Origin of the sequence: Nostoc sp. DedQUE05 (assembly GCF_034530955.1) — a bacterium.
GTDB lineage: Bacteria > Cyanobacteriota > Cyanobacteriia > Cyanobacteriales > Nostocaceae > Nostoc.
In genome coordinates, this window is record NZ_JAVRCB010000033.1 from 1 (window position 1) to 57,671 (window position 57,671).

Annotated in this window: 53 protein-coding genes (1 of these 53 running past the window's edge); 25 read left to right on the forward strand and 28 right to left on the reverse strand. The window is 42.3% G+C overall.

Annotated elements, in window-relative coordinates:
* Positions 1-203: 203 nt before the first annotated feature.
* Complete coding sequence (locus RMZ42_RS22805) at positions 204-704, reverse strand: hypothetical protein (protein WP_322673554.1); 501 nt, start codon at positions 702-704, stop codon at positions 204-206.
* Between the two features lie 234 nt (positions 705-938).
* On the opposite strand from RMZ42_RS22805, the gene RMZ42_RS22810 reads away from it, so the two are divergent.
* On the forward strand, positions 939-1,814 hold the full coding sequence (locus tag RMZ42_RS22810) for a M48 family metallopeptidase (protein ID WP_322673629.1): 876 nt from the start codon (positions 939-941) through the stop codon (positions 1,812-1,814).
* A 138-nt stretch (positions 1,815-1,952) separates the two neighbouring features.
* Here the strand turns inward: RMZ42_RS22810 and cimA are convergent, their stop codons facing one another.
* Positions 1,953-3,614 carry a citramalate synthase gene (cimA, locus tag RMZ42_RS22815; protein WP_322673555.1) on the reverse strand — a complete coding sequence of 554 codons (1,662 nt, stop codon included), beginning with the start codon at positions 3,612-3,614 and terminating at the stop codon, positions 1,953-1,955.
* 75 nt (positions 3,615-3,689) lie between these two features.
* Between cimA and RMZ42_RS22820 the strand changes: the two genes are divergently transcribed.
* The 6 genes from RMZ42_RS22820 to RMZ42_RS22845 all read left to right on the forward strand — a co-directional run bounded on the left by RMZ42_RS22820 (position 3,690) and on the right by RMZ42_RS22845 (position 10,702).
* Positions 3,690-4,028: a 2Fe-2S iron-sulfur cluster-binding protein gene (locus tag RMZ42_RS22820; protein WP_289795169.1), complete on the forward strand. Its 339-nt coding sequence runs from the start codon at positions 3,690-3,692 to the stop codon at positions 4,026-4,028.
* A 17-nt stretch (positions 4,029-4,045) separates the two neighbouring features.
* Complete coding sequence (locus RMZ42_RS22825) at positions 4,046-4,444, forward strand: hypothetical protein (RefSeq protein WP_322673556.1); 399 nt, start codon at positions 4,046-4,048, stop codon at positions 4,442-4,444.
* A gap of 132 nt (positions 4,445-4,576) precedes the next feature.
* Positions 4,577-6,619, forward strand: coding sequence for a glycine oxidase ThiO (gene thiO, locus RMZ42_RS22830; RefSeq protein WP_322673557.1), 2,043 nt, complete (start codon positions 4,577-4,579; stop codon positions 6,617-6,619).
* Between the two features lie 248 nt (positions 6,620-6,867).
* Positions 6,868-7,047 carry a photosystem II assembly protein Psb34 gene (gene psb34, locus RMZ42_RS22835; protein ID WP_322673558.1) on the forward strand — a complete coding sequence of 60 codons (180 nt, stop codon included), beginning with the start codon at positions 6,868-6,870 and terminating at the stop codon, positions 7,045-7,047.
* Between the two features lie 266 nt (positions 7,048-7,313).
* Positions 7,314-9,527: a tetratricopeptide repeat protein gene (locus RMZ42_RS22840; RefSeq protein ID WP_322673559.1), complete on the forward strand. Its 2,214-nt coding sequence runs from the start codon at positions 7,314-7,316 to the stop codon at positions 9,525-9,527.
* 455 nt (positions 9,528-9,982) lie between these two features.
* Positions 9,983-10,702, forward strand: a complete 720-nt coding sequence (locus RMZ42_RS22845) for a choice-of-anchor K domain-containing protein (RefSeq protein ID WP_322673560.1) — start codon at positions 9,983-9,985, stop codon at positions 10,700-10,702.
* 231 nt (positions 10,703-10,933) lie between these two features.
* Here the strand turns inward: RMZ42_RS22845 and RMZ42_RS22850 are convergent, their stop codons facing one another.
* The 3 genes from RMZ42_RS22850 to RMZ42_RS22860 all read right to left on the reverse strand — a co-directional run bounded on the left by RMZ42_RS22850 (position 10,934) and on the right by RMZ42_RS22860 (position 13,811).
* A complete protein-coding gene (locus RMZ42_RS22850) occupies positions 10,934-12,058 on the reverse strand; it encodes a site-2 protease family protein (RefSeq protein ID WP_322673630.1) in 1,125 nt (374 codons plus the stop codon).
* Positions 12,059-12,666: 608 nt separating this feature from the next.
* Positions 12,667-13,329: a DJ-1/PfpI family protein gene (locus RMZ42_RS22855; RefSeq protein ID WP_322673561.1), complete on the reverse strand. Its 663-nt coding sequence runs from the start codon at positions 13,327-13,329 to the stop codon at positions 12,667-12,669.
* Positions 13,330-13,391: 62 nt separating this feature from the next.
* Positions 13,392-13,811 (reverse strand): DUF6220 domain-containing protein, encoded by a 420-nt coding sequence (locus tag RMZ42_RS22860; RefSeq protein ID WP_322673562.1) that lies wholly within the window; start codon positions 13,809-13,811, stop codon positions 13,392-13,394.
* Between the two features lie 188 nt (positions 13,812-13,999).
* On the opposite strand from RMZ42_RS22860, the gene RMZ42_RS22865 reads away from it, so the two are divergent.
* The gene (locus RMZ42_RS22865) at positions 14,000-14,662 is read left to right on the forward strand and encodes a LuxR C-terminal-related transcriptional regulator (RefSeq protein WP_322673563.1); all 663 of its coding nucleotides are present in this window, start codon (positions 14,000-14,002) and stop codon (positions 14,660-14,662) included.
* Positions 14,663-15,014: 352 nt separating this feature from the next.
* Here the strand turns inward: RMZ42_RS22865 and RMZ42_RS22870 are convergent, their stop codons facing one another.
* Together RMZ42_RS22870 and RMZ42_RS22875 are read right to left on the reverse strand one after the other, a co-directional pair.
* Positions 15,015-16,727, reverse strand: a complete 1,713-nt coding sequence (locus RMZ42_RS22870; RefSeq protein ID WP_322673564.1) for a bifunctional diguanylate cyclase/phosphodiesterase — start codon at positions 16,725-16,727, stop codon at positions 15,015-15,017.
* Between the two features lie 445 nt (positions 16,728-17,172).
* Positions 17,173-17,862, reverse strand: a complete 690-nt coding sequence (locus tag RMZ42_RS22875) for a phosphorylase (RefSeq protein WP_322673565.1) — start codon at positions 17,860-17,862, stop codon at positions 17,173-17,175.
* A 180-nt stretch (positions 17,863-18,042) separates the two neighbouring features.
* Between RMZ42_RS22875 and RMZ42_RS22880 the strand changes: the two genes are divergently transcribed.
* The 11 genes from RMZ42_RS22880 (at position 18,043) to RMZ42_RS22930 (ending at position 30,092) form a co-directional block, all read left to right on the forward strand.
* Entirely contained in the window at positions 18,043-20,841 is a 2,799-nt protein-coding gene (locus RMZ42_RS22880) for an efflux RND transporter permease subunit (RefSeq protein WP_322673566.1), read from the forward strand.
* The gene (gene hpnA / locus RMZ42_RS22885) at positions 20,841-21,866 is read left to right on the forward strand and encodes a hopanoid-associated sugar epimerase (RefSeq protein WP_322673567.1); all 1,026 of its coding nucleotides are present in this window, start codon (positions 20,841-20,843) and stop codon (positions 21,864-21,866) included. Before RMZ42_RS22880 ends, hpnA begins: the two co-directional genes overlap by 1 nt.
* A 70-nt stretch (positions 21,867-21,936) precedes the next feature.
* Entirely contained in the window at positions 21,937-22,956 is a 1,020-nt protein-coding gene (gene hpnH, locus RMZ42_RS22890; protein ID WP_322673568.1) for an adenosyl-hopene transferase HpnH, read from the forward strand.
* A gap of 172 nt (positions 22,957-23,128) precedes the next feature.
* A complete protein-coding gene (locus RMZ42_RS22895) occupies positions 23,129-23,944 on the forward strand; it encodes an alpha/beta hydrolase (protein WP_322673569.1) in 816 nt (271 codons plus the stop codon).
* A 418-nt stretch (positions 23,945-24,362) separates the two neighbouring features.
* A complete protein-coding gene (locus tag RMZ42_RS22900; protein WP_322673570.1) occupies positions 24,363-24,884 on the forward strand; it encodes a phycocyanin subunit beta in 522 nt (173 codons plus the stop codon).
* An 87-nt stretch (positions 24,885-24,971) separates the two neighbouring features.
* Complete coding sequence (gene cpcA / locus RMZ42_RS22905) at positions 24,972-25,463, forward strand: phycocyanin subunit alpha (protein ID WP_322673571.1); 492 nt, start codon at positions 24,972-24,974, stop codon at positions 25,461-25,463.
* Between the two features lie 702 nt (positions 25,464-26,165).
* On the forward strand, positions 26,166-26,978 hold the full coding sequence (locus RMZ42_RS22910; protein ID WP_322673572.1) for a phycobilisome linker polypeptide: 813 nt from the start codon (positions 26,166-26,168) through the stop codon (positions 26,976-26,978).
* A gap of 173 nt (positions 26,979-27,151) precedes the next feature.
* A complete protein-coding gene (locus tag RMZ42_RS22915) occupies positions 27,152-28,021 on the forward strand; it encodes a phycobilisome linker polypeptide (protein WP_322673573.1) in 870 nt (289 codons plus the stop codon).
* Between the two features lie 75 nt (positions 28,022-28,096).
* Positions 28,097-28,351 (forward strand): phycobilisome linker polypeptide, encoded by a 255-nt coding sequence (locus RMZ42_RS22920; protein ID WP_322673574.1) that lies wholly within the window; start codon positions 28,097-28,099, stop codon positions 28,349-28,351.
* Positions 28,351-29,193, forward strand: a complete 843-nt coding sequence (locus RMZ42_RS22925) for a HEAT repeat domain-containing protein (RefSeq protein WP_322673575.1) — start codon at positions 28,351-28,353, stop codon at positions 29,191-29,193. Before RMZ42_RS22920 ends, RMZ42_RS22925 begins: the two co-directional genes overlap by 1 nt.
* A 107-nt stretch (positions 29,194-29,300) precedes the next feature.
* Entirely contained in the window at positions 29,301-30,092 is a 792-nt protein-coding gene (locus tag RMZ42_RS22930) for a HEAT repeat domain-containing protein (RefSeq protein ID WP_322673576.1), read from the forward strand.
* Between the two features lie 45 nt (positions 30,093-30,137).
* On the opposite strand, the gene RMZ42_RS22935 is transcribed toward RMZ42_RS22930, so the two are convergent.
* Complete coding sequence (locus RMZ42_RS22935) at positions 30,138-30,788, reverse strand: hypothetical protein (RefSeq protein ID WP_322673577.1); 651 nt, start codon at positions 30,786-30,788, stop codon at positions 30,138-30,140.
* 347 nt (positions 30,789-31,135) lie between these two features.
* Between RMZ42_RS22935 and RMZ42_RS22940 the strand changes: the two genes are divergently transcribed.
* From RMZ42_RS22940 to RMZ42_RS22950, 3 genes are all read left to right on the forward strand, one after another.
* Positions 31,136-32,503 carry a protein kinase domain-containing protein gene (locus RMZ42_RS22940; protein WP_322673578.1) on the forward strand — a complete coding sequence of 456 codons (1,368 nt, stop codon included), beginning with the start codon at positions 31,136-31,138 and terminating at the stop codon, positions 32,501-32,503.
* A 475-nt stretch (positions 32,504-32,978) separates the two neighbouring features.
* On the forward strand, positions 32,979-35,981 hold the full coding sequence (gene pruA, locus RMZ42_RS22945) for an L-glutamate gamma-semialdehyde dehydrogenase (protein WP_322673579.1): 3,003 nt from the start codon (positions 32,979-32,981) through the stop codon (positions 35,979-35,981).
* A gap of 349 nt (positions 35,982-36,330) precedes the next feature.
* Entirely contained in the window at positions 36,331-36,768 is a 438-nt protein-coding gene (locus RMZ42_RS22950) for a GNAT family N-acetyltransferase (RefSeq protein ID WP_322673580.1), read from the forward strand.
* A gap of 64 nt (positions 36,769-36,832) precedes the next feature.
* Here RMZ42_RS22950 and RMZ42_RS22955 read toward each other — a convergent pair whose 3' ends face one another.
* Positions 36,833-39,061, reverse strand: coding sequence for an ATP-binding protein (locus tag RMZ42_RS22955; RefSeq protein ID WP_322673581.1), 2,229 nt, complete (start codon positions 39,059-39,061; stop codon positions 36,833-36,835).
* Positions 39,062-39,509: 448 nt separating this feature from the next.
* Here RMZ42_RS22955 and RMZ42_RS22960 point away from each other — a divergent pair, with 448 nt between their 5' ends.
* Entirely contained in the window at positions 39,510-40,436 is a 927-nt protein-coding gene (locus RMZ42_RS22960) for a cobalamin-binding protein (RefSeq protein ID WP_322673582.1), read from the forward strand.
* Positions 40,437-40,582: 146 nt separating this feature from the next.
* Here RMZ42_RS22960 and RMZ42_RS22965 read toward each other — a convergent pair whose 3' ends face one another.
* The 3 genes from RMZ42_RS22965 to RMZ42_RS22975 all read right to left on the reverse strand — a co-directional run bounded on the left by RMZ42_RS22965 (position 40,583) and on the right by RMZ42_RS22975 (position 41,831).
* Positions 40,583-40,885 carry a TMEM165/GDT1 family protein gene (locus RMZ42_RS22965; RefSeq protein ID WP_322673583.1) on the reverse strand — a complete coding sequence of 101 codons (303 nt, stop codon included), beginning with the start codon at positions 40,883-40,885 and terminating at the stop codon, positions 40,583-40,585.
* A 63-nt stretch (positions 40,886-40,948) separates the two neighbouring features.
* Positions 40,949-41,380 carry a TMEM165/GDT1 family protein gene (locus RMZ42_RS22970; RefSeq protein ID WP_322673584.1) on the reverse strand — a complete coding sequence of 144 codons (432 nt, stop codon included), beginning with the start codon at positions 41,378-41,380 and terminating at the stop codon, positions 40,949-40,951.
* A gap of 100 nt (positions 41,381-41,480) precedes the next feature.
* Positions 41,481-41,831, reverse strand: a complete 351-nt coding sequence (locus RMZ42_RS22975) for a YkgJ family cysteine cluster protein (RefSeq protein ID WP_322673585.1) — start codon at positions 41,829-41,831, stop codon at positions 41,481-41,483.
* 392 nt (positions 41,832-42,223) lie between these two features.
* On the opposite strand from RMZ42_RS22975, the gene psb30 reads away from it, so the two are divergent.
* Positions 42,224-42,367, forward strand: coding sequence for a photosystem II reaction center protein Ycf12/Psb30 (psb30, locus tag RMZ42_RS22980; RefSeq protein ID WP_069068686.1), 144 nt, complete (start codon positions 42,224-42,226; stop codon positions 42,365-42,367).
* Between the two features lie 78 nt (positions 42,368-42,445).
* Here psb30 and RMZ42_RS22985 read toward each other — a convergent pair whose 3' ends face one another.
* From RMZ42_RS22985 to RMZ42_RS23060, 16 genes are all read right to left on the reverse strand, one after another.
* Positions 42,446-44,542, reverse strand: coding sequence for a single-stranded-DNA-specific exonuclease RecJ (locus RMZ42_RS22985; protein WP_322673586.1), 2,097 nt, complete (start codon positions 44,540-44,542; stop codon positions 42,446-42,448).
* Positions 44,543-44,623: 81 nt separating this feature from the next.
* Entirely contained in the window at positions 44,624-45,049 is a 426-nt protein-coding gene (locus tag RMZ42_RS22990) for a hypothetical protein (RefSeq protein ID WP_322673587.1), read from the reverse strand.
* A 115-nt stretch (positions 45,050-45,164) separates the two neighbouring features.
* Positions 45,165-45,446 (reverse strand): type II toxin-antitoxin system RelE family toxin, encoded by a 282-nt coding sequence (locus RMZ42_RS22995; RefSeq protein WP_322673588.1) that lies wholly within the window; start codon positions 45,444-45,446, stop codon positions 45,165-45,167.
* Positions 45,415-45,639, reverse strand: coding sequence for a hypothetical protein (locus tag RMZ42_RS23000; protein ID WP_322673589.1), 225 nt, complete (start codon positions 45,637-45,639; stop codon positions 45,415-45,417). The genes RMZ42_RS22995 and RMZ42_RS23000 overlap by 32 nt, the downstream gene beginning before the upstream one ends.
* A gap of 143 nt (positions 45,640-45,782) precedes the next feature.
* Positions 45,783-46,610, reverse strand: coding sequence for a phosphate ABC transporter ATP-binding protein PstB (pstB, locus tag RMZ42_RS23005; protein WP_322673590.1), 828 nt, complete (start codon positions 46,608-46,610; stop codon positions 45,783-45,785).
* Positions 46,611-46,661: 51 nt separating this feature from the next.
* The gene (pstA, locus tag RMZ42_RS23010; RefSeq protein ID WP_322673591.1) at positions 46,662-47,561 is read right to left on the reverse strand and encodes a phosphate ABC transporter permease PstA; all 900 of its coding nucleotides are present in this window, start codon (positions 47,559-47,561) and stop codon (positions 46,662-46,664) included.
* A gap of 6 nt (positions 47,562-47,567) precedes the next feature.
* Positions 47,568-48,509, reverse strand: a complete 942-nt coding sequence (gene pstC, locus RMZ42_RS23015; protein ID WP_322673592.1) for a phosphate ABC transporter permease subunit PstC — start codon at positions 48,507-48,509, stop codon at positions 47,568-47,570.
* A 49-nt stretch (positions 48,510-48,558) separates the two neighbouring features.
* Positions 48,559-49,560: a PstS family phosphate ABC transporter substrate-binding protein gene (locus RMZ42_RS23020; protein WP_322673593.1), complete on the reverse strand. Its 1,002-nt coding sequence runs from the start codon at positions 49,558-49,560 to the stop codon at positions 48,559-48,561.
* 88 nt (positions 49,561-49,648) lie between these two features.
* Positions 49,649-50,806: a sulfate ABC transporter substrate-binding protein gene (locus tag RMZ42_RS23025; RefSeq protein ID WP_322673594.1), complete on the reverse strand. Its 1,158-nt coding sequence runs from the start codon at positions 50,804-50,806 to the stop codon at positions 49,649-49,651.
* A gap of 289 nt (positions 50,807-51,095) precedes the next feature.
* Positions 51,096-51,311 (reverse strand): type II toxin-antitoxin system HicB family antitoxin, encoded by a 216-nt coding sequence (locus RMZ42_RS23030; RefSeq protein WP_322673631.1) that lies wholly within the window; start codon positions 51,309-51,311, stop codon positions 51,096-51,098.
* 127 nt (positions 51,312-51,438) lie between these two features.
* Complete coding sequence (locus RMZ42_RS23035) at positions 51,439-51,831, reverse strand: type II toxin-antitoxin system VapC family toxin (RefSeq protein WP_322673595.1); 393 nt, start codon at positions 51,829-51,831, stop codon at positions 51,439-51,441.
* A gap of 11 nt (positions 51,832-51,842) precedes the next feature.
* Positions 51,843-52,118, reverse strand: coding sequence for a hypothetical protein (locus RMZ42_RS23040; protein ID WP_322673596.1), 276 nt, complete (start codon positions 52,116-52,118; stop codon positions 51,843-51,845).
* Positions 52,119-52,269: 151 nt separating this feature from the next.
* A complete protein-coding gene (locus RMZ42_RS23045) occupies positions 52,270-52,899 on the reverse strand; it encodes a restriction endonuclease subunit R (protein ID WP_322673597.1) in 630 nt (209 codons plus the stop codon).
* 151 nt (positions 52,900-53,050) lie between these two features.
* Positions 53,051-54,304 (reverse strand): exonuclease SbcCD subunit D, encoded by a 1,254-nt coding sequence (locus tag RMZ42_RS23050; RefSeq protein ID WP_322673598.1) that lies wholly within the window; start codon positions 54,302-54,304, stop codon positions 53,051-53,053.
* A 129-nt stretch (positions 54,305-54,433) separates the two neighbouring features.
* A complete protein-coding gene (gene cysH, locus RMZ42_RS23055; protein WP_322673599.1) occupies positions 54,434-55,159 on the reverse strand; it encodes a phosphoadenosine phosphosulfate reductase in 726 nt (241 codons plus the stop codon).
* Between the two features lie 614 nt (positions 55,160-55,773).
* The gene (locus tag RMZ42_RS23060; protein WP_322673600.1) at positions 55,774-57,363 is read right to left on the reverse strand and encodes a DHA2 family efflux MFS transporter permease subunit; all 1,590 of its coding nucleotides are present in this window, start codon (positions 57,361-57,363) and stop codon (positions 55,774-55,776) included.
* 276 nt (positions 57,364-57,639) lie between these two features.
* Between RMZ42_RS23060 and RMZ42_RS23065 the strand changes: the two genes are divergently transcribed.
* A protein-coding gene (locus RMZ42_RS23065; RefSeq protein WP_322673601.1) for a TetR/AcrR family transcriptional regulator crosses the window boundary here: on the forward strand, positions 57,640-57,671 show its 5' portion. It continues 565 nt past the right edge of the window; the window shows 32 of its 597 coding nt (coding positions 1-32); its start codon is at positions 57,640-57,642; its stop codon lies beyond the right edge, outside the window.

Below are 57,671 nucleotides of genomic sequence, written 5' to 3' on the forward strand. Positions count from 1 at the left end.
TTCACAATACAAGCCGATGTATTAACAAGGCCGCGGCCGCATTCACAATACAAGCGAACGCATTGGCATTGCACAGTATTGCCTTTCATGAATTCGCTATAAATTAATGAAATTCTGTACTTAGTTTTCTCACGGTACAACAAGACTTTGAAGCTTCTAGATTTCAGAGACTTGGAACTAGGAAGCGAAAAGAAGTGGCTTGGTCAATTATCATTTCGTAGTTTGATTGGGCGAATGTCGCGGATCTTGAGGGTTCTTTTGCCTGCGTTATCGTCGTCATCAATTGTTACCAGGGATTTCACGACCGTATGGTTTGCATTTCCACCAGTCACGGTGACAACAAATGCTGAGTAACTGTTAGTGTTTGTGCCACAACCACTCCGGTCATGGAAGGTTTGATTCCATTCACCAATACGGACACCCTCGCCTCGTGGCTCATCACCACTTTGTTTAATTTCATTGAGAAGAGCTACTTTCAGTTGAGATAGCTTTGATTTTTGATCGGCAAGCATAAGTTTAAGAAACTTCTCGCGATTTACGTTGTCAAGGTTGCCGCCGTTGCTGCATTTATCTTCGTAGTTGGCAAAAGCTGAATTTGGGCTAGTCATCACCAGTGCTGGGATGTTGGCAGACTCAGAGGCGTGTCCACTTGTTGCCGCTAGTGCGAGAACACATAAAGTTAAAGTACAAAAATCAAAGCGCATTCAATTCTCCAAGCGTGAATTAGTGTGTCCAATCAAGATTAACTGCAACGGACACTAAAGGAGAGGGTTTGCTTGGTAGGCGTATGCAGCAAAGGGGTGACATGAGCAGTGATACCAAAGGTTACGAATATGCAAGAAACGAAACCCCTAACTGAAATCGTTATACTAACTGTGGGAGGCTGTTTATCTATCCAGCCAGATTCCATAGTTGTGTTTTTTATAGCTTGTTGCACTATGTCTTTCTTCAAAACCCCGCTGATTGGTTTAAAAGCTGACTCATTTCGTCATCCATTAGACCTGGAAGCTACCAGAGCGCTCAAGCAAATACCAGGCATAGATATGTTGGTGCGAAATTGGCTCGGGCCAATGGCAGAGCAGGTTTTTTATGTAGAAAATATTGCCTCTAGCATTTTGGTGGGTGAAAAGCAACTACCCGATTTATACAAGCTATTGTTAGATGCCTGTAAAATCCTGGATATCGATCCTCCCCAGTTGTACGTTCGGCAACATCCGGCTCCTAACGCCTATACTTTTGCTGTGCGCGGTAAGCAGCCTTTTGTGGTGGTACACACTTCCCTGATTGATATCCTGACACCAGAGGAAATACAAGCAGTAATCGCCCACGAGTTAGGGCATCTCAAGTGTGACCATAGCGTTTACTTGACACCTGTAAATTTATTAATATTAGCTGCGGCGATTGTGCCCAATGTCGGAACCTTCGTGGCTCAAGCTATACAGGCGCAACTTTTGGAATGGGTACGTTGTGCTGAGTTTACCTGCGATCGCGCCGCATTACTAGCAACTCAAGACCCGAAAGTGGTTATGTCCGTGTTGATGAAGTTGGCTGGTGGTTCTCCCACCTTAGCGCCCCAACTGAATCTCGATGCCTTTGTTGCCCAAGCCCGCGCTTACGATGATATTAGTAAGACAGAACTGGGTGAAATGGTCAAAGCTGCTCGCACAGCCCAATTAAGCCATCCAGTGCCAGTACTGCGGGCGCGAGAAATTGACCGTTGGGCAAGCAGCACCGAATATCAAACTCTGTTGCACAGTCACGGACTGAAGTCTAATAATGAAGTTGCACCCAAAGGTGGATGGCGCAATTGGTAGAGCTACTTTTCACAATGGCTTTTTCGCTATATAAGCAGAAAAATTTTTAATAGATCGTGAGAAGCGATCGCACTTTGGCGATCGCTTCTCCTTTTGATCAAAAAACGCAAACTCTAATTACACTACATATCCCTTTTGTCAACTAGAAGCTTTTAAAGCTGCTTCTGCTTGGGAATGTAACAACAAACCGTATTCCAAGCCCTCCACCACTGCTTGATAGGAAGCCGCCAAAATATTGGTAGAAACCCCTACCGTTGTCCAGCGTTGACGACCATTGCCTGATTCTACCAACACACGAGTTTTCGCCGCAGTGCCCGTATGTCCGTTGAGAATTCGCACTTTGTAATCTGTCAAATCAAAAGTTGCAATCTGAGGATAAAAGTTCACCAAAGCCTTGCGTAAAGCTGCATCCAAAGCTGCAACAGGCCCGTTACCTTCCGCCGCCTCCAAAATATTTTTGCCGTCAACAGCGACTTTGACTGTAGCTAGGGCATTGCTAGTTTCTTTCCCCTCAATCAAGTCACAGTGGACTTGAAAACCTTTGACTTCAAAAAACTTCTGGCGGCCTCCCAAAGCTTCGTGCATCAACAGCACAAAACTGGCCTCTGCTGCTTCAAATTGAAATCCTTCACTCTCCAAATCTTTGAGGCGCTGGAGAATTTCTCTAGCCTCTGCTTTTTGTTGATCCAATTCAATCCCAAAACTGCGGGCTTTGGCTAAAACATTGCTCAGTCCAGACTGTTCCGAAATCACAATGCGCCGACGATTCCCGACTTGTTCCGGCTGAATGTGTTCGTAAGTTAGGGGATTACGTTCCACTGCTGATACATGAATACCGCCCTTATGGGCAAAAGCCGAACGTCCCACAAAGGGAGCGTGTTCATCTGGCGCAAGGTTGACCACCTCACTCACAAAACGACTAGCTTCTGTAAGTTGTGTAAGCTGGTCTTCTGTGATACAACTGTAACCCGCCTTCAGTTGTAAATTGGGAATTAACGAGCAGAGGTTAGCATTACCGCAACGTTCACCGTAACCATTAATTGTGCCCTGTACCATCTTTGCCCCTGCCATCACGGCAGCTATTGCGTTAGCAACCGCCATTTCCGAATCGTTGTGAGTATGAATTCCAATTTGAGGAATTGTCCTTTGTCCTTTGTCCTTGGTCATTGGTTCTTGACAAATGACCAATGACAAATGACTAATGACATCTTGAACAATTTGGCTAATTTCGTGGGGTAAAGTGCCGCCATTGGTATCACAGAGGACTAGCCATTCCGCACCAGAGGCGATCGCAGCTTCTAATGTCTGTAAAGCATAATCTCGATTGTGCTTATAGCCATCAAACCAATGTTCGGCATCGTAGATAATGCGACGCCCTTGAGAACGGAGGTACTCAATGGTGTCGCGAATCATCGCCAAATTTTCTTCTAATGTCGTCTTGAGTCCTGTTGTCACGTGTAAATCCCAAGACTTGCCAAAAATCGTTACCCAGCGAGTTCCCGCCGCCAAAATATCCTGTAGCATCGGTTCGGTGGCGGCAGTGGAGTTGGGGCGTCGAGTCGAGCAAAAAGCGACAATTTCAGCCTGTTTAAGCGGATCTTCTTGGAGTTGCCAGAAAAATTGTACATCCTTGGGATTGGCACCAGGCCAACCACCTTCAATAAAAGGAATTCCCAGTTGATCGAGTCTACGGGCAATGCGTAACTTATCTTCTATCGATACAGATAGCCCTTCGCGCTGAGTGCCATCCCGTAATGTAGTGTCATAGAGCCAAAGTTGAGGTGAAGAATTTGTGGTCATAAAACTGGGACCGACGAGACAACTTTCGAGGCAATGTGTCAATATACAACAAAAAGCCAGTTTGGCAATTTAAAAATGCCTAAAGTAATAGCTGAAGGTAAAACAATTGATTGCGAGCATGGAAGCAATCTGCGCAAGATTTTGCTGCAAAATGGTATTAACCTCTACAATGACGGTGCTAAGGTAATAAACTGTCGGGGCATTGGCAGTTGTGGTACCTGCGCGGTTAAGGTAGAGGGCAAAGTCTCAGCAGCGAACTGGCGCGATCGAACACGGCGTTCGCTTCCTCCCCATTCTCCTACAACAGACTTACGTTTAGCCTGTCAAACTCAGGTTTTAGGCGATGTGAAAGTGACAAAGTTTGATGGATTTTGGGGACAAGGTTCTCGAATAGTGTGGACACCAAAAGGTTAAAAAGGAGTTAAGACAAGATGGGTAGATGGACACCCTTAATTTTAATGGCTGGAGGTTTAGCCATTCTGCTTGGTACATTACTGGGCATCAACTTTCCGATGGGCGTACAAACTGCTAACGCTCCTAGTGACAAGAAATCAGAAGTCCTGCCAGCTAATATCAATGTTAATAGCAGCGCTGGCAGCAAAAATGAAGAAACTGCAACAGAAGGAAACGAAACAACTGAAACCAACCAAAACAGGCGCTCTATTGTAGCCCCAAGACCTGACAACAGGAGTAACGTTGCCCAGAATTCTGGCGATGACTCAACATCACCTGCTGACACTACAACAGAGAATAATACAGATTCTTCAGGAACAAGCACACCATCCAGCGATACAAATCAAAGCAACGAACCAATCCGCGCCTTGTGGTAACGAGCAGATCCTTCTTCAGACCCGTCTTTAGTTACAAGTTATAAGTTATAAGTTATGAGTTATGAGTTATGAGTTATTAGTTATGTACTAATGATAAATGGCTAATGACAGATGACTAATGACTAATGACTAATGATTAGTGAGACTGTAATTATTGGTGGCGGCGTTATTGGTTTAGCGATCGCCATTGAACTAAAATTGCGCGGGACAAACGTCACCGTGCTTTGTCGTGACTTTCAGGCTGCCGCTACCCACGCCGCCGCCGGGATGTTGGCACCAGATGCGGAAAACATCGCTAATGAAGCAATGCGTTCTTTATGTTGGCGATCGCGTGCCTTATATCCCGACTGGACGCGCAAATTAGAAGAACTGACAGGTTTAAATACTGGCTATCGTGCCTGTGGTATCCTTGCACCCGTCTTTGAAGAGGCAGGGGGGCAGGGGGGCAGCACTTCGGCTACGCTCAGTGACCAGGGAGCAGGGGAGCAGAGGAGCAGAGGGGAAAGTCTTTCCTCCTCATCTCCCTCATCCCCCTGTTACTGGTTAAACAAGGAGGCAATTCATCAATATCAGCCAGGATTGGGAGCCGAGGTAGTTGGTGGCTGGTGGTATCCTGAAGACGCCCAAGTTGATAATCAAGCTCTAGCTCATGTATTGCGGACGGCGGCTGAGTCTGTTGGTGTTGAACTCAAAGATGGTATTACGGTAGAAGGATTTTTACAGCAGCAAGGACAAGTGGTTGGCGTGCAAACCAATGCTGGAATAATTCGCGCCGCGCACTATGTTTTAGCTTCAGGTGCTTGGTCAAATGAATTGTTACCGCTACCCGTGCTACCCAGAAAAGGACAAATGCTGAGTGTGCGGATACCAGAAGTTTCGCCGGAATTGCCCTTGAAGCGGGTTTTGTTCGGGCAGGATATTTACATCGTACCAAGACGCGATCGCCTGGTTATTGGCGCAACCAGTGAAGACGTTGGCTTTATGCCCAACAACACCCCAGAAGGTATTCAAAAATTACTACAAGCTGCCATCCGGCTGTATCCCCAATTAAAGCATTATCCCATCCAGGAATTTTGGTGGGGATTTCGCCCAACCACCCCTGACGAATTACCCATCCTGGGCACTAGCCACTGTCAAAATTTAACCTTTGCTACGGGTCATTACCGCAACGGAATTCTACTTGCGCCCGTAACCGCCGCTTTGATTGCCGATTTCATCTTAGAACAAAAATCTGACCCCCTACTTACTGATTTTCACTATTCGCGCTTCCAGTCCAAGTCATCTACCTCCACCCCAATGCTGACTCACTCTGCCAATTTCTCTAACGGACATCACTCTGCTATATCCCCACTCCCCACGGATGCGATTAATCGCGTCTCTACCGATTCCCCATTGATTATCGCTGGCAAAACCTTCCAATCCCGCTTGATGACGGGAACTGGTAAGTATCGCAGCATTGAGGAAATGCAGCAAAGCGTCGCCGCCAGCGATTGCCAAATTGTCACCGTAGCAGTACGACGGGTACAAACCAAGGCTCCTGGACATGAAGGTTTAGCTGAAGCCTTGGATTGGACGAAAATCTGGATGTTACCCAATACCGCAGGTTGTCAAACTGCTGAAGAGGCGATTCGGGTGGCGCGTTTAGGGCGAGAAATGGCGAAATTGCTGGGGCAAGAAGATAATAACTTTATAAAGTTAGAAGTAATACCCGACCTTAAGTATTTACTCCCAGACCCAATTGGGACGCTGCAAGCAGCAGAACAACTAGTTAAAGAAGGCTTTGCAGTATTGCCCTATATCAACGCCGATCCTATGTTAGCCAAGCGTTTAGAAGAGGTAGGCTGTGCTACAGTCATGCCTTTGGCATCACCAATTGGTTCTGGACAAGGACTGAAAACAACTGCCAATATCCAAATAATCATCGAAAATGCAGGTGTGCCAGTGGTGGTAGATGCTGGTATTGGTTCACCCTCAGAAGCCGCTCAGGCAATGGAATTGGGAGCAGATGCCTTGTTGATTAATAGTGCGATCGCTCTTTCTCCAAAACCAGCAGCAATGGCTCGTGCGATGAATTTAGCAACAGTCGCCGGTCGTCTAGCATACCTTGCTGGCAGAATGCCTATTAAAGATTACGCCAGTCCTAGTTCACCTCTAACTGGGACGATTACTAGTTAGGCAATAGGGCATGGGGCATGGGGCATGGGGCATGGGGGACAAAGGGGACAAGGGTGAATTATTACAAGTCTCTCCCTTATCTCCCCCTCTTCCCTATCTACGTTGTCTCTTCTCAATGCCCAATGCCCAATCCCCAATCCCCAATCCCCAATCCCCAATCCCCAATGTAACGATTTATCTAGCAGTTTAAGACCAGATTTAGCATTTATGTAACATTAAATTAACGATAAAGATAAAGGAATTCATTCATGCCCTATACCAATGAAGAAGGCGGTCTTCTGAATAATTTTGCCCGGGAACCAAAGGTTTATCAAGCAGAACCTCTCACGGAAGGGCAAAAGCGAACTTATATCATACTAGGAATTGCCGCTACAGCTTTGGTTGCCGGCTTGATTCTAGTCGCCTTCTTTGTTTCTAAGAGCAGTTGATCGTAAAACATTTTAAGAAAACTTCATCTTTTTTATAGTTTTTCAGGTTCCGATTTTAAGAGGGGCCTGCTTTTTTATTTTTTGTTAAAATCGAACTAGGAATGAAAGTATATAATTATACTTTATTGTTCCTACTATAATTGAAGGCTCAATATATCCACAGCAGCACAACATCTACTTATTAAAAATCATTTTTATTATGAATTTAGTCCACTTGAATGCACCCAGAAAGGTGATATGTACTATGTTTTGGCTTTTTAGCCGCTATGAGCGTGAATGATACTGCACACAACAATAATTCTACTTGGAATCGGCAAGTATACCACCGCCTGAAACTTGCCTTAAGTCTTGGCTTACGACGACAAATTCTTTTGGCAGTTTGTGATGATTTATACTTAAGAAATCAAGTAGCAGCCCGTTTGCATTCTACATTGGCTTATCCTGTTGGACAGGTGCTATATCAATCATCAAATGCTCAGGAAAATAGCACTCCAGCTTATCCGCGATTAGTCACGTTGCGTTTGAATTTAAACGATCCCAATCCCATAATTCAGATTAATCAATGGTTGACTAATTACCCACCGCCAATTGTTGAGGCATCAAAAGATACTCCTGGAAGACCTTTTCCAGTACCAGCATTTCAGATTGTCGGCGTGGAACATCTTACGAAGCAACCAGTTGCAACACAGCGTTTATTTTTGCACTATCTCCGCTTAAGCGAACAATATTTCTCTACACAAGAATCCAGCCGATTTCTAGAATCTAATTTGCTTTTGTGGATACCACGTCCTTGGTTAGCGGCTATTAAGCAATCAGCACCACAGTTTTGGCGTTGTCGTACTGGCGTATTTGTCTTTGCTGGAGAACCCACACCAGCAACTCAGAATTTGGCCTATCCAGAACGTTTTTCACGTTCTGGAAGCTTGGATTTAGGCAATATTGAGCAGTCGATTCTAGATGAATCAGCTAACCAAGCAGAACTCAGAACCGCAACTACCGAGTTCAAGTTTGATAATAATTCTGATTTCCCAGTAGAGATACAAGAAAATCGCGTACACAAAACTGAGGAAGTTCCATCATCAACAGCGGATTTATTGAAGGCTACGCCACAACAACAGGAATCTACAAATCGGTCTGGTAGTGGGAGTAATAATCAATCGCTGTCATCTTTATCTTATATTAGCAGTGAGTTAAGGGAGCTAGTAACAGCAACAATTAATACAAGTATTGCTCAAAATGCTGAGAATTCTTTACAACCACAGCAGATTTTGTTGGAGATTGAAGAATTACACGAAAATCTTGTTTCAGAGGAGATACTGGCAGAGGCTTATCATCGCTTGGGTACTTTATACCGTCTTCGGATTGAGCAAGGAGAGGCAACTCTAGAAAACCTGATGGTGGCAATTATTGCCTATCAAGAGGCAATTAGCTATGACGAAAGCTCACCGCAACTCCCAGATATCTTGAATGATTTGGGTACACTCTACTGGATGCTATACCGCACACCACCCAATTCTGAAGAGGGACAAACTTATATAGAGCAGGCAATAGAATTTTATCAGTTGGCGTTAAAGATAATTTCGCCTCAGACACATTTGGAAACTTACGCTCGCGTACAAAATAATTTGGGGACAGCCTATGGTGATTTAGCTCGTTTCTCTCACCCATCGGAAAATTGGCAGCAAGCAATTTTGGCTTACAGTGAAGCACTCAGCTACCGTACAGCTGAAATGGATTCATTAAAGTATGCAGCTTGCCAAAATAATTTGGGTACTGCTTACTGGCATTTAGGGCAATACAACCAACCGATTGTGCATTTAAAGAAAGCGATCGCAGCTTACAATGAAGCACTTGCACACTACAACCCAAAAGAGGAACCGCTCAAGTATGGCATGATTCAAAACAATATCGGTACTGCGTTTTGGAATCTGGCACAATACGAACAACCTGCCCAAAATCTCCAGCTAGCCATAGATGTTTATAGCGAAGCTCTCAAGTATCGCACTCCAGCTAATGTTCCCAGTGCCTGCGCCGCTACACAAAATAATCTGGGTACTGCTTACTGGCATTTAGCAAACCTATCTGAAACTACTAAAGAGGCACGGCAAAAATATCTGCAACTATGTATCAGCGCTTACGAAGAAGCTATAGCTTTGGCTCACTCACTTAGCGGTACTTCTTTAAGTTTTGATTTGCTTGCCTCTCACAATAACCTGGGACTAGCACATTATCAGCTAGCAATAGATAAGTCTTTTAATGTTGACAAAGCAACACGCTCTCAACACTTAGAAGTAGCATTAGATAACCATTTGCAAGCCTTAAACGGATTAAGTAAACAACCAGAGGCTTATCAAACAACCTTTGCTTATGTGGTGAAAACTATTCGTGCTTTTCATAATGAGTTAGGGATACAGGGACAAAATCTAGCTTTATCTAAAGTTCCTAGCCAGTTGTTACCAGAGATTTTGTCAAAATTATGAATCCCATTGCTCTCCATAGTGCGGAGAATGTCAAAAAACTGTAACTTCATATCAACTTGACAATTTATTGGTAAGTCAAGTAAGGTAGCGATGTTTACGACGGGCTACGTCTACGTAATTGCCTACGTAATTACTAGACTTCTTGCATAAATCAAAAAAGAACCCTAATCCGCCTTTGACTTACCTTAAAGTCTCCACTCTTGCTCAGAGGTAGCGTGTTAGGGAAATTTTGCAATCGGTTTACTGTTTTACTAATTACAAACTAGTGAAATATATTTTCACTAGTCATAATATTAACTTCATAAATATAAATTATTCATTAAATTATTTTGAAATACACATAAATATTTTATAAAAAATACAAGAAGACATTGGCGTATTTTCCGTAAATTTACTAAGGTAGACTGAATACCTACTTGAAAGAAGCTCCAGAATGAACGTTTAAACCTAGAATTATGAAACTAAGTTTTGTTTTCGCTACTGCTATATCTAGTTTTTTTGTGAGTTCGGCCACAGGATTTAGTTTCTCTGGTCAAGCACAAGCTCTAACTTTTTCTGGCATCTCTAGTGCGACATGGGGAAATCCAACTCCAGGAATCAATGATACTAATCCCATATATACAGGTGTGGGAAGTAACACATTTACCTGGGGTCAAGCTAATTTGCCGCCAGGACTTCCAAATAAACTAACCTCTAATGGAACTTCATTTTCTGCGGACATTAACTCTGTATTCAAAATAGCTGATTTAACTTACTTTAATGGTAAGGTACGCACTGATTCAAGCGTTGGATTTGTACCTTTAAATCTCAATCTATCTTTCAGCCCACCTGTGGGAACCAGCCAAGTTTTTGACTTCAACTTGCGTTTAGTAAATACACTTAACGACCCAAAAGATCCTGAGAATAGTGCAGACTTGGTATTTTTAGACACAAATTTGAGTAATCGCAGTTTCACCTTTGGAAGTAATAAATATACCCTTGAGTTAATCGGTTTTAATCTAGAAGGTCGCCAGATAAGTATTAAGGCTCTTGAAGAAGCTACAACTACAACAGCTATTTATGCCAAAATCAAAACTATACCCGAACCTGCGTCAGTGTTGGGTCTATCATTGCTAGGGATATACCTGATCTCTTGTAAAAATCCTTGGAACAGAAATACAGGGAATAGGGAATAGATATATACTAAGTTTTGTTCAAAAATTAAATAGGAGTGCTACATAACAATCCGATTTGATTTTTGAACTTATTTACGGGGACAGATAAGAGGCAACGCTCAAGAAGGTTCTTTCAATTGTATGGGGTTTTTTCACGCAATCAAAAATTTGGGCGATAAAAATATAGAGACGCGATTTGTCGCGTCTCTACAAGGGTTTAGCGTTTTTTGATAGACGCGATGAATTGCGTCTTTATGCAGGGTTAGGTTGGGTTCGGCTTTGAAGTAGCTGGATAATTGCAGCTTTTTCTAAGATTCCAACTAGGACGCCATTCTCACGAATCACGGGAAGTACAGATAGTTTTTGTTGTTCGAGTAACTGCATGACTTCCAGCAGAGGTTGATCTGATTGGACTGTGGTAGATTCGGTAATTGGTCGCATGACTTCTTTAACTTGAGTTTCTGACCACAGTGCTGTGGGGATGGTTCTTAAATTATCAACTGCGATCGCACCTACTAATTGTCCATCATCATCAGTCACTAAGAACCGATGCCAGTTTTGCCCACTTATGACTCGCTCATCGGCAAACTCTCTTAAGCTAAGATTAGCAGATACAATCGGGCTGTCATGAGTTACAGCATCTTCGGCTGTCAAACCTGTGAGTTTTTCTTGGACTCTGGCAAATTGAGCCGAATTACCAGCATTTTGCAACAAGAAGAAGCCAATTAACAAGTTCCAGAAGTTACCGGAGTTGCCAAATAATAGTAGGGGAAGTACACCGGAAAGAATTGCTACCCAACCAAAGATTTGCCCGACTCGACTAGCAAAGGTGACACCTTTATAAGGATTACCTGTAATTTTCCAAACTATGGCTTTCAGTATATTTCCGCCATCTAAGGGCAAGCCAGGAATCAAGTTAAACAGTGCTAATGCTAAGTTAACCGAAGCGAGAACACCAAGAATTGCAGCTAACGGCCCTGATGCAGCAGTCGTAACACCAATAGCTGTAACGATACCGCATAGTAGTAAGCTTACCATTGGCCCGGCGATCGCTACCCAGAAAGCTTCACCTGGAGTTTTCGACTCTTTTTCTAAGCTAGCCAAACCGCCAAATATAAACAGCGTGATGGATTTGACATCAATTCCCTGGCGAATCGCAACAAAACTGTGGCCTAATTCATGGGCGACGACAGAGGCAAATAACATCAGCGCTGTCATCAATCCTAGTACCAAAGCTAATCCCGCAGACAATTGGGGAAATTGTGCCGCCAGTCCACTGCTATAACTCCAAGTTACTAAACCCAGAACTAAAAACCATGATGGATGGATATAGAAGGGAATTCCGAAGAGATTACCAACGCGAATTGTGCCATTCATGTCGTTCACCTTTGATTTCAGCTTCGAGAGGTTTGCTTTCATCCTTCTCGATGTATTTATTGTAACGAAAGGTTAAGAGATTTTAATCTTGATGGCGGTAGTGGTGTCCGTCGGTAAAGGTGCGGTTATTGGGAATATTGAGAGCATCCAAATTCAGGAAGCAGGAGAAACGTTGGATCGCGTCGATAGCACATTTCGATACATTTTTTTGTACGAATGCTGCTTTATACCCAGAACTTCTGTCTGAAATGGGGCGCTCAACAACCCTCCTAGTAATAAAAAGGACAGTCCACTGTACTCTCGCACGAGCCAAACATGAATAGTCCTCTTGCATAAATCAAAAATAAGAAAGAACCCCACCCCGCCAAAGCTACGCTTTGTCTCCCCTCCCGAAGAGCGGGGAGGGGTTGGGGGTGGGGTGTTAGGGACTTTTGCAAGAGGTCTAATGAATAGTCCACCAGGCAGGATCGTTGAACTAGGCAACCCCAATCGTTAATAACTGAGCAATCAAGCAGAGGTTAAAGACAGTTTAAGTCGTATAAAAACGGATTTGTATCCAACGTGTGGGAACACGTTCAATTTCCGAATTTGTGGTCATGTCAGACTGCCTATTTTACGTTTAAACCCAATGTCCCCGTAGCATATAACATTGCTTTATTGACTAACTCAGCCCCCGCTTTTTCGGGCGAACCGACATCGAATGGAGGAGCTGGATCGTACTCCATTAATAGTTGAGCAATCTTGGCGGCTTCTTCACCACAAAGGACTTCAGCGATCGTTAGACCAAAATCAATGCCTGCCGTAACCCCCCCACCAGTTATACGATTTCGGTCAATCACAACTCGCTCCGTTCCGACCTCAACGCCCAACGTTGCGAGTTGTTCGCGCATCATCCAGTGAGTCGCCGCTCGATAGCCTTGTAGTAGTCCTGCCTTCGCTAAAAACTCAGACCCGCCGCACACAGAGGTGATGAACTTTGCCGTGCTCCCCTGTTTGTGGAAAAACTCAAGCACTTCTGGATCGTTTACTACTGCACTCTGTCCTAAACCGCCGCCGACGCAGATTGCGTCTAAAGGTGGGCAATTTTCAAAGGTGGTATCGGGCAAAATTATCATTCCGTCATCGGTTTTGATTGGGTCTAAAGCTTTCCAGATGCGGTGGATCTGGACACCAGGAAGCGAATTAAAAACTGTCTGGGGCCCCACAATATCAAGTGCTGTCATGCCAGGATAAAGTACTAAACCAATAATATGTTTTTGTGAGTAAGTCATGAATCAATCTCCTGATGAAAGTTGCTATGAAATCTATCCTTAAAGAATTGAAAGTTAAGGATTTAGTCTTGGTTGTGGTTAGGAAATACAATGCGAAATGTCCGATGAACTAGGGTTGTAGAAATAGAGAATAAAGAAAAGCCGATAAGTGGATGGAAGACTGCTAAAGGAAAAGAAGTCTTCAAGTGAATTGTGAGAAATTGTAGTCCCAACAACACTGGAATACTTGCAGTAAGGTTCTGGACTCTTGAAGGAAACGGCATCAGAAACACCCATATCAACAAAATTAGCGAGAGTCCGCTATATCCTCGCACGAGCCAGATATGTAGGTTCCACCAATCAGAGTTGTAAAAGTAAGCCAGTCCAACACTGAATACTTGGATTGCTAAACAGAGATTAAAAAACACTACTGCGATAAAAAAACTAATTTGAATCCAGCGCCCGGATATCTGTGTATCATCAATCCCAGGATTTAGAGTCATGGTTAAGTAATCCCAAAAAAAGCAAATAAATTAGTCATTGGTCATTAGTCATTGATAAAGAATTTTTTGGTACATACCTCGCAAGAGAGTGCCCAAAAAAACTAATGACAAATGACAAATGACTAAAGCTAAGATAAGTCTGGTTGCTATACTGCGCCTAGACCTCGAAAGGGTACAATTTGCCAATCATGATTGCCTTACAAACTCTGTTTCATGCAATTGCTCAAGCTAAAGATGAAGAGACATTGCGATCGCACATACGCACCGAAATGAGTGAATATTTTTCAGCTACACGATGTGGGCTGTTTTTCTTTGCTCAAATTCCTCTAGCTAACAGCAAGCTCCAAAAAGCAGTGGAAACCGCATTATCACCCCAACACAACCCAGTTGCACGCTACTTGCTAGAACATCATGCCCCTGTTCATGAAGCTTTAGTAGTAGAACCTAAGACGTGGAGGTTGATTTGTCCTCGTGCCGATCACTGGCACGTTATGGGAGGGCCAATTGTCAGCAATGGTCAGTTAGTAGGCGTGGTAGGTTTTACTCGTCAGCAAGGAATGCCTGCATTTGATTCACAAAATCTTACAGATTTGAGTGCGCTTTGTTTGCATCTTTCTACTTGGGTGGCAATGGCGCGGCAATATCCACTAATATTACAGACAGAGCGTTTAACGCCTCGTGAAATGCAAATTGCTGACTTGGTGGCTCAAGGACAAACCAATGCAGAAATTAGTGCTGAACTTTGGATTACTGAAAACTCTGTCAAGCAAGCCTTAAAAAGGATGTTTCGCAAACTTGAAGTTTCATCTCGAACTCAGATGGTTGCAAAGCTTTCCACAGTTTCAAAATAAATAACCTTTTATTGGCCTCATTAATCCTGGATTTCTCTGCTTATGTCACTGGAGAAAGGCAGGGGGCAGGAGGCAGGAGGTTTTAGAAAAGAATTTTCTCTGGAGGCAAAATGGCCTGAGAGCAACTAAATTTATTTATGAAAAATAAAAAAATATGTATTTTATTAACTGGATACAAGAAATACAGCTTCCTTCTTAAATTGCCGTTCGGCTGAGGCTCATGTGGAAGTCTAAATTTATTTATGGGGATTCCTTCAGCATAGCTGCTCCTTAACCTGCCCCCTGATAACCATGTCTAGCAAAATTCAAGTGATACGTTATCAGGGGTGTATTTTCTGGCTTAGGCATCCACTTATGCTGAAATTTTCTCCATCTGCTGAGAAACTTTCTGTAACATCGGGGTAATTATATCGGCGGGCACAGGACAACTGAAGTAGTAACCCTGACCTTCATCACATCCTTGCATTTTCAGGTAGTCAAGCTGTTCTTGGGTTTCCACACCCTCTGCTGTGATGTTCAACCGCAGGCTTTTTGCTAGGGCAATAATCGCATTCGTGACGGCAGCACTATCAGGATTAGATGTGACATCCTGTACAAATGACCGATCGATCTTGAGCATATTCACGGGAAAGCGCTTCAAGTAGTTGAGGGAGGAATAACCAGTACCGAAGTCATCTAGAGCCAAGCATATACCCAGTTCTCGTAATTGTTTTAAGGTTTTAACCGATCGCTCCATATCACCCATCAAGAAGCTTTCTGTCACTTCCAATTCCAGATAAGATACTTGGAGTCCAGTTTCCTCAAGAATTTGACTGACGATCTCAACCAGATTCGGTAGTTCAAACTGTCGGGCTGACAGATTTACAGACATCCGAATTGGGTTAAATCCAGCAAGTTGCCAAGCACGGTTTTGGGCACAAGCAGTTCGCAAGACCCATTCACCAATTGGTAGGATCAAACCATTGGCTTCAGCAATGGGAATAAACTTTGTTGGAGAAACCAAACCTAATGTAGGATGCTGCCAGCGAACCAACGCTTCCATAGCTGTAATTTGTCCGCTGTGTAAATCAATCAGAGGTTGATAATAAACCAGCATTTCATTGCGCTCAAGCGCTCCACGTAATTCATTTTCTAAAGTTATTCGCTCCTGCAACTGAGCATTAATCTCCGGGGAATAGAATTGGTATTTGCTACGCCCTTGTTGCTTCGCCTGGTACAGTGCGATATGAGCCTGTTGCAAAAGTTGATCTACGCTATTACGCTCATTTATGCCATTAATTGTGATGCCGATGCTGACGGTGATATGAATCAAATTACCCTGTATAGAAAAGGGTTTGCTCAGGGTACTTAACAGCATCTGAGATAGCTTAATCACACTTTCAAAAGAAACAATGTCTATGCGGGCAATGGCAAATTCATCTCCACTCAAATGGGCAAGAATATCTGTTTGTGTCATACAGAGTGATAACCTCTGAGCGACTGCTCTTAACAACAAATTTGTTGTTTCATGCTCCAAACCATGACTCATAGCAGTGAAATCATCAATACCCAGTAAAAAGACCGCTACAAAGCGCTGGTTATTTTCAGGTTGAGATAGAGTCTGATGGAGGCGATCGCGAAATAAATCGCGATTGGGCAATCCAGTTAGATCGTCATAATTACTGATGTAATGAATTAATTCATCTAATTTGTAAAGAGTTTGTGAAGTATCCGCCATCAATGTACCGGCTTCATCAGCAAAATCTGTGGGCAATTCAGGTAAGGTTTTGGTGTTTAGATAATTTTGCAATGCCGCAGATGTCAAAATAACTGGTTTGAGCAGGTGGTGTAGTGCGTAGAGAGTGGCGGCTGTACCCGCTAAAGTAGCCAACAGAGCAATAAGCATAACTCGAATCGCCATCTCCAAGGAATAGGAGTTTGAGATAACGAAACTCAAGAGTAAGCTTAAAAGTGGTATGTGAGTACCCAAAAATGCCACCAACATGATTTTAGCGGTGTAACTTTTTTTGAGTAATGGAAAACTATCTAGAAACGAGTATAGATTGAGCTTGTGATTGAGCTGCATAAATTCTGTTTGATAGTTGGTAAATTAGTTCCGCGCTATTTTGGCAAAAGGTCTTTTTGATTTACAATTCAGTGCGATTAGCTCTCATGGAACCCAACCCTGATAAGGTTATATATTATGCTTCCCAATCTAGGTTTCTATTTATATGTTTAACCATAAAGTTTATGTAAAACTTATCCGTCAACAATTTCACAATAAATACGCACATCATTTTTATTTTTATTAGTTTTTCTTCCGGTGAGGTAATAATAAAAAATATATAAATTCGATTTTGTTAGTAAAAAATTATTTTTTATAACTAATGGCAGAGACACAGAAAATGCAAAGAGAGTAAAAAGATATTTTCACAAATGATTTTGGATTGCTATATTTTGTAAGGGCACAGCTTTGCTGTGCCCTTACGGCATGGTTATTTATCTAAAAATTGCTGTAAAGACGCAACAGATTATTTATTGCTAGAGCCTGAAAAGAGCCGATTTGTAACTTGCTCTAATACTTTTAATGCTGTTAATGAACCTCGAATCAACCGAGTAGCGGCAAAAGGTTGTCGAAGCATGGCGATCGCTAACGGAAAAGGGTTTAGAGAGCCATCAGAGTTAATTGCTGGTGTGAGATCGGGGATATTATGCTGACAATCGTCGCTGACTACTCGCAGCATTGCCACAGACACCTCAGCCGCATTGAAAAATTCTAAAGCGGTAAATCCTTCCATATCAACAACATCAGCCGCCAAAGTCTTACCCAAATGATGTTTTTCGGCAGCAGACCAAATCACGCGATCGCTTGTCAGTGACTTGACTAATAAGGCTTTTTCTGATAAATAAGAGTGCAATTGTGCTGTGAAAGTGCGATCGCATTCTTGCTGTTTCCCCTGATAAATACAATTTTGATACAGCACAAGATCGCCAACTGTATAGCGATCGCTCAAGCTGCCACATATACCCATAATCAGCACTCTGGATTTTGGAGTCAGAAATTGTCCTTGTTGCAGGTATTTGAGTAAAGGTTTCATCCCAACAGGTATGGGTACTACTTTTGGGATGGGGGCAGTAATGCCGCTTAATCCGCGACACACAGCTTTATATTCTGCTCCTTGAGGCACCAAAATTGTGTTAATGGGCAAAAGATTAGGCACTAGTCTCGATAGTTTCAAGTTTTAACGGTCAATTAATGTTTGAAGTAGACGGGCGTGGCGCGATTCTTCTTTGTGACAATAAGTAATATTACCGTTTAGTAGTAACCAAAATTCGCAAACCGAAGATGATTGCTGTAGCATGACTAAATAATTGTGTCATCCACACGATAATTTTCAAAGATGGTAAAGCTTCATAACTCCAAATCCGCACGAGAACTCTTCAATATTTCCAAATTGGCGATTCAATTTTCGTGGCTGACGGTGAGTTTTTGGATTGCCGTAACGGTAGCTGGAGTTCTAGCTTTCAGTTCCCTTAAGTATGCCTTGTTTCCAGATATTACCTTTCCAGTGGTGGTTGTAAATGCTACAGCTACTCTGACAACTGCCCTGGATACAGAAGCGAAGCTCACTAAACCCCTAGAAGAACGCCTCCGCTCCCTAGAAGGACTGGAGAATATCCGCTCATCAACCTATCCTAGTCAAACAGCTGTTGCCCTTTCTTTTGCGGTTGGGACAAATTTAGAAACATCGACCAAAAAGGTTGAAACTGCCCTAAAGCAGCTAACTTTACCTCAAGGAGCGACTTCTAAAATTATTCCCCTGAATCTAAACGAGTCAGCCGCCATTAGTTATGCCATAGAGAGTCCTACACGGAATCTCAAAGATTTGACGAAGTTGGCGCAAGATGAGATTGTCAGTGCGATCGCTAAATTACCAGGAGTATTAAAAGTCTCACTACTAGGCGCTGCGACGGCAACTCCTCCGATAAATCCAGCGAATGCGAATGCAACAGTCCCCCAAGGTGGGGCGACATTAGTCCGGTTTAACGGTCAAGATGCACTCGCATTTCAGGTAATCAAACGCGGTAATGCTAATACTTTGGAAGTAGTGAGTCGGGTTGAGAAAGAAGTTCAAAGGCTACGTACCCTCAAAGATGTCAAACTCACCTTAGCTGCCACCCAAGCAGAATATATCCGCCAAGCTACCCAGTCAACAATCGATGCTTTGCTGGAAGCAGTCTTGTTGTCAATAGTGGTAATTTTTCCTTTTTTATGGAATTGGCGGGCAACTCTGATCTCTGCCTTAGCGATTCCCACGTCTTTGCTGGCTACATTTATCGTCATGGCGATTTTCGGCTTTAACCTGGAAACAATCACCCTGCTGGCTTTAGCTTTGGTGATTGGTAGCATTGTTGATGATGCGATCGTGGATGTGGAAAACATCATGCGACACGTTGACGATGGGGAAACTCCTCGCCAAGCAGCGCTTTTAGCTACAAATGAGATTGGGTTGACAGTTACCGCCGCCACTTTAACAGCAGTAGCAGTTTTTCTACCCATAGGTTTAATGGGTGGGGTAATTGGTCAGTTCTTCAAGCCTTTTGGCATCACTGTATCCGCGGCGATGCTTGCTTCTATGTTAGTTGCTCGGACTTTATCTCCAGTTCTGGCTATCTACTGGCTCAAACCTAAATCCTCACTCTCTCCACGTCGAGAAGCAAAAATCTGGGTGGCGTTTACCCAATCTTACAGAAATTTGCTCAGTTGGTCTTTAAATCACCGCAAGATAGTTATCGGGTTAGCTGCACTCAGTTTCATCGCAGGTATAGCACTGATTCCACTAATTCCCAAAGGATTTATTCCCAAACTCGATCGCGGCGAATTTAATATTGCTTATACGGCTCCTTTGCCGAGTATTCCTAGTGGAGGAGAGGGGCAGGGGAGCAGCACTTCGGCTACGCTCAGTGACCGGGGGGCAGGGGAGCAGGGGGGCAGAGGGGCAGGGGAACAAGGGATAAATCCCAGTCCCCAATCCCCAGTCCCCAATCCCCAGTCCCCAATCCCCAGCCCCCAATCCCCAATCCCCAATCCTTTAAATGATTCTCTTGAGGTTGCGAAGAAATTAGAAAATGTAGTCAGAAAATCACCAGCAGTTGAAACAGTATTTACCACCGTTGGTTCTCGTGAGGGTGAACCAAATAAAGGGACACTATATGTAAAGTTAAAGGAAAATCGCACAATTACAACTGCGGAATTACAAGACCAGTTGCGCTCCTCCTTACCTGTTCTTTCTGGGGTAACTACTAGTGTTGAAGATATTCAATTTGTCGATTCCGGCGGTCAAAAACCCCTGCAAATAGCATTACAAGGTGATAATCTCCAAGCTTTGAGCAAAGCAGTCAAAGCAATTAAAGAAAGAATTCAAAGGCTACCGGGATTCGTTGATGTCACAGTTACAGGTGAAACAAATCCACAAGGCACAGTTTTTCAGATCGAGCGTCTGAATAATCAGCGGGTGGCCTACATCAGTGCTAATCTTGGCAAGGATCTGTCTTTGGGTGATGCCACTGACAAAGTGGTAGCTGAAGCAAACGCGGTGTTACCCTCTAATGTTTCTCTAAATTTAGGAGGAGACTCTGCTAACCAAAATAAGGTTTTTAGCAGTTTCGGCAGTACTTTAGCTCTATCTGCCCTATGTATTGTTGTGGTACTAATTTTACTATTCAAAAGCTGGGTAGACCCTTTAGTTATTGGTGTCTCTTTGCCTTTAGCACTAGTGGGGGCGATGTTGGCGCTACTAATTACCAAGAGCGACTTTGGTATGATCTCATTGATCGGTTTCGTCTTTTTGCTGGGGCTGGCAAATAAAAATGCGATTTTGCTTGTAGATTATATCAACCAGTTACGCAATGCTGGCTTAAACCGTACAGAGGCGATTCTCAACACCGGACTAGTGCGCCTCAGACCAATTATGATGACCACGGCCTCCACTATTTTAGGGATGCTGCCGATCGCTTTGGGTTTGGGTGCTGGTTCCGAATTGCGATCGCCGATGGCTGTAGCGATCGCAGGTGGACTAGTAACTTCAACTATTCTCAGTTTGATTGTTGTGCCAGTAGTCTACACCATTTTGGATGATTGGTTTCCCCGGTTTAAGAAGAGGGGGAGCAGCAAAGCAGAGGAGCAGGGGGCAAGTTGATGCAGGTTTTTGTCACGGGGGGGACGGGTTTTATTGGCGCTCATTTGGTACGGTTGCTCCTACAAGAAGGATATGCCGTCAAAGCACTGGTACGCTCAACCAGCAATTTGGAGAATCTACGCGGTTTGGATGTGGAAATTGTCAAAGGCGATTTGAACGATCCAAATCTCTGGCAACAGATGGGAGGTTGTCAATATCTATTTCATGTAGCAGCTCATTATTCCCTCTGGCAGACAGAGCGAGAATTACTCCACCGTTACAATGTCCTGGGTACGCGCAATGTGTTGGCAGCAGCTCGCAAAGCTAATATTGAGCGCACCGTCTACACCAGTTCAGTGGCAGCGATTGGGGTAGGATCGTCAGGGGAAGTTGTGGATGAAACACATCAGAGTCCCTTAGAAAAGTTGGTGGGTGACTATAAAAAGTCTAAGTTTTTGGCTGAACAAGAAGCGATGCAAGCCGTTGCTACAGGTCAGGAAGTAGTTATTGTCAATCCCAGCAGTCCGATTGGCTCGTTGGATATCAAACCTACCCCGACGGGTGATATAATCTTGCGGTTTTTACGACGGCAAATGCCCTTTTACTTGGATACTGGTCTAAATTTTATCGACGTGCGGGATGTGGCATGGGGGCATTTACTGGCTTTGCAAAGGGGTAAATCTGGCGATCGCTATATCTTAGGTCATCAAAACCTCAGTCTCAAGCAACTACTCGAACAACTCGCCGATATCACAGGTCTGAGCGCACCTCAACAAACAGTACCCGCTTGGTTGCCCCTGAGTGTTGCCTGGGTTGATGAAAAAATTCTCGCACCATTGGGTAAATCGCCCTCAGTACCATTAGATGGCGTTCGGATGGCGAAACAACCTATGTATTACAATGCTTCCAAGGCTGTACGAGAGTTGGGTCTACCCCAATCTTCGCTAAACGCCGCACTCAAAGATGCTGTGGATTGGTTTGTTGCTCAAGGATATGTCAACCCCTCTGGGAAATTCAAAATTCAAAATTCACGCATTCAAAACTGAAGACCCCACAGATAAATCTTGGGGTTGAGAAAGTGGTGCATTTATCTTTAAAAGAGGAGCGATCGCAACAATGGCAGTTAATCTACAACAAGCTATGGATATTGGGAAGTATCTTGTTACTCAGCGTTTGAAAGGACGCAAACGCTTCCCCTTAGTGTTGATGTTAGAACCTCTTTTTCGCTGTAATCTCGCTTGTACTGGTTGTGGTAAAATCCAACATCCAAAGGAAATTTTAAAGCAAAATCTCACCCCAGAACAGTGTTTTGCGGCTGTGGAAGAGTGTGGCGCACCAGTTGTCTCCATTCCTGGCGGAGAACCTCTGCTGCACCCCCAGATTGATGAGATTGTCCAGGGATTAATTGAGCGCAAGAAATATATTTACTTGTGTACCAATGGTTTGTTGTTAGAAAAGAGCCTGGATAAGTTTCAACCTTCTCCTTACCTCACTTTCAGCGTACATTTAGATGGAATGCGGGAATTGCACGATCGCTGTGTCGATCGTAAAGGTGTTTTTGATATTGCTGTTAAAGCCATTCGCGCCGCTAAAGCTAAAGGCTTTCGTGTTACAACTAACACCACTATCTTTGAAGGTACTGAACCTAAAGATATGCAAGAGTTTTTCAACTTTCTGGAAACACTAAATACTGACGGGATGATGATTTCTCCCGGTTACAGTTACGAGTGGGCACCAGATCAAGATCATTTTCTCCACCGCGAACAAACCCGCGCCCTCTTCCGAGAAATTCTGGCTCCTTACAAAAGTGGTGAAAAAAATTGGAACTTCAATCACAATCCGTTGTTCCTAGATTTTCTCACTGGCGAGAAGGACTACGAATGCACGCCTTGGGGTAGCCCTAGTTATAGCGTTCTCGGTTGGCAAAAACCTTGCTATCTGCTAAACGAAGGTTATTACTCTACCTTTAAGGAACTACTCGCACAAACTGACTGGAGTCAATACGGCCAGAAGAGTGGTAATCCTAAATGTGCCGATTGTATGGTTCATTGTGGCTACGAACCCACCGCCGCAATGGATGCAATGCAGCCGCAAAATATGGCGCGTGCCCTTAGCAGTGTGTTTGGTAGGAATTAAAAAGTAGTAAATACTACATATTAAAGGGTGCTATACTTGCGCACCCTTTAAGGATTCTGACTGCCCTAAAATGTGTATAATAACATACAATATTTCAAGGAAAATGCTTATTTAGAGATATTGCGATCGCTCCTTGAGCCAAATTTGCCAAAATTTATCAGGAAAAATACTCATGCCATTTGTATCTGTTCGCGATCTGCAAATGTATTATGAGATTCGTGGCACTGGTCAACGCCTGCTCAGTATTAGTGGTACTGGAGTAGATTTGCAGCGATCGCCGACTATTTTTGACTCACCATTAGCCCCACACTTTGAAATCTTAGCCTACGATCAGCGCGGTCTGGGTCAAACCTCAAAACCTGATATTCCTTACACCATAGCAGATTACGCCGCCGATGCAGACTCTTTGTTAAATGCAGTCGGGTGGGAGAACGCTCATGTCATCGGAATTTCCTTTGGGGGTATGGTAGCCCAAGAGTTGGCACTGCGCTATCCACACCGCGTTAAACGTCTTGTTTTGGCCTGTACCAGTAGTGGCGGTGCTGGTGGGTCGTCATATCCACTACATGAACTCGCGAACCTTCCTACTGAAGAACTAGCTCATCGGCAAATCACAATTGCTGATACCCGTTGGCAAGAGGAAGCTTGGCTCTCTAGCCGAACTACACAATTTCAGGAATTAGTGAAGCTGACACTAGCAGTTTTTCAAGCGGGTACAGACCAACCAAGTCGTGAAGTTGGGCGTCGTCGCCAGCTTGAGGCTCGTGCTGCTCACGATACATATAATCGACTTTCTCAACTGCATATTCCTGTCTATATCTGCGGCGGTCATCACGATGGCATATCTCCTCCTGCCAATCTTGAGGCAATGCACAAACAGATACCAGGTTCGTATTTAGAGTTCTTTAAGGGTGGTCACGGCTTTCTTTACCAAGACTCCCAAGCATTCAAGCGCGTTATTGCCTTTCTCCAAAATAAATTTGAGTAATTTTACATAAGACATATCAGACATAACTACAAAGTTACAGTAACTACAACACTTATTGCCCTCCCACAAGAGCAGCGCTCGGCTCGTAAACTAAACATAAACCACAATATGAAGTTATGTAAACAAATTTCACAAACATAACAATAATTTGTAATAAATAATGATACGGCAGCATTGTATAAAGAGAACTTGGAAGTAAAAAACAACATCTTAATCAGGTTTTCCAGTCGTTCATAGAAGTTTGAAGTTTTTTAACAAAAGTTTTAATCTGAAAGCCTGGAGATCGTAAACTTATTTCTGGGATGTCTGTTTTAAACCTTTCGTAACTCGTCAGGCAGTGCTGACATCAAAAATCAACTGAACCACTCAGTTTTGAGTCCAATTATTCTTAACCAAGCAAAGTAGGAGATTTAACGCAATGGTTTTAGATGCATTTGCAAAAGTAGTTTCCCAAGCTGATACACGTGGGGAATATCTCTCCGATGCACAATTGGATGCGTTGAGCGAACTAGTCAAAGATGGTAACAAGCGTACAGATGCCGTTAACCGGATTACCAGCAATGCGTCTGCTCTTGTTGCTGCTGCCGCTCGTGATTTGTGGGCAGAACAACCCCAATTGATCACTCCTGGTGGTAATGCTTACACCAGCCGTCGCGCTGCTGCTTGCATCAGAGACTTGGACATCATTCTTCGCTATATCACCTACGCTATCTTTGCTGGCGATTCCAGCGTGCTAGATGACCGTGCCCTCAATGGTTTGCGGGAAACCTATTTAGCATTGGGAACCCCAGGAGCTTCAGTTGCTGTTGGTATTCAAAAGCTGAAACAAGCTTCTTTGGCCATTGTCAACGATACCAACAACATCACCAGAGGAGATTGCAGCGCTCTGTCATCTGAAATAGCTAGCTATTTCGATCGTGCTGCTGCTGCTGTGGCTTAAGCCAAGCATTGCTGATGTTGACTAAATAATTGTCCATAGGACAAAACAAAATTTCAACCATAAAGTTTGTAAAAGGGAGATAGCAAAATGTCAAAAACACCTCTAACTGAAGCAATTGCATCGGCTGATTCTCAAGGACGCTACCTCAGCAGCACCGAAATTCAAGTTGCTTTTGGTCGCTTCCGTCAAGCTCCAGCTAGCTTACAAGCAGCAAAAGCTTTAAGCGCCAATGCTCAACGCTTGACTGAAGGTGCTGCTCAAGCGGTGTATAACAAGTACCCTTACACCACTCAACAACAAGGGCCCAACTTCGCGGCTGATGCACGCGGCAAGAGCAAGTGTGTACGTGATGTCGGCTACTACTTGCGGATTATCACATACGCTTTAGTTGTTGGTGGCACAGGCCCCTTGGATGACTTCTTGATTTCTGGCTTGGCTGAAATCAACCGGACTTTTGATCTGTCTCCTAGCTGGTACATTGAAGCTCTCAAGTACATCAAAGCTAACCACGGTCTAAGCGGCGATCCAGGTGTTGAAGCAAATTCCTACATCGACTATGTAATCAATACTCTAAGCTAGAGTGTTTCTTTAGCCCGGAGAGGAAATCAGCTCTTATGACAAGTAAGTTCTATGAGTTGTTTATCTCTCCGGGCAGTTTTTTAAGAAAAACTAGCAGAAAACCCTGGAGAAAGAGGAACGTAGTTCTGTATTTTTTGCTTTAGAACAGGGATGAAAGCTGCCGACGTAGCACGGTATTTGCTACAAATTTGGGAAAGTTCACAACCCAGTGCCTCTTTTAAGCTACCGTCAATTGGCACAATATTTTTGTCAGTACAAGATTTAAACACCTACCCTCGGACTGGGGGAAAGTATACGCCCGAAATAACGTAAGGAGATATCACTACGCCCTAGTGGCAGATGTGGTGAGGCAGCGAGCGCAATCTTCTACCTTCTCTTAGGAGACGCTACGTGTTGGCGGAACGTTCCGTAAGGAAGGAAAGATGCTAGTGCAACGTTAACGAGTCCGCGCCCCCTACAGGGAAGGAAGCTACGCGTAGTGTCTGACAGAGAACTTCTGAAGGTTTTTCTCTCCCATGAGGGACTGCCAAACTGATAAGGTGAGCCTGGGAACCTGTGGAAACAGGATATTAAGGCAGCTATGTCTTAAAAATCACCTGATTTAAAGTAAGGTGAGTGTCAATTTCAAAAAGACTGTTAAAAGACTAGAAAAAATTTTCTAAAAAGTTTTCAGTTTTGCAGTTAAAACTGAGGAGGTAAAAGATGGCAGCTTTGGGACAAGCAGCAAGATTAGGGATTGCAGCGTTTGAAAATTCAGCACCAGTAGAACTACGCCCTGATAGAACAGAAGCCGATGTGGCAGTGGTTATCCGGGCGGCTTACCGTCAGGTTTTAGGTAATGCATATCTACTAGAAGGAGACCGTCTAGAGAGTGCAGAATCACTATTGCAGCAAGGTTTAATCACCGTAAGGGGATTTGTGCTAGCCATTGCTCAATCAGAACTCTATCGGGATAAGTTTTTCTACTCCAACTCCCAAACTCGGTTTATCGAGTTGAATTATAAGCATTTATTGGGGCGTGCCCCAGAAGATGAGTCAGAGATTTCGTACCATGTTGAGCTTTACAACTCACAAGGTTATGAAGCTGAGATTAATTCCTACATTGACTCATTAGAATATCAAGAGAGTTTTGGCGAAAATATTGTGCCCAACTACAGAGGCTTTAAAAGTCAAGTAGGACAGAAAAATGTTGGCTATAGCCGACTGTTCCAACTTTATCGGGGTTATGCCAATAGCGATCGCGCTCAAGGACAAAAACAAGGACGCCTCACTTGGGAAGTGGCTAAGAATTTAGCTTCACCCATTTATCCAGTCTCTGCTGGAGCTTTAGCAGGTCTTTCTAGAGGCGATCGCGGCGAAACATACCGGATCAGAGTGTTACAAGCAGCTTCCCCAAACTCAGCTGTAGTAAGGCGCGGTACTGCGGAATTGATCGTACCCTACGAACAACTTTCTAGTAAATTACAGCAGTTGAATCGCAAGGGCAGTAAGGTTATTAGCATTACAGCCGTATAAATAGGGAATTGGGGAATTAAGTGAGGAGTTAGGAGTGAGGAGTTAGAAGTGAGGAGTGAGGAGTTAGAAGTTATGAGTTTTAAATTCCTAACTATATCCCTACTCTTAAGTCCTAACTCTTAACTCCTAACTCCTAATTTTTCCAACTACTAATTACAAAAGGAAAATTACCAATGGCTATTACAACAGCAGCTTCCCGTCTGGGAACAGAACCTTTTAGCGATCAGTCTCCTGTGGAATTGCGTCCGAATGCAACCAAAGAAGACATCGAAAGAGTAATTGCTGCCGTCTATCGTCAAGTTTTGGGCAACAACTACATATTGGCATCTGACCGCCTAACAAGTGCTGAATCGATCCTCCGCGATGGAAAAATTACAGTGCAAGAGTTTGTGCGTCAAGTAGCTAAATCGGAACTGTACAAAACCAAATTTTTCTACGACAACTTCCAAACTCGCGTCATCGAACTGAACTACAAACATTTGTTAGGTCGTGCCCCTTATGATGAGTCTGATGTCGTCTATCACTTAGACTTGTATCAAACCAAGGGATATGAAGCCGACATCGATTCTTATATTGATTCGCCAGAGTATCAATCTAACTTTGGTGAAAATATAGTGCCTTACTATCGCGGCTTTGAAACCCAAACAGGACAAAAAACTGTCGGATTTACCCGGATATTTCAACTTTATCGCGGCTATGCCAGTAGCGATACCTCCCAACTCAAAGGCAAAGACACCCGCCTTGCCAGCGAACTAGGTCGCAATAGCGCATCCGTCATTGTTCCTCCCTCCGGTGCTTCTTCAGGCTTTTCATACGTTGCTTCTGAAAAAGGCGTTACCCCCAACAGTACTTTTGGTGGTGCGGGAACCTTTGGTAAAGAAGGCAGACTTTACCGCATTGAAGTAGCAGGTGTTTTTGGATCTGGGTATCCCAGCACACGCCGCGTCAATCAAGCAGTGGTTATACCTTATGAAGAACTATCTAGTTACTTCCAGAGAGTGGTAAAACAAGGTGGTAAAATAGCAAGTGTGAAACCTCTTTAGTGTCAATAGTCATTAGTCAATAGTCATTTTTAAGGGCAAACGACTAATGACGATCTAGAATTGGGAATTAATTTTATGGTTGGAGCAATTAGCAGTACGAGTAGTCGCTACTTTCGGTATGAAGTAGTGGGTTTGCGCCAAAGCGAAGAAACTGAAAAAACCAACTATCCTATTCGTTCTAGTGCTACTGTGTTTTTCACAGTACCTGAGAACCGGATGAATCAAGAAATGCAGCGGATTACTCGCTTGGGTGGCAAAATAGTCAGCATTCAGCCATTGAACGCTGAAGCTAAAACAAATAGCGAACAAAGCGATCCTCCTTCTTCATAATGAATTCTAGTCCGCAAAAATTTGAAGATTTATCACCGACAGGTAACTCTGGCGATGATGAATCTTTAACAGTAGAGCAAGCGATCGCTAATCTAGAGAGTGCAGATTTAGGTCTGCGCTTTTATGCTGCCTGGTGGTTGGGTAGGTTTCGGATCTGTGAAGCAGCTGCGGTTACAGGATTGATTAAAGCGTTAGAGGATGAAGCCGACAGAACACCAGAAGGTGGATATCCTCTGCGACGTAATGCAGCTAGGGCTTTAGGGAAACTAAGCGATCGCCAGGCAGTCTCACCTTTAATTGCGTGTTTAGACTGCTCAGATTTTTATGTTCGAGAAGCGGCGGTACAATCCTTAGAAATGCTGGGCGATCCAGTTTGCATTCCCGCCCTGATCGAGTTATTACAAGTAGGTTTGCAGGGAGAGCAGCTGATCTCAAAGCCTGATTTATCTCAACCCTACGAAGCCATTTTGGAAGCCTTGGGAGCCTTGAGGGCAACTGAGTGCATCCCTTTGGTAAAACCATTTTTAGAGCATCCAATCGAATTGGTGCAATATGCTGCCGCACGAGCGATGTATCAATTAACCCAAGAACCAGTTTATGGAGAACGGTTAGTAAAAGCTCTGGCAGGAGATAAATTGCAATTGCGTCGAGCAGTGTTAGCAGACTTGGGAGCGATTGGCTATCTACCCGCAGCAGATGCGATCGCCGAAACTCTTGCTGAAAATAGCCTGAAGCTAATTTCTCTTAAAGGATTACTAGAACATCAAGTTAAGCACACAGCAACAAGCACTTTGTCAGCAGGTGCGATAAAAGTGATAAATTTGATGGACTCGCTATTGTAGTCATAATTTCCCAGGCATTAGTTGTTATTAATACGCTTAAATCAACTGTTTACCACAGATAAACCCCTAACATAGCTGCGAGATAAGGGCTAGGGGGTTTGTGTCTGATGTCAACTACGGAGGGCTTAAGCTACAATTGGCAGATCCCTAATGACTCATGGCAAATTATTATGAATAACAGTGACCTTGCTCAAATATTAATTCGTGCTGTGGAAGAAGCAGACTCTTCGGATCGCTTATTAGACGCAGTTCAGGAGTTAGCGGCAGCTGGTATTGAGGAATCTGTTCCCACTCTGATTGCAGCTTTAGGCTACAACAATCCAGGGGCAGCAGTGGCGGCAGTAGATGGACTAATTGCGATCGGGGAAGTCGCAGTACCGTCACTATTGGAACTAATTGATGACTACAACTACAGTGCGAGAGCCTGGGCTATTCGCGCCTTAGCGGGAATTGGCGATGTCCGGGCGCTGGATACCTTGTTAGAGGCAGCAAAAAACGATTTTTCCTTAAGCGTGCGGCGAGCAGCTGCTAGGGGATTAGGCACTTTGCGCTGGCAGCAACTACCTGCTGAGAAAGTGGAATCTGTTCAGACTCAGGTATTAGAGGCATTATTAGTAATTTCTCAAGATCCAGAGTGGATAGTGCGTTATGCAGCAGTGACGAGTTTAGAAACACTAGCGATCGCTATAGCAGTAACTTTACCCGATCAAGCGTCACGGATTACAAATCAACTTCAGCAAATACTCGATACCGATGCCGATGTGGGAGTTCGTACCCGCGTAAAATTTGCACAACAAAAAATTCAACAGCAACAACATCAAGAAATGTTTGCACCGAAAAGAAAGCTAGAAGACACTGAAGTGTCTGAAGTACCTCATCGTGGTGGTGGCAGACGGTAAATCACCAGACACCATACTGCAAGCGCGGTATGGTGTTATGTCAAACTAACTAGGCGATAAAGATTGAATTTCTGCCTGGATATTGCCACGAGCAGATGGTTCGGCAAACTCTGACATTAAAGGCGTAAAATAAATACGCGATCGCTGTAAAAATTGTTCTAAAATTTTCTGACGACCTGTGATATAATCTGCCTCTGCCACCCAGCCATATTCTTGACGAATAGCATGGGCGTATTCTTGATAATCAACTTGGTTAGTAGCCAAAATCGCTAAATCTGCATCAACTAGGACTTGGCTATCATAGTCATTTACCGCAGCTTGGTGGTTTTTAGTGTTCAGAATCAGACGGGTGACAGTAGTTATAATACTTTCTGGAATACCCAAATTACTCAGCAACTCAAAAGCGTAGTCTGCACTTCGTTCTTCGTTATCTTTGGCTTCAGTGTCATACACTACATCGTGAAACCAGGCAGCTAGTTGAACAGCAGCTAGGTTATTGGTGTAGCCTTGCAAAACCTCAATTGTGCTGAGGACGCGATCGATGTGTTTCAGTGTATGGTAATAGCGATCGGGGGTAGAGTAAGCTTCAACCAAGAAATTAAAGGCTTTCTCAGCCGCTACTCGATCGACGCCAAAGGGTTGGAGTGTGTGTTGCCAGTTATAAAATAAAATATCCATAAATTTTTCTGTAGGCATAGAGGCAGTATACCCATTCTGAGTATTAGAAAAAATAAGTACATACTGTTAAAACAGCAGTAGAAGACTTCAAGTAGAACCTCACCTTCTAACTTTGCTACGAGAAAGAGAGGAAAAATTTTCTTCCCCTTACTTGTAGTAAAGGGTTAGGAGTGAGTTCACGCGAATATATTTACAAGTTATAAATCAATGAAACTTTGGAGTTTCGAGAATTGCTGGGTATTGCAACCACACCTACAGGAAGGGGAACCGTTAATTTCAAATATTAGCGGGATATGAGTGGTTCACCACTGTGATATCTGATACAGGTAAGTTATGATCGTGGGCATTAATTTTTTATTGTTAAGATGCCAGCTAAAATCATCCTTACCGTTATCCAAGGACAATTATTAGGACAGCAATATATTTTTGATTGCCGCAGTAGCTGCATAATCGGTAGAAGTCCAGATTGCAATCCTCAGTTACCAGATGATGAGAATCATCGGGGCATCTCCCGCTATCACTGTCTACTAGATATTAATCCTCCTGATATTCGGGTGCGGGACTTTGGTAGTAAAAATGGCACTTACATTAACGGTAAAAATATTGGACAACGCCAACGAAATCAAACGGCTGAAGAAGCTGTAAAATTCCAATTTCCAGAGTATGACTTACGAACAGGCGACGAAATCAATTTAGGTCACACTGTCTTTAAAGTTAGTATAGAAATACATCCAGATCGAGTAAATCTACCAGCCTTCATCCCTGATGATGTTACTGTCAAAAATAACCCAGTACAACAAACTTATTTCTTAGACATCATCAAATACTTTCTGAATTTGGCTAAGAGTGGCGATCGCAACCTCAAAGCAATTAGCGGTTATAATCTTGTCAAACTTCTCAGCACGAGTGAATTCGGAGAAGTTTATTTAGCACAGCATAATCAGTCTGGCAAGTTCATAGCCTTAAAGGTCATGTTACCAGCAGTGGCGGCGAATGACTTCGCTGTGGAGATGTTTCTCCGGGAGACTGAAAACACCAAGGCTTTGCAACATCCTCATGTAGTGCAACTGATGGATTGTAGCTTCTCGGAAATTATCTTCTTTTTTACAATGGAATATTGTGAGGTCGGTACTGTATGGGATTTCATGCAACAACTGGGTGGGCGATTGTCTGTTGATATTGCAGTACCGATTATTCTCCAAATTTTAGACGCTTTAGAATATGCCCACAATGTTGAACTTCCTTATGTCAAACTGGCTGATGGGAAGTTTGGCAAAGGTAAAGGTATAGTTCACCGCGACCTCAAACCGAGTAACATCTTCTTGACTAAGATTGACGGAAAGCTGGTGGCAAAAATCGGTGATTACGGCTTATCTAAGGCCTTTGACTTAGCTGGTTTAAGTGGTCAAACTTTGACTGGGACTCAAGCTGGTACTCCCGTTTTTATGCCGCGACAGCAGGTGCTTAACTTTAAATATGCCCAACCGGAGGTAGATATTTGGGCAGTTGCGGCTTGTCTCTACAATATGCTAACAGGTTGTTTCCCCCGCAACTTCATAGGCGACCCTTTTCTGGCAGTTTTACAGAATAATCCCATACCAATTCGCCAACGAGATGCAACAATTATGCAACCCCTAGCGCAGGTGATTGATTTGGCGTTGGTTGATAAGCCAGAAATTCACTTTAAGAGTGCAGCCGAATTTAAGCGGGCATTGTTAAGTGCGTTGTCATAGGATGAGTTTATAGCAGTTTTTATGTATTTAATCCACATCTGTCGTCGGGGCGCAATGCCCATTAGTGTCAACTTAAGGTTAAAGCCACTCTAGAAAAAGCTTTTAGCAGATTATCTCGTTCCCAGTCTCCGACTGGGAATGTCCCTGATTGAGACTCCGCCTCCCTCTCCTCGCGGCAGAGCCGCCAAGAGTAGCATTTCCAGCCAGAGGCTGAAAACGAGATTTTAAAAGGGTTTTGGCTTAAGTTGACACCAATGCACAATGCCTCTACGTTCGCCAAGCGTCCCGCAAGGAATATTTTTTAATTGCAAGTTCCTAGAACGCACGGCGTAACTACATCATTCAAAATCAATGAAATCCTTACGGTATAGTAATTCCGAATTCAGCATAATGGTGACAGCTAAATGAAAGCGTCAAAATAGAAGACACAGGCTTTGTACAAAAAGCCTTGCCTTGATTAACGGAGTTATTATCAGTGGTATTACAAGTACAAACAAGCACCTACGAAGCTAAAACCCAAGAAATTGCTAAACAACTTCTCGCCGCAACGCAGGAAAATCGTTCGTTTTTTTCTTCCCTGCGGGATCAAATGCGTTGGGATGATAAATTACTAGCTTGGGCAATGAGTAACCCTGGATTGCGGGTGCAGCTATTTCGCTTTATAGATACGTTACCGGCTTTGCATAGTAAATCAGAAATTGCCTCACATTTACAAGAATATTTAGGCGATGAATCTGTAGAATTGCCGGCAGCTTTGAAGGGAATGCTAAACTTTGCTAACCCCGACTCGATGCCTGGACAAGTTGCTGCTACAACCGTTGGGACAGCCGTTGAAACTCTTGCCCATAAATATATTTCTGGGGAAAATATTAAACAAGTCATCAAAACAGTTGAACGACTGCGAAAAGAGAAAATGGCTTTCACCATCGACTTACTTGGTGAAGCGGTTATTACCGAAGCGGAAGCGCAGTCTTATCTAGAACGCTATCTAGAATTAATGCAACAATTGGTGGAAGCATCGAAGAATTGGGCAGTTATTCCGGCGATTGATGAGGCTGATGGCGAACCGATACCAAAAGTTCAGGTTTCTGTGAAATTAACGGCGTTTTATTCCCAATTCGATCCATTAGATGCTAAAGGTAGTGAGGAGCGAGTTAGCGATCGCATTCGGATTCTCCTACGTCGTGCTAAAGAATTAGGCGCAGCTGTACATTTTGATATGGAACAGTATGCCTATAAGGATATAACTCTCAGTATTCTGAAAAAACTCTTACTAGAAGAAGAATTTCGGCAACGCACAGATATTGGCATGACAATTCAAGCATATCTGCGTGATAGCGAACAAGATGCCAAAGACGTAATTTCTTGGTTGAAAGAACGCGGTTATCCCCTGACAATCCGCTTGGTGAAGGGCGCATATTGGGATCAAGAAACTATCAAAGCAGCGCAGAAGCATTGGCCACAGCCAGTTTACAACGACAAAGCCGCAACTGATGCTAACTTTGAAACCATCACTCAATTGTTGTTAGAAAATCATCAATATGTCTATTCTGCCATTGGTAGCCATAATGTGCGATCGCACTCTCGCGCCATTGCCATAGCTGAAAGTTTAAATGTCCCCCGCCGTCGCTTTGAATTACAAGTCCTCTACGGTATGGGTGATAAAGTTGCCAAGGCGTTAGTTGACAAGGGTTATCGGGTGAGAGTTTACTGTCCTTACGGTGAATTATTACCTGGAATGGCGTATTTAATTCGCCGATTGTTAGAAAATACCGCTAATAGTTCTTTTTTACGGCAAAATCTCGAAAATCGACCGATTGAAGAATTATTAGCACCGCCAATTGTCAAAGAAGAAAACTCTTTAACTCCTAACTCCTCACTTCTAACTCCTAACTCCATTCCTAACTCTCATTTCTCTGGTGCTGCTGATACCGATTACGCCGAGGAAGAGGTGAGAAAGAAGGCAGCGCAAGCTTTCCAAAGCGTTCGTCAACAGTTGGGTAAAACATATTTACCACTGATTAATGGCGAGTATGTTAATCCGCCGGAATTTGTTGATTCTCTCAATCCTTCTAAGTTCAGTGAGGTAATTGGTAAAGTTGGGTTGATTAGCGTTGAACAAGCAGAACAGGCGATGCAAGCTGCGAAAGCCGCGTTTCCTGAATGGAAGAAAACACCAGCTAAACAACGCGCTGATATTTTGCGGAAAGCGGGTGATTTGATGGAACTCCGCCGTGCTGAACTTTCAGTTTGGATAGTTTTGGAAGTTGGGAAACCTGTTAAAGAAGCTGATGGAGAGGTTTCGGAAGCGATAGATTTCTGTCGGTATTACGCTGATGAGATAGAACGGTTAGACAAAGGTGTGAATTACGACATACCTGGCGAAACTAATCGTTATATTTACCAGCCACGAGGAATTGCTGTAGTGATTTCTCCCTGGAATTTTCCGCTAGCGATCGCTTGTGGAATGACAGTTGCAGCTTTGGTTTCGGGCAATTGCACTCTCCTCAAACCTGCGGAAACATCTTCTGTAATTGCAGCGAAACTCACAGAAATCTTGGTAGACGCTGGTTTTCCCAAAGGTGTATTTCAATACGTACCTGGGAAGGGTTCGCAAGTCGGCGCTCATTTGGTAAATCATCCAGATACTCATGTAATTGCTTTTACAGGTTCTCAAGAAGTCGGATGTCGAATTTACGCAGAAGCGGCAACGCTGAAACCCGGACAAAAGCAAATGAAACGGGTGATTGCGGAAATGGGTGGCAAGAATGCCATTATTGTTGATGAAAGTGCTGATTTAGACCAAGCTGTTGTGGGGATAGTGCAGTCAGCATTTGGTTATAGTGGACAAAAATGTTCTGCTGCTTCCAGGGTGATTGTGCTGGAACCGATTTATGATGCCTTTGTGCAACGATTGGTAGAAGCAACAAAATCCTTGAACATTGGGGAAGCAGAGTTACCGAGTACACAAGTTGGGCCAGTAATTGATGCTAATGCCCGCGATCGCATTTGCGAGTATATTGAGAAGGGTAAGGCAGAAGCAGAAGTGGCGTTGGAATTACCAGCACCCGAACAAGGCTACTTTATTGGCCCAGTCATCTTTAGTGAAGTATCGCCCAATGCGGTAATTTCTCAGGAAGAAATTTTTGGCCCTGTGCTGGCGGTAATTCGGGTGAAAGATTTCCAGGAAGCGTTAGCAGTCGCCAACGGTACAAACTTCGCCTTAACTGGCGGACTTTATTCTAGAACACCTTCGCACATTCAGCAGGCAGAGACAGAGTTTGAAGTTGGGAATTTGTACATCAACCGCAATATTACCGGAGCGATCGTTGGACGGCAACCCTTTGGTGGATTCAAACTTTCGGGAGTAGGTTCTAAAGCAGGGGGCCCTGACTACTTACTGCAATTTTTAGAACCACGCGCGGTGACAGAAAATATTCAACGTCAAGGTTTTGCACCAATTGAAGGTGCAGATTAAACTAACGTGAATTCCACGGCTCATATAGTGTCCGTCAATTAGCACAATCAAAACATCTCTCTCTGATTTTACTGCGTAAAACCCTCCCTCTCCGAGTCCTACGGTGTACACACATCTTGGTAATGAAGCCCCAATCCTGGATTTACCCCTCTTAATCCCCCCGATGTATTGGGGGAAAATATCCGGTTCTCCCCCTTACCAAGGGCGAGTTAGAGGGGGTCAGAAGGACTTGTGTGTACACCGTAGCTCCGACTCAAAGAGGGACAGGCTTGCACTTTCGGTCAAAGCAGGGAGAGGTGCATCAAACTCACATTAAACTACAATAGGTAGTAACATCAAACAGAGTTTAATGAGTAATTTAGTTATAAAAGTTGCTGAATTACCTAAAGATTTTCCGGCAATTCAAGCAATTAGAAAATCAGTTTTTCAAGAAGAACAAGGTGTAGATCCCGCTTTAGAATTCGATGGCAAAGATGAAATATCCGATCATCTAATTGCTTATTTAAATGTGGAAGCTGTAGGTACTGCTAGAATCAGATATTTAAATGAGAAAACTGCCAAAATAGAAAGGTTAGCTGTTTTGTCGACAGTTAGAGGGCAAGGTATTGGTAAGAAAATTATGGAAAATGCCCTACAGGTGATAGCTAACCAAGATATTCCAGAAGTCGTAATTCATGCTCAAGAATATGTGAAAAATTTATACAAAAAACTGGATTTTGTAGAAGAAGGAGAAATATTTGAAGAAGCTAATATTCTCCATGTGAAAATGAGAAAAATATTTTCATAGTTAAAGTAAAATTATGTAGTATTTTTTTAGTAATTTTTTAAAGAAAATGTATGTTTATGAGCAATTAACTAAAATATTTCATTAGAATTGACTCTAGCTGAACTATACGAATTGGCTTGATAAGGTAGTCATCAACACTACCTGGTAGTATGGCGATTTCCTCCTCTAAAGGTTCGCTAAAGGTCATCATTACAATCGGTAAATGTTCCCGATAAGGCTCTTTTCTAAGGATATTCAGCAAATTCCAGATATGAGCATCTTTTACTAACTGCAAATCAAAAAAAACTAAATCTGGTTGGAAGCTTTGTACCTGTTTCAAAAAGTCGTTACTATTATCTATCCACTTGACTTGGTAGCCAATTGTGTGCAGATAATCTTGCAATACTGTTGCTGTGTTTTCCTCTTCTTCTACAAGCAAAATAGTTTTATTTGTGGAGATGCCTGAAGAAGAGGAGGACGAGGTAAAGTTTGCTTCCTCTTCTGTCTCATCTATCTTATCTATCTCATTTGTCTCATCTTCCCTATTTTCCAGATGCTCTGGATTTGGTAGAAACAGAATGAACTGACTGCCCTTTCCTAAAGTTGATGTCACGGTAACATCTCCACCATGTAAACGCGCTAATTTCCGCGTCAAAGCTAAACCTAAACCAGTGCCTTCATACTGCCGATTTAACCGACTGTCAAGCTGTTTAAACGGTTCAAATAAAAATTGAAACTGACTTGAGTCTATACCAATGCCAGTATCTGAAACTGTAAACGTTATCCCTTGTGGCACTTTTTTGACTACCAGCGATACTTCGCCTGCTGGGGTGAATTTAATCGCATTAGTGAGCAGGTTGAGTAACATTTGCTTGATGCGCCGCTCATCAGCAATGCAAATATCAGCTTCTTGGTCAATTTCATGTGTGAGTTGCAATTCCTTTTCTGAGGCACGATCGCGCACTGTCCAGATAGCATAATTACATATATCTACCACTGACAAAGATGATAATAACAGATCCTCTTTACCTGCTTCTACTTTAGATAAGTCAAGGATATCGTTAATCACTGCCAGTAGATGTTCGCCACTACTATATATACAACTTACATATTCGTTCTGCTTTTCATTCAGAGAACCAACTATTTCTTGTTGCAATAACTGTGACAAACCCATAATCGCATTCAGAGGTGTCCGCAACTCATGGCTCATGGTTGCTAAAAATTCAGTTTTTGCTCGATTGGCAGCTTCTGCTGCTTCTTGAGAGGCACGTAGTTTCAACTCTGTTTGTTTACGTTCAGTAATATCCTCAATCATCGCTAGAAAAAACTCAGGTTTACCATTGCTGCCTGGTATAACAGAAACAGAGATATGAGTCCAAAGTAAGTTACCATTTTGATGCTGGCAGCATCTTTCTATCTCAATACGATGTCTTTCGACAAGCTGTTTCTGATGTTTGGGGGGTTGTAAACCATCCCTCGAAGTTCTCTTTAAGTCTGTGCGAATTCCTGACATCAGTTGTTTGTAAAGTTTTAAATCCTCCCTTTCTATGGAAATGTAATCTGTAAAGCACTTGCCGTATAACTCTTCTCGGCTGTATCCTAAAATCTCGCATAATGCCAGATTAGTATCAACTATCTGCCCTTTCATATCTATCAGGCCAATGCCGATAGAGGAACGCTCAAAAATCGCCCGAAATTGTGCCTCACTCTGTCGCAGTGCTTCCTGTACGACGTTTCTCTCCCTCGCTTCTATAGCCAGTGTCACAAAATCTGCAATTGAGCCAGCAAAACTCTCTTCTTCTAAAGTCCATTGGCGACCTTCACCTATGTGTTCGTGACACACTACGCCTATCAAATGACCCTCTAGCCAAATTGGTGCGTCTAGTATAGATGTGATGCCCAAAACTGAAAGATAAGACTCGGATAATTCTTGGGTTCTGGGATCGTTTCTGGCATCATCTGCGGCAATAGTACGTTCCCCTTCTAAAGCCTGGAAATAAGCAGGAAAATTTGTTTTTAAAAGCGAGTTACCAAAGGTATGCTTCTTAGTCCTAACATCATACAAATCAATGCATTCAATTTTTGAACGTTCTTCATTATATAACCATACCCCAACTCGCTCTACTAACAGCGTCTGAGCAGCAGTTTCTGTAATTTCCCTCAACACCGCATTGAGATTACCTTGCTGAAATGTCTTGCTTCTTGCCAGTTGCACCAGCATCTGGCTTTGTTTTCGCCGACTATTTTCTCTGATTCGTAAAGCCTCTTGGGCCTGGTTGTGCTCTGTTATATTTCTAGCTGACACCACCTGCATTAGTTGCCCTCAAGAAGAAATAATTTGGACTTGCAGTTCTACGGAAAAAGTAGAACTGTCTTTGTATAACTACAATTACTTGCTATGGTTTTTCATAACCGGAAAGTATAATTTTTCTAACTAAATTTTATGATTCTGGCTAATTAGTTATAAGCTAGATTTTGCTGATTACTTCTGTTACTTCATACCAATAATTTTTGCCAGGGGGTAATTAGCATTTCTAGTAATTTCACGATTAAGTAATTTTACTATCAAGTAGTATAAGTAGTATAGTATTTTTTATTTGAAACTGGGGAATGCTAAAGACTTTTCCCAATACCCAATCCCTAGTACAATTTCTTGCTTAGTATTGATTAGCAAAATACCCTTGATTCTCCTAGAGAAAGATACTTAATGGCTCAAATTCTGCCAAACTTAAGGTAACGGCAGCTTTTGCGGAGGTGGAGCGATGACAGATAGTGATGTAAGAATTGTTTCCCTGATTCCCGGTGGAACAGAGATTTTAGCGACACTAGGATTGGTTGATGCTATTGTGGGGCGATCGCACGAATGCGATTACCCTCCAGAAATCCTCAATCGCCCCATTTGTACCCAAGCACGTTTAAACAGTGATGCCTCCAGCAGCCAAATTCACGACGACGTGAACAAGTTATTGCAATCTGCTCTGAGTATTTATGAAATCAAAACAGATGTTTTAGAGCAATTGCAGCCTACCCATATTCTCACTCAAGACCAGTGCGATGTTTGTGCTGTTAGCTTACACGATGTTGAAAAGGCAGTTGCTACACTCATTGACAGTAAACCTCAGATTATTTCTTTACAACCCAATATTCTCCAAGATGTTTGGGCTGACATTGAACGAGTCAGCAACACCTTTGGCGTAGACTCGGTAAAAGTCTTAGAAAATTTAGAAGCTCGCGTCAAAATTTGTCAGCAAAAAATCCAAGGACTTTCTTTAGATGAACTGCCTACTGTCGCTTGTATCGAGTGGATCGATCCTTTGATGATCGCCGCTAATTGGATTCCTGAATTAGTTAACTTAGCAGGAGGACAGTCTTTATTTTGCGCTACAGGTCAGCCTTCTCCGATCTTGCCTTGGGAAACACTATTAACAACTAATCCCGACATAATTGTTTTTATGCCTTGTGGCTTTGATTTAAACCGCACTCGCAAAGAAGCCAATTTATTAACTCAACGTCCAGAGTGGGAAAAACTACATGCTACCGAAACTGGTAGAGTCTACATTACTGATGGCAATTCTTATTTCAATCGTCCAGGGCCGCGACTGGTAGATTCTCTAGAAATTTTGGCAGAAATTTTGCATCCAGAAATTTTTCAATACGGCTACAAAGGAACTGCTTGGGAACGTTTGTAAAAAAGAATTCAGAACTCAGGAGTCAGAATTCAGTATGAATTAAAGTCCAGCTGAGTGAGATTGGTTTAAAACCTTGACGCGTTCCAATCGCTCACAAAGACTAATTCTGATTTCTAGATTCTGGATTCTGGATTCTGAATTCTTCTTTAAGGTGTTTTTTCAGAATCTGCCGATGGTTCATTGTTAAACAACAGCAGACGTGCAGCAAGAATGGCAAATCCTACAGCCGCGATCGCTTTTAAAACCCGTGTAGGTAATAATTCCGCTACTGCACCCCCTGCTAACGATCCCAACAGGCTTGTCAACAGCAATGCACCTGCTGCACCGAAAAACACTGCACGCGGAGAATTAGAACGTCCTGAAAGTGCGATCGCCGCTAGCTGACTTTTGTCACCCAATTCTGATAAAAAAACCGTAATAAAGCTCAGTCCTAATAAATGCCAATCCATATAAATTAAGGAGCAGTGGGGAATTTTTCTAATGACCAATGACCAATGACCAATGACTAATGACTAATAACTAGTAAATACATCCCAAAATAGCATTAGGGAAATTACCAACAACATTACGCCGGCTGATTTTTCTACAGTTTTCGGGCTGAGTCGATTGGCTATCCAACTACCTAAAAGTACACCTAATAAGCTGGTGGTTATTAGGGCTGCCGCCGAGCCGATAAATACCACCCACGGCGAATGAGATTGTGCGCTCATTAACAAAGTGGATAGCTGAGTTTTATCTCCAATTTCTGCTAGAAAAATGGTTACAAAAGTCGTACCAAAAATTACCAACGTTGATTGCTGCTTTTGAGGACTATCGGCAATTACAGGCTGAACCAAGGGAGCGATCGCAGGAGTTAAGTTAAAATCATTGCTGTCTTCCAGTTCTAGCTCGATCTCAGTGTGAGATATGCCAGAAATCTCCAAAGGTGCAGAATCAAGTTTCACAAGCAGTAGTTTTGGTTGCTAGGGTGTTTTCATATTTCTATCATTTTCTCAGATTTTTGTCATAAATTGCAATCTCACACAAAAAAAGCAGGGTTGGATGTCAAAGGCCAACAGCTTGGTCGAAGCGTAGTATTTCTAAACTGCGATCGCCATAAACTCCTTCTATTTGCTGGCGACAGCAGTCAATAGCAAAATCGTTGACTTCTTCTGGTTCAACCCCATACATATCTTGAAACACTTCTGATTCCACACGGCAGAAGCGCGGACGATTGGGGTAGATGCGACATTCTCGCGTAGTATGGTCGAAATTAACGCACCATCCCCCTTCACCTACCATGCTGAGGTAGAGTTCTAGTTCTGGTGGAGAGAGGTACTCTTCCAAGTCTGGACGCTCTGCTGGATCGAGATTACAGCAGGCTCCACATTGCTTTACACATTGCCAAGTTGACATTTTGGATTAGGGATTGGGGACTGGGGATTGGGGAAGGTGGGGCCCCCTCTGGGGATAAGGGGTAATGGGGACTGGGGATTGGGGATTGGGAGCCAATACGGTTCGGTTAAGGTTTTTTGATGAAAATTTGAGATCGCAAAGACGCAATAAATCGCTATCAAAATGAAAGACTGATTATTGTAGAGACGGCGATTCATCGCGTCTCTTGCCTTAACCGAACTAGTCCCCCCAGTCCCCAATGCCCAATCCCCCTATTTTACGTTTTTATATCTTTTCTTATAATTTTGTTAAGTAAATTAAATCTAACAGTCCATAGCCATATATGATCGATTTCGGGTTTTCTAATTTAAGTTATTGAATTTTTTAAGACTATTGGCAGGAGAAAAGGAAAAATGTTTGACGCTGTGTCTGACTTGTTTAACGCTTTTACTAGTATCAATTGGGAAGTTATTTTCCAATTGTTGTCCGTGGCGCTCATCGTGATTGCTGGCCCAGCAGTAATCTTTGTGCTGGCATTTCGCAACGGCAACCTATAAGAGTGCTGAGTGCTGACTAAGGAGTTAACAGTTAAGAGTTAGGAGTGAGAAGTTAATTAAGAATTCATAACTCATAACTCATAACTCAGCACTCAGTACTGATAACGCCTGAAGGGCAGCTTGGATAATATTGTCGTACTGTGGTTGAGAAATATTAACTTCTTTAGCGTTTTGACGATTAGTGCCCAGCAAACCAATTATATGTCCTGGCTGGATGGCTAAGACTTTACCTTCAGAATTTCTAATTCTTAATTCTGCTTCAATACCGTTTTTATAGAAACCACAAGTATATTGTCGCTGGTTGTATTCAAATGTGGTGCTTGACTGGATAGGTGGCGAAGCAAAAAATTGTTGAATCGGAATTGGCAGTCTGACTCCGATTAACTCTAGCTCAATGCTAGTGTTACCGTTAAAGTAATTTTCTCGCAATTTGTAAGCGATATCCACTCGCGGTGGTAAACGGAAGTAGTCGCCCCAACGCCAAGCGATCGCTTTGATTTTATACTCCTGATTATCTATAGTTTGGGCAACGGTCAGTTTGATGTGACCCTTACCAACGATTTTTTGCTCAACCACTTGAATATTAGGTGTCCAGAAAACTGGATCGGGGTTGTCCATACCGCAGGGATGTAGAGCATTAAGCTGTTGATAAAGCTGTTGATTGAGATGGTTGAGGTTGACTTCGGCATCAATTTTTAGCAGAGGCTTGAGATGTTGGGGTTCAAGACACTGGTTAGCAAACTCAATCAAACGCGATCGCACCATCTCTAAATTTTCTGCTGGTAAAGAGAATCCCCCGGCTGCTTTGTGTCCGCCAAATTTGCCTAGTAAATCGTGACAATATTCCAAAGCTTCAAACACATGAAACTCTGGAATTGAGCGTGCAGAACCGCGTATATGTCCCTCATCTTCATAAGTACCGATAAACACAGGAACACCGTAGCGTTCTACCAAACGAGAGGCGACAATCCCAATAACGCCATGATGCCAATTGGGTTGAACAACAATTAATACACGGTCTTTTTGTAGAGACGTAACAAATTCCGTCTCTACATAAGCGATCGCTTCTTGTTCAATTTGCTGACACATCTCTTGGCGAGAGGCGTTGACTTGTTCGCATTGCATTGCTCTTTCCAGCGCCACCCCCATATCATCTGTAGTCAGCAATTCAATCACAGTCTGGGGATTACCAATCCGACCAATAGCATTAATGCGCGGGCCCAAGCGAAACCCGATATCTTCAGGCTTCAGGGATTTGGGACTGGGGACTGGGAACTGGGGACTAGGGACTGCTCCCCCTGTTCCCTCATCTCTCGCCTGCACGCCACCTACCTGAATTAACGCCTGTATACCAGCTAAGTTGGATTTGGGTAAATGTTGTAAACCACGTTTTACCCAGCGACGATTTACACCAGTTAAGGGGGCTAAATCTGCGATCGTTCCCAGTGTAAATAATGCTAGCATCGGCTGGATCAAGCCCTTAGCCTGACCTAGCTGTTGTGCTAGAGACACTGCCAAAATGTAAGCAACACCAACACCAGCAACACCCCGATAAGGTGAGGATTCGGCTATTAATTTGGGGTTGAGGATAGCGTTAGCTGGTGGTAATTTTTGGGGGATATCGTGGTGATCGGTGATAATTACTGCAAGACCAAGTTCTTTAGCTCTGGCAACTGGTTCAAACGCAGAGATACCATTATCTACAGTCAGAATTAATCCCACACCTTCGCTGTGGAATTCTTCAACTATGCGTTTATTAATACCATAACCTTCGTGCATCCGGCTGGGGATAGCATAATCTACTTGTGCGCCTAAAGTGCGGAGACTACGCAAAAGTAGAGCAGTACTAGTCATCCCATCAGCATCGTAGTCACCACAAATAGCAATTTTTGTTTGAGAAGCGATCGCATTTTCCAACAACTCTAAACTAATCGCCAAATCAGGGAAATCTTCTAACGGCGAAGGCAAAACTAAAGACTCTGGATTTAAAAATGCTTGTACCTGTTCTGGTGTTTCGATCCCCCGATTAATTAATAACTGGCTGATAATGGGTGAAAGATTTGTCAAAAACGCCAGATTTTGGGCAAATTCTGGTTTTTGTGGATAAATTTGCCAGCGCTGATCGGGTAAACGCTTGCTAGGTTTTGATAGCTCAGATACAGGTCGGTGTAGCACAATACAAGTCAGGAGTTATTAGTTAGGAGTGTTGAATTTAAAATTTTTTCTTAACTCATAACTAATAACATTATTTGCTATCTAAAACACGTTTATTCTGCCATCATCCATAATATATAACGAGCGATCGCCCGGAGAGCGCCAAGTCGGACGGAGTTCCAGGCGCAATGTACCAAAGTTAAGTTTAGAGACAATCGCTTGTAGTGATAAACCTGTTTCGCTCCAAAATATCAAAGATGTATTTGGTTCTGTACCTTCTATTTGTCCTAAGTTTAATTTCTGCCCTGGACTCAAGGATATTGCATCAGTCTCGGAGGGTTTTTGAATTTTGATCGGGTTAGGTGTGCTATTTACAACTTCAACTCGGATGTGTTGCCCAGGTGTAAACTGAATTGGGTGCGACCCACACTTAGAGGCACAAGTTCGAGCTAAAGTAGCATTGGGATTATTGATTGATGCAACTAGAATTGTAGCTGCAACTAAAGCAAATGACAGAGGCTTAAACATAATACACAGTATAAGTACTAAACTGAAATATTACTTCAATTTAGTACCATTAAACCTCAGTATATTTTCCAAAATTACTTTGGTAATTCCCAGTTATTAAATTACTAATTACGAATTATTTTTTATAAGCATCTCCTCTCGCACCAATAGCGTAAATTTCGATGTCTCTCGAATCAATATCAACTGTAAAAATAATTCTGTTTTTACCTATACGTAGTCTGTAAAATCCCTCCCAATCACCTTTCATCTTTTTGATATCTAATTCTGTAAACGGGATAATGCCTTGGTCTTCGACAGCAATAAAAATTTGCTTTATTTGCTCCCGAATATTTTCGACATCTTCAGGATTTGCTTTTTCTAAAAATTTAATCGCTTTTTTGCGAAATTTTATTGCCATATCTTACCCAATCGGTCATATCAATTACTTCATCTTCAGCATCATCTGAAGGTAGACCGAATTCGGCTTCAAGTTCGCGTTGCTCATCATCACTTATGTAAGGAATAAGAATTTGGCAGAGTCGAAGTCTTTCTTCTTGTAGAACTTCACGCATCGTTTCTTTAATCAATGCTTTTAATTCTTGAATTTCCACTGTATGCCTTTAATTCGTAGTTAGATGTATATATATTACCTAGTCTCAGCTTGTGCGGGAGGGAAAGGTTAAAGGGCAAAAGAATAATAGTAGTTCACAACTGAACTTGACTTTTACCTTTCCCCTTCTACTGTGATGCCTCTTTAGCCAAACCGTCCACTGATATAATCCTCAGCTTCTTTGGTTTGAGGAGAACTGAACATTTGGGCTGTAGGATTAAACTCAACTAATTTGCCGCGACGCTTACCATGCTCGTCAATTTCTGTATTGAAGAAAGCCGTAAAATCTGCGACTCTAGAAGCTTGCTGCATATTGTGTGTCACCATGATGATGGTGTATTGCTCCTTGAGTTCTAAACAGAGTTCTTCTACTTGGCGGCTAGAAATTGGGTCGAGAGCTGAACATGGTTCATCCATTAATAATACATCTGGCTTCATTGCGATCGCACGAGCAATACAAAGTCGTTGCTGTTGTCCGCCAGATAATGCAGTACCCTTCTCTTTAAGTTTGTCTTTGACTTCATCCCAGATAGCAGCGCGTCTAAGGGAATCTTCCACCAATTCATCGATGTTACCTTTATAACCGTTAGCCCGCGGCCCAAAGGAAATATTTTCGTATATTGACTTGGGGAAAGGATTTGGTCTTTGAAAAACCATGCCGACTTGACGGCGTAATTTTACAGAATTTATCTTCGGATCGTAAATATTGCGATCGCGATAATTCAGTCTACCCTCAACTTTAGCTCCAGGGATTAAATCATTCATCCGATTGAAGCAACGCAGAAGAGTACTTTTACCACATCCTGAAGGCCCAATAAAAGCAATAATTTGTTTATCAGGAATCTTTAAGTAGACATCTAAAAGTGCCAGAAATCCACCGTAATACACCTTCACCCCTTCAACATTGAATACACCATTATCTTGGTCAATTGTGGCACTATCTGATTTACTTCTACTATTGCTATAAGTCATTTGGTTGAACTCCAATATCTATGAATCTATCCAAATTAGATATTTAATTACCTAATTTATTGAGAAGCGTTGTCGAATATAAATTGCAACACCATTTAAAGCTAAAATCAAAATTAACAACGCAATAATTGTGGCTGCTGCTGCACTAGCAAAACCCGGTTCGGGACGAGTTATATAACTGTAAATTTGAATGGGTAATGCCATAAATCTCTGAAACAAACCAGGGTTAAAGGTGAGAAAACCCACAGCACCGACAACAATCAGAGAAGCTGCATCACCTATAGCGCGCGATACAGAGATAATCACCCCCGTCAGAATACCGGGAACAGCATAAGGTATGACATGATTGCTAATAGTTCGCCATTTTGTGACACCTAATCCGTAAGAAGCATTTCTCAGAGAATCTGGAACAGCGCGAATTGCTTCTCTAGCTGTCACAATAATTACTGGTAAAGACAACAAAGATAAAGTCAATGCACCGGAAATCAAAGCGGGGCCAAACCCAAGCAAATAATTGAAAACCCCTAAACCTAGCAATCCATAAACGATAGAAGGTACACCCGCCAGATTACTGATATTAATCTCAATAATCGCTGTCCACCAAGCTTTAGGTGCGTACTCTTCTAGATATAGAGCTGCTCCAACACCAATGGGGACAGTAACTAAAATCACAACCAACCCTAAAAGAATACTGCTGATAATTGCAGGGCGGATGCCACCTTGGTCAGGAAAACGAGAAGGAGTTTCCGTGAGAAAGCCGGGTGATAAAAATCTGCCTAATCCGTCTTTCAAAATATCAAAAAGTAGCAACGCTAGGACAAATAAACCAATCAGCAATCCTAACAAAAAAAGTACTTCAAATACTTTCCCTAATGTCTCTCTACTTTCAACATTATCGGTAAATTCTGCCGCAGAATCGAGAGAATCATCTTGTTGATAACTTGTAGCCATATCTATTTAGTCGTATTTTTCTTTAAAGCGATTAGCAATCCAGAAACTCACAATATTCAAAGCAAGGGTAAGTAGAAATAAAACAGCGCCTACAGCATATAATGTTTTGAAATTGAGGCTACCGCGCGGACTATCTCCACCAGAAATTTGTGCCATGTAGGCTGTCATTGTTTCTACTGATTCTGCAAAGTTGATAGTTAGTCTTGGTTGCTGTCCGGCGGCGATGAGGACAGTCATTGTTTCACCCACAGCTCGAGAAATACCCAAAATAATCGAGGCTATGATTCCAGAAAGCGCGGCTGGTAGAACTACTTTAAAAATGGTTTCCAGTTTAGTGATACCTAAAGCATAAGATCCTTCTCGCAAAGAACGCGGAACTGCTCGGATAGCATCTAAGCTGATAGAACCAACAGTAGGAGTAATCATTACCCCCATCATTAACCCCGCACTCAAAGCGTTGAATATTTCCAGAGGTATCACATTTCGCATCAATGGTGTAAGGAACAACAGGGCAAAGTAACCATATACTACTGTAGGTACTCCTGCCAAAAGTTCCACTGCCGGACGTAAAATAGCTGCTACTTTGGGTTGAGCATACTCACTTAAATAAATCGCAGAAGACAAACCTAGAGGAATAGCAACCGCCATTGCAATAGCTGTAGTTAAAAAAGTGCCATTAATTAAGGGCCAAATGCCAAAATGTTTCTCTGCAAATAGAGGTGTCCATTTAGTATCAAGAAAGAATTTGGCAAAGGAAACTTCTTGGAAAAAACTGAATGTCTCCTGAAAGATAATTACGACAATACCAAAAGTAGTCAAAACCGAAACTAAAGCACAAGCAAATAAAATTACCGCAACAATCTTTTCAGATATATCTTCAGATGGATTTTTATCCAGAGACTGTCTGGATTGTAGATAAAGACCATCTTGAGAATTAGTATTTTGCATAAACAATTAACTTCTCACTAAAATTAAACTACTATGCCTGAGACTTTATTTAAATAAAGTTTGTGATCGGTTCACCTGGTTTTGCTTTTTTAAACTTTGTCCCAGTTTCACCAGTAGCAAATTTTTGTTTGACTTTGAGGTAAGCTTCATCAGGTAATGCTACATAACCTACACTATCTACCCACTTCCAAGAATTTTCTAGATAAAAATCTACAAATTCTTTGACTGCTGGCTTTGTATCTAAAGATTTTTTGCTGACATAGATGAAGAGAGGACGAGACAAAGGTGTATAGATATTTTTAATTACATTATCCACCGGAACTGGTTTTTCACACTTTCCAGTAAGACTTTCTACACCAACTAGATTCAGTTTTTCTTGATTTTGAATGTAGTAAGATATCCCAACATAACCCAAGGCTGTTACATCACCTGACACTCCTTGTACCAAAAGGTTTTGATTCTGAGTAGCAGTGTAGTCTGTACGGCCATTCTTGGCTTTGCCAGTCACAGCTTGAGTCATATAATCGAATGTTCCTGTATCAGAAGATGGAGCATATAGCTTTAGCTTTTCGTTAGGAAACTTGGGATTAACTTGATTCCATGCCAATATTTTGCCGTCTGATTTGCCGCCCCAAATCTTACCCAGTTCCTTAATAGTTAGACATTTGGCAAAGTTATTTTTACGGTTGGCAATCACGGCGATGCCATCTAAAGCTACAGGCAACTCGACAAATTCAATATTCTTACTTTTACATTTTTTGATTTCTTCATCTCTAATGGTTCGAGAAGCACCAGCGATATCAATATCGCCATTACAAAATTTACTGAAACCACCACCAGTGCCACTTGAGGCAACGCTAACTTGAGCCTCAGGTTTAACTTTACCGTATTCTTCTGCAACTGCTAAAGAAATCGGAAAGCCTACAGCTGCACCATCAATACTCACTTGACTTTTCAATTCTTGCCCACCGTTACAACCACTGATACTGCTGGCAATAAGCATTAAAGATGTTAGGAAAAAGCTATCCTTAAATCGGCTACGAAAGCTCATAAAATTATTAATTTCAGTAAAATGACTGTAAATTGCTGCTTATGCTTGGCTATCTGCAAATAAAAAATGCTGCATTAAAAAATACAGATCATGCTTTGTTTGCAGCTTGCACTTTGTCAAAAATTGCTCCATCTCCAAAAAACTTTTTCTGGATAATATCCCAGCCACCTAAATCTTGAGATGTGAATAAAGTTTTAATTGGCGGATGTTGTGATGCTACTTCTTGGCTAACGGTGGGATTAACAGGACGATATTGTAATTTGGCAAATTCCCGTTGAGCTTCTGTAGAGTAAAGAAAATCAACAAATGCTTGTGCAACTTCTCTTGTACTATGTTTATCGACGTTTTTATCAACTACCGCCACAGGATTATCAATAGAAATATTGACTTGAGGTACAACATAAGGCAACTTCGTCCCATTTTGTCCTGCCAAAATTACCTCATTTTCGTAGTTAATTAAAACATCTCCCTCACCTTTTTGGAAGAATAAATTGCTAGCCTCACGGGCATCTTTCGTTAGAGTCGGGATATTCTTATAAACTTTGGTGACATAATCTAGCGCTGTGGCTTCATCACCACCTGTTAGACTCACCGAACCCCAGAAAGCCAAGAATTCCCAGATAGCAATACCAGAAGTTTTTGGGTTGGCGGCAATCACTTTCACGCCATCTTTTGCTAAGTCTGCCCAAGTATTGATACCTTTAGGATTGCCTTCACGGGTGACGATCGCAGCAACCGATTTACTAACAATACCATTTCTGGGAGCTTCGGTTTCCCAACCTGATTTAATCAAACCTGCTTGTTGAATTTTGCTGACATCGAGAGGAAGTGCTAAGTGTACTATATCTGCTTCTTGCGAACCGTTAATGACAGCAGCCGCTTGAGCGCCAGAACCTCCATAACTTTGCTCAAATGTAACGTTTTGGTTGTGTTCTTGCTTCCACTTTTCGATAAATTTGGGAATTATTTGGTCATGAGCGGCTTTGGTGACAGAGAAAGATACAAGTTTTAGCTTAACATCATTTTTGCTAGCTGAACTGCTTCCAGAACAAGAGGCAACTGCTATACTCAAAAAAATACTTGTTAAAAACAGACTCACAAAGCTTTGTACACTGCGTCCATTCAACCAACTTTTAATTGCGTGTTGATACCGGAGTTGTATACTCTGCAAAGCTTTCATGACATAAGGCTGTATTCCTTCACTTAGAAATTTACTTAACTGTGTCGGTTGTTGCGACTTGCTCATTAGAATCACCCCTAAATCTACGGTATTTCTACATGCATACCGTGATTAGGAGAATTATAGGGTATATAGAATAATATTTATCATCTGGATTAATTTTTTTTTACTCAATGAGCAATTAACGATCAAAACTAGCAAATAAATCTGATTTACCAAGGCATTTTAGAAGACAGTTTTTTTGCTGGATAGCAAAACAATCTGATTGCATACATAATATTTACTAAAAAATATGTAATTTTTAATACAAAACAATAATGAAGGCTCGATTTTATTTTGACACTTGGGAATTGACTCATATCTCAACTGCGACTCGTTGAATACCAACAAAGTCCACTGAATCCTGCTGTTCTTCCTCAAATTCTAAACAAAGTTCAATCGCTTCTCTAATCCGCTCCATTAACTCATCTAAAGTTTGGGCTTGCGTATGACAACCAGGAAGATTAGGGACGGAAGCAACAAAGTAGCCATCAGCATCTCGTTCGAGAATTACATTAAACTCTCGCTTCATCACTCTTCTTTTCTGAATTTATACTATATTAATTATTCTCTCATTATTGAAAGAGCGATCGCCCCTGTTGTGAGAATATACGATCGGGCGATCGCTCACTTGTAAAAATACTCATACAGCTTTTTTGCTACTCTAACCAGTTCTCTAATTGCAAATTAGGTATATTTTCAAAATCTTTGATATTGTTTGTAACCAAAATATCATTACGAGAACGGACAACAGCAGCAATTAGTGCATCTACTTCTCCTGTTGGTCTACCAATTTGCCTCAATTCACTTTGGATCTTACCAAATTGTCTGGCAGCATCTATATCAAATGGCTCAATAGGTAATAGTTCAGTTAGTTGTGCTAGTGTTTCTAAATTTTTTTCAACTTGTTTAGAACAGTAAACACCTTTGTAAAGTTCTGAAACTACTATTGTAGATAGATAGCATTGGCTGAAATAGCGATTGAATACAGGTACTACTTTGGAATTACCGTTAAGCAGTGCAATACAAATGTTAGTATCTAAGAGATACATTAGTCTTGATTCTATTTATCTATTGAATTTATTACCCTTCCTTGGTAAGTATGACGCTGCTGGTTAATTTCAGCAAAGATATCTATCAACTCTGTTTGGTCTTGCCAAACTCCAAATAATTGATTCAATTTTGCTAGTTTCTGTTCATCTGTTAAGTCTAGTTTTGCTACTACAGGTTCAGTAGCAGGTAGTTCTAGATTAACGATTATTTCTGCCCCATCAGGAATACTGTGAATTTGCTCTAATAATTCAATAGTTTGGCCGCGTTTGATTCCTCTAATTTGCATTATATGCTTACTCCTGTAATCTTTACTATTCAAATCTTAGATATTTTCTCATTACTTAATCTTAACTGATTAACTGATGTAGCGTAGACGCGTAGCTATTGGTCGCCAGACATCGCCCCTGTTATGAGAATATACGATCGGGCGATCGGGTTTAAGCACCCACCAACTGAGTCAGGCGTTTCAATATACGTAGCACGTCGTACAATTCATTTCCAGGGTTACGCATCAAAAAACCCTTTGATAAAGCATAACGTGGTGGATTTCCTTTCACTAATTTAACGAAAATAAACTCGCTTCCCGTAGCAATCATACCAAAACTAAGTTTATCATTATCTCGATTTCCTAACAGATAAGCAAGAATTTGTGCGAGTCCTTGTTCGACTGAAAACGAAGCTCTTTTAGACTCAATAATCATTAGCCAAAATTGCTCTTTTAAAACTAAGGTATCTATTCTACCTTTGATAATTACATCTTCATCTGGCACAGCAATATCTATAGATTCTTCTGATTTTACATAATACGGAGCTAGATAAAAATCCCCAATAAAAAGCAATGGGTCTATAACTGCCATTCTAACTACATTTTCCAGGAAAGGTGGGTAATTAAGAAGATTAAAATAACCCGTTTTTACCTTATCTAAAAGTTGTTTATCTAAATCATTGATTTCTGGTAAATCTTCTTGCCATTCACGGAAGAATGAGCCATCCAAAACTAACTCAATACCAAAGTTGTCAATTAAATAGCGTAAGTCGATGACTTTTGCTGGGATTGTTTGCGTCATATATTTTGGAGAGTGGAAAATAGGGCTTACACAAAATACCTGTAAAACTCTGATTTCTCCGTGCCCTTTACGCTTCTGCGGTAGCCTGCGGCAAGCCGAAGCGTCTACGTTATTCCATAATAATTAATTGTTAATTACAAATTATTTTCACCTACTCATTAGTTGCTGCTTCCAGCCAAACTTCCACATCATCTGCTAGCAACTTTTGTGCTGCATCCATCATTGAAGTTGCGATATCTTTAAGGTCTTCGCGGTTATTCAAGTAAGTTTTTAAAGCTTCCATTGGGTCGATGCTACTACTTGCGCTCAATTCAGGAATTCGGGGTCTGGCTAATTGACTGACTAATTCTGCTTGAATGGTATAGGTATGAGCGGGACTTAAAGCAGTATGTAGAGAGGAACTGTCAATTAAATCCATCTGTTCGGAGCGGAGTTTGTAAATTAGCCGCACTACAGCATCTTGAATATCATACTTGGCGATCGCTTTCATTAACACCGCTTGCGGATCGTCTGCTTTTGAGACATCCACTTCAATGGTGCGGAAAGTCCGAACTGTTAAAGGGCAAAATTCCCACTCAGCGCTTCCCCGCTCCAGTTCTATCATCACATAGCCTTTGTCTTCTTTTTCTTCACTAAAATCTACCCGCTCAATACTCCCTGGATAAATCACCGGTGGATTGTTGGATTTATTCAGATTTTGGTGGCGGTGGACGTGTCCCAATGCTACATAATCAAAACAAGGTCGCGTCAGCAAAGATAGGGGTAGAGTAAAGCCTTTACCCACCGCCAAAAATCTTTCTGCACCCAAGCTAGCATTGTCAGCCATCAAGTGAGCCAAAAGGATAGTAGGTACATCTGGGTCAAGACGGCGAACTTCCCCTTCTAAAACAACTCGCAGACGTTCCGTTAATAGTTGGTTGACTTCCGCCAAAGATAAACCTTCAGTCTCTTGGCGAGTCATCAAGGTGGAACGGGTCAGCCAAGGCAGGGTGATTACTTGCACTTTGCCATTACGGGTTTCGATACAGTGCGTAGTTAATGTATCGCCAACAACAAACCCTGGCACTCCCAAAGTGCGGTAAATATTTAAACTCGCCCCTCCCTGCCCTTGGGAATGTTGGTCGTGGTTGCCAACCAACAGCACTGTTGGAATATTGGCATCCATCAGACGGCGAAACTGGCTAGCAAACGCTTGTTGTACATAAGGCGGTGGTGTCGCATCTGGGAAAGCATCGCCACCAAATATCACCATATCAACAGCATCTGTCAGCGCTCGGTCAATACATATAGATAGAGTATTGACAAAATCCTCCAACCGTGTATTTAATCCCGTTTCTGGATTAATTCGTCCGTGGGAAAAGCCGCTTCCCATGTGGATATCGGAGAGATGGAGGATTTTAATCATATTTGTCCTTTATTCTTAGTCATTTGTCCTTTGTCTAATACTAATTACAAATGACTAAATGAGTCCTTAACCGTTTGTCCTTTGTCATTTTTGACCAATGACTAATGACTAATGACAAATGACCAATGACTAAATATGAATTCCACATTCTGTTTTATCGCTTCCCCGCCAGCGTCCGGCGCGTTCGTCTTCGCCTTCACCTACTTTGGTGGTGATGGGTTGGTCGCCGATGCTGGGATAACCTTGGTCGTGGAGGGGGTTGTAGATGACTCCATGTTCAGCTACGTAAACCCAACTATCTTGGCGTGTCCAAGTAGCTATGGGATTTACTTTCAGCCGACCTTTATTATCAAATTCAAATATGGGCATATTTGCACGGGTTACTGCTTGGTCACGGCGGCGTCCGGTAATCCAAGCAACGCTGTTGAGTTCGTCTAAACCCCGTAATAATGGTTCAATTTTTGTAATATTGTGGAATTGGGCAATATCCGTGTCCCAAAGTTTGTCGCCGTATTTCGCTTCAAAGGCTTCGCGGGTGTCTACATCTGGAGTTTTGAAAGTTTGCAAATCCAGATTATAGATTTGTTTGGCTTTGGCAACTAATTCTAGGCTTTCAGGGAAGTGGTGCAAAGTGTCGAGAAAGATCACAGGAACGGGATGCTTCAGTTCGCTGTAAAGAATATGGGTAATTATCATGTCATCCACGTTAAAGGCGCTTGTTTGCACCAGCCCCGTTGGGATATTCTCTATAGACCATGCCAGTATGTCTTTGGGTGTGGCAGTTTCAAATTGCTCATTTAATTTTTCTAAGTCAAAAGCGATCGCTTGGTTTCTAGATGCCGTGGAGACTGTCATGATAATCTTCTATTCAAATATTTCTACCTTGATTAATATCGATCTTACTGCATCAAGACGCGTATTCCGCTCGGAGATAAGGTAATTATTTTGGGCGGAAAGTACTACATTTTGAAAATGGAGAATAGGACAAGAAAATAATTACGCTAAATACTTATTATAAATTATACAAAAGTGTCTGCCATAGTTATTATTAAGAAACTTTACGGTAATTTAAGTTTTGCATTAGTTTTATAGATATTTATACTGATTTTGATATGGTTAAGGAACTATTAATAAAAGGGATTTTACTTAAATGAACAACGCAAAATTCAGCAATCCATTAGGTCAGTCTATAATTATGGGCGCTTTAATGATGTTAACCAGCGTTGGGGTTATTACAATCATGAACTTTTTCTAAGATTTAAGATTTCTCATTTTAGAAATAAGACTTCATATAGTCCCGCTCAAAACTGAGTGGGACTTTTACTTTTTTCATCCAGATCGATCGGTGTGTATTAATTTTCTGCTATCACTTTCGGCAGAAAATAATCCAAAAGCCGTGTTATTACGTAGTTTTGCACTCAGAAAATTTAGAATAGGGATGCGAGCGCTATTTCCTTATTTCCTTTACCTTAGTGCCCGACTGGCGCTTTCACTCCTGCACCGCCTTTACCCAAAAATAGCAACAGAGGTAATGAGCAAAGAAACCCTATCCCTACGACTCGAAAGCAATCTGCGTAAGATAAAACCGCAGCTTGAATATCTACTGTTTGACTCAATAAAGCTAGTGCTTGTTGTTGTGCTGTTGCCGCATCCATACCTTGACCTTGGAGTGCCCCGTTGAGCAAGTCGAGACGCTGACTGGTTTCTGGGTCATAAGGGCTAAGTTTTGCTAACAGCATAGCTCGATGAAAAACCTGTCGTCGGTCAAGCAGAGTAGTAAGTAGGGCAATGCCGATACTGCCACCTAGTTGTCGGGTAAGGTTGTAGAAACCAGAACCAGCAGAAACATCTTGTTTAGGTAGCGGGCCTAAAACTGCCAAACTCAAAGGGAGAAACATAAATACAGTAAAAGCTCCGCGCCATACCAATGGCCAAAATAAATCGTCTGTGCCGCTTTGTGGAGTAATTGCTGCTAATTGAAACATGACTCCAGATGAGCCGACAGCGCCGATCGCAATTAAAAATCGGGCATCAACTATACTAGTCAGCTTGCCTAATAAAACCATCCCGATCGCAGAGGCTAAAGCCCCAGGTGCTAATAATAGTCCTGTTTGTGTTGCCGTAAATTGCAGCACGCTTTGAGCAAATATCGGCACAGCAAACAGTGCGCCATAAAGCCCCATACCCACCACTGCTGAAAGAACGCTTCCCGCAGCTAAAGAACGGTGACGCAAAACTCTCAAATCCACAGCAGGGTGGTCTGTTTTCAGTTCTCGCCAAATAAACAACCCCAAACCGATAATACCGAGGATAGTCAGAGAGACGATGAAACTAGAGGAAAACCAGTCGTCTGTTTCCCCTTCTTCTAATACAGTTTGTATGCTACCTACGGCCACGATTAAAAAACCAATTCCCCACCAATCAACAGCTTGGTTCTTTGTATCGCTCTTATCCTTATTTTTTGGCAAAAACGCCAAAGACATCAGGACTGCAACGATCCCAAAGGGAATGTTGACAAAGAAAATCCAGCGCCAGCCTAAACCATCTACTAAGAATCCTCCTAAGGTTGGGCCAATTGCTGGGCCAGCAATTACACCCACGCCAAAAACTGCTTGGGCCAAACCTTGTTCAGCTGGGGGAAAAGTCTCGAACAAAATCGCTTGGGCTTTCGCTAGCAATCCGCCACCGCATAAACCTTGGAGAATTCGAGCCGCAATCAACATCGGTAGATTGAAGGACAGCCCACATAAAATAGAGGAAATCGTAAAACCAACTAGCGAGAAGATAAAGTAGGTTTTACGCCCAAAGTAATCTCCCAACCATGCAGATAAGGGAATTAAGACGACGTTAGCGATCGCATATCCGCTAACTACCCAACCCACTTCACTGACAGTTGCACCCAAGGTAGCTTGGATATCAGTGAGAGCGACGTTAACAATACTAGTATCAATTACTTCTAATATTGCACCAAGAGAAGCCGTAAATGCGATCGCCCACTTCAATGGCCCGTGGACATAACCAAATTGGTCAAAACTAGAACCTTTAATGTTGATAGCCATTATTTAGCACAAATAATATTTGGGAGATGTCAAGCAATGCCAAAGCTAAAATTAAGTATTGTATATATACGCTACGGTAGCGTATCATATAAAAACGGTCAAGAGAGTTTTTTCTGAAAAGTGGCAGAAATACCTATGCTAAAGATGGATGGTCATTGCTGCTGTTTTAGTGCGTGAGAATTGGGTTATAAAGCTTATTTGTTTCCCAGAAGCGATGTTCTATGCCCAACAGTGGAGTAAATGACCAAAAAGATATTGCTTGGGGATGATATTTTTATGAGTAAGCAAATCAACAGCACCTCTGGACG

Bases quoted from the DNA above. Each gene is read 5' to 3' on its own strand.
- RMZ42_RS22805 (WP_322673554.1), bottom strand. From the start codon at position 704: ATGCGCTTTGATTTTTGTACTTTAACTTTATGTGTTCTCGCACTAGCG.
- RMZ42_RS22810 (WP_322673629.1), top strand. From the start codon at position 939: ATGTCTTTCTTCAAAACCCCGCTGATTGGTTTAAAAGCTGACTCATTT.
- cimA (WP_322673555.1), bottom strand. From the start codon at position 3,614: ATGACCACAAATTCTTCACCTCAACTTTGGCTCTATGACACTACATTA.
- RMZ42_RS22820 (WP_289795169.1), top strand. From the start codon at position 3,690: ATGCCTAAAGTAATAGCTGAAGGTAAAACAATTGATTGCGAGCATGGA.
- RMZ42_RS22825 (WP_322673556.1), top strand. From the start codon at position 4,046: ATGGGTAGATGGACACCCTTAATTTTAATGGCTGGAGGTTTAGCCATT.
- thiO (WP_322673557.1), top strand. From the start codon at position 4,577: ATGATTAGTGAGACTGTAATTATTGGTGGCGGCGTTATTGGTTTAGCG.
- psb34 (WP_322673558.1), top strand. From the start codon at position 6,868: ATGCCCTATACCAATGAAGAAGGCGGTCTTCTGAATAATTTTGCCCGG.
- RMZ42_RS22840 (WP_322673559.1), top strand. From the start codon at position 7,314: ATGAGCGTGAATGATACTGCACACAACAATAATTCTACTTGGAATCGG.
- RMZ42_RS22845 (WP_322673560.1), top strand. From the start codon at position 9,983: ATGAAACTAAGTTTTGTTTTCGCTACTGCTATATCTAGTTTTTTTGTG.
- RMZ42_RS22850 (WP_322673630.1), bottom strand. From the start codon at position 12,058: ATGAATGGCACAATTCGCGTTGGTAATCTCTTCGGAATTCCCTTCTAT.
- RMZ42_RS22855 (WP_322673561.1), bottom strand. From the start codon at position 13,329: ATGACTTACTCACAAAAACATATTATTGGTTTAGTACTTTATCCTGGC.
- RMZ42_RS22860 (WP_322673562.1), bottom strand. From the start codon at position 13,811: ATGACTCTAAATCCTGGGATTGATGATACACAGATATCCGGGCGCTGG.
- RMZ42_RS22865 (WP_322673563.1), top strand. From the start codon at position 14,000: ATGATTGCCTTACAAACTCTGTTTCATGCAATTGCTCAAGCTAAAGAT.
- RMZ42_RS22870 (WP_322673564.1), bottom strand. From the start codon at position 16,727: ATGCAGCTCAATCACAAGCTCAATCTATACTCGTTTCTAGATAGTTTT.
- RMZ42_RS22880 (WP_322673566.1), top strand. From the start codon at position 18,043: ATGGTAAAGCTTCATAACTCCAAATCCGCACGAGAACTCTTCAATATT.
- hpnA (WP_322673567.1), top strand. From the start codon at position 20,841: ATGCAGGTTTTTGTCACGGGGGGGACGGGTTTTATTGGCGCTCATTTG.
- hpnH (WP_322673568.1), top strand. From the start codon at position 21,937: ATGGCAGTTAATCTACAACAAGCTATGGATATTGGGAAGTATCTTGTT.
- RMZ42_RS22895 (WP_322673569.1), top strand. From the start codon at position 23,129: ATGCCATTTGTATCTGTTCGCGATCTGCAAATGTATTATGAGATTCGT.
- RMZ42_RS22900 (WP_322673570.1), top strand. From the start codon at position 24,363: ATGGTTTTAGATGCATTTGCAAAAGTAGTTTCCCAAGCTGATACACGT.
- cpcA (WP_322673571.1), top strand. From the start codon at position 24,972: ATGTCAAAAACACCTCTAACTGAAGCAATTGCATCGGCTGATTCTCAA.
- RMZ42_RS22910 (WP_322673572.1), top strand. From the start codon at position 26,166: ATGGCAGCTTTGGGACAAGCAGCAAGATTAGGGATTGCAGCGTTTGAA.
- RMZ42_RS22915 (WP_322673573.1), top strand. From the start codon at position 27,152: ATGGCTATTACAACAGCAGCTTCCCGTCTGGGAACAGAACCTTTTAGC.
- RMZ42_RS22920 (WP_322673574.1), top strand. From the start codon at position 28,097: ATGGTTGGAGCAATTAGCAGTACGAGTAGTCGCTACTTTCGGTATGAA.
- RMZ42_RS22925 (WP_322673575.1), top strand. From the start codon at position 28,351: ATGAATTCTAGTCCGCAAAAATTTGAAGATTTATCACCGACAGGTAAC.
- RMZ42_RS22930 (WP_322673576.1), top strand. From the start codon at position 29,301: ATGTCAACTACGGAGGGCTTAAGCTACAATTGGCAGATCCCTAATGAC.
- RMZ42_RS22935 (WP_322673577.1), bottom strand. From the start codon at position 30,788: ATGCCTACAGAAAAATTTATGGATATTTTATTTTATAACTGGCAACAC.
- RMZ42_RS22940 (WP_322673578.1), top strand. From the start codon at position 31,136: ATGCCAGCTAAAATCATCCTTACCGTTATCCAAGGACAATTATTAGGA.
- RMZ42_RS22950 (WP_322673580.1), top strand. From the start codon at position 36,331: ATGAGTAATTTAGTTATAAAAGTTGCTGAATTACCTAAAGATTTTCCG.
- RMZ42_RS22955 (WP_322673581.1), bottom strand. From the start codon at position 39,061: ATGCAGGTGGTGTCAGCTAGAAATATAACAGAGCACAACCAGGCCCAA.
- RMZ42_RS22960 (WP_322673582.1), top strand. From the start codon at position 39,510: ATGACAGATAGTGATGTAAGAATTGTTTCCCTGATTCCCGGTGGAACA.
- RMZ42_RS22965 (WP_322673583.1), bottom strand. From the start codon at position 40,885: ATGGATTGGCATTTATTAGGACTGAGCTTTATTACGGTTTTTTTATCA.
- RMZ42_RS22975 (WP_322673585.1), bottom strand. From the start codon at position 41,831: ATGTCAACTTGGCAATGTGTAAAGCAATGTGGAGCCTGCTGTAATCTC.
- psb30 (WP_069068686.1), top strand. From the start codon at position 42,224: ATGTTTGACGCTGTGTCTGACTTGTTTAACGCTTTTACTAGTATCAAT.
- RMZ42_RS22990 (WP_322673587.1), bottom strand. From the start codon at position 45,049: ATGTTTAAGCCTCTGTCATTTGCTTTAGTTGCAGCTACAATTCTAGTT.
- RMZ42_RS22995 (WP_322673588.1), bottom strand. From the start codon at position 45,446: ATGGCAATAAAATTTCGCAAAAAAGCGATTAAATTTTTAGAAAAAGCA.
- pstB (WP_322673590.1), bottom strand. From the start codon at position 46,610: ATGACTTATAGCAATAGTAGAAGTAAATCAGATAGTGCCACAATTGAC.
- pstA (WP_322673591.1), bottom strand. From the start codon at position 47,561: ATGGCTACAAGTTATCAACAAGATGATTCTCTCGATTCTGCGGCAGAA.
- pstC (WP_322673592.1), bottom strand. From the start codon at position 48,509: ATGCAAAATACTAATTCTCAAGATGGTCTTTATCTACAATCCAGACAG.
- RMZ42_RS23020 (WP_322673593.1), bottom strand. From the start codon at position 49,560: ATGAGCTTTCGTAGCCGATTTAAGGATAGCTTTTTCCTAACATCTTTA.
- RMZ42_RS23025 (WP_322673594.1), bottom strand. From the start codon at position 50,806: ATGAGCAAGTCGCAACAACCGACACAGTTAAGTAAATTTCTAAGTGAA.
- RMZ42_RS23030 (WP_322673631.1), bottom strand. From the start codon at position 51,311: ATGAAGCGAGAGTTTAATGTAATTCTCGAACGAGATGCTGATGGCTAC.
- RMZ42_RS23035 (WP_322673595.1), bottom strand. From the start codon at position 51,831: ATGTATCTCTTAGATACTAACATTTGTATTGCACTGCTTAACGGTAAT.
- RMZ42_RS23040 (WP_322673596.1), bottom strand. From the start codon at position 52,118: ATGCAAATTAGAGGAATCAAACGCGGCCAAACTATTGAATTATTAGAG.
- RMZ42_RS23045 (WP_322673597.1), bottom strand. From the start codon at position 52,899: ATGACGCAAACAATCCCAGCAAAAGTCATCGACTTACGCTATTTAATT.
- RMZ42_RS23050 (WP_322673598.1), bottom strand. From the start codon at position 54,304: ATGATTAAAATCCTCCATCTCTCCGATATCCACATGGGAAGCGGCTTT.
- cysH (WP_322673599.1), bottom strand. From the start codon at position 55,159: ATGACAGTCTCCACGGCATCTAGAAACCAAGCGATCGCTTTTGACTTA.
- RMZ42_RS23060 (WP_322673600.1), bottom strand. From the start codon at position 57,363: ATGGCTATCAACATTAAAGGTTCTAGTTTTGACCAATTTGGTTATGTC.